Origin of the sequence: Pseudooceanicola marinus, assembly GCF_002786295.1 — a bacterium.
GTDB lineage: Bacteria > Pseudomonadota > Alphaproteobacteria > Rhodobacterales > Rhodobacteraceae > Pseudooceanicola > Pseudooceanicola marinus.
This window is the reverse complement of the sequence record NZ_PGTC01000016.1, coordinates 2,501-60,051: the sequence shown is the minus strand read 5'-3', so window position 1 is coordinate 60,051 and position 57,551 is coordinate 2,501. Positions and strand designations below refer to the sequence as shown.

The window sequence follows — 57,551 nt, the reverse complement described above, 5'->3', positions numbered from 1 at the left end:
GTGCCGATGAAGGAGGTGAACGCGCAGGATTACACGATCACCTTCGACGACGAAGAGGGCCGCGAGTGGACCCTGCCCGTCACGGGCGGCAATGTGAAACTGCAGTGGAAGCCCGATTTCGGCGCCCGCTGGGCCGCGCTTGGCGTCGACTTCGAAATGTACGGCAAGGACCACAGCACCAACACGCCGATCTACGACCGGATCTGCGAGATCCTGGGCGGCAAGAAGCCCGAGCATTTCACCTACGAGCTGTTCCTGGATGACCAGGGTCAGAAGATCTCGAAATCCTCGGGCAACGGGATCTCGATCGACGAATGGCTGACCTATGCCTCGACCGAGAGCCTGTCCTACTTCATGTACCAGAAGCCGAAGACGGCGAAGCGCCTGTATTTCGACGTGATCCCGCGGGCGATGGACGAGTACCACCAGCAGCTGCGCGCCTATCCGGATCAGGATGCCAAGGGCAAGGCGGCGAACCCGGTCTTCCATATCCACAACGGCAATGTGCCCGCCTCGGATCTGGTGGTGCCCTTCTCGATGCTGCTGAACCTGGCCTCCGTGTCTGGGGCAGAGGACAAGGAAACGCTCTGGGGCTTCATCCGCCGCTATGCGCCCGAGGCCTCCCCCGAGGGCAATCCGCAGATGGACCAGGCAGCCGGCTTCGCCGTGGCCTATTACAACGACTTCGTGAAGCCAACGAAGGTCTTCCGACTGCCCACCGAGCAGGAGCGCGAGGCGCTGGAGACCCTGCGCGACGCGCTGCGCACCTATGACGGCGAGATGACCGACGAGGCGCTGCAATCGGTGGTCTATACCGTGGGGCGCGAGCGGTTCGATCCGATGAAGGCCTGGTTCTCCTGCCTCTATGAAGTCCTGCTGGGCGCCAGCCAGGGGCCGCGTTTCGGCGGCTTCATCGCGCTTTACGGCGTGACCGAAACGGCTGACCTGATCGACCGCGCCTTGGCCGGCGACTTCGTCGAGGGCTGAGGCCGGGCCTCACGGGCTAGTAATTTGGAAAGGAGGGCTCCGGCCCTCCTTTTTTCTTGCGCCCCTTTGTCCGGACCGGGCAACGAGCGCCATCCACCCTTCTCTCTGCTCCTAGTATCTCCCATCGCCGGCAGGACGATCCCGGCGCGGCCCTTGCGCCGCGCCGCCCCCTCAAAACCCTCTTCCGGGCGGCGCTTGCGCCCCCCTGCCGCAAGGGGCATGTTGCACCCGAGAACCCGCAGGGAAGGCACAGTCATGAGCAGAAACACGGGATACGAACCGCTGGACGTGCCGAAGCCTTTCGGCCCGGAGATATGGATCGTCGACGGACCACATATCCGCTTCTACGGCCTGCCCTTTTCCACCCGCATGACCCTTGTGCGCCTGCCCTCTGGCGGCCTCTGGGTGCATTCGCCGATCAAGCCGAATGAAAGGCTTCTGGCGCGGGTCGAGGAACTGGGCCCGGTTGCCCACCTGGTTGCGCCCAATGCCATCCACTACGCCTACCTGGGCGAATGGCAGGCCCGTTTCCCCGAGGCCCAGGCCTGGGTCGCGCCAGGCGTCCGGGCCCGCGCCACAGCCCATAAGGTCGAACTGGGCCCGGCGGAAGAGCTGTCTGCCAGCGCCAGCTGGGAGGGCGTGATCGAGAGCTACCTGGTGCGGGGCAGCAAGGTCCTTCAGGAGGCGGTCTTCTTCCATACCCCCTCTCGAACCGTCGTGCTGACCGACTTCATCGAGAACTTCGACCCAAAGCACCTGCCCTGGCTCTTCGGACGGCTTGTGCGCCTTGCGGGCATGACTGTACCCGACGGGCGGATGCCACCTGACATGTACGCCACCTTCGACAAGGCGGAGCTGCGCCGGTCGGTCGAGGCGATCCTGGCCTGGGCGCCGGAGCGTGCGGTGCTGGCCCATGGTGCGCCCTACGAATCCCGGGCCTCGGCGCGGATCCGCCGCGTTTTCCGCAAGCTTCTTGACGCTTCGTAAGCACGACCTATCCTTCTTGTGATCGGACGAGAGGAGGCGGCGCGATGCGGACCCTTGCAGCAATTCTCACGGCACTATCCCTGACGATCACCTTGGCCCTGCCCGCGCAGGCCAGCCAGGATATTCGCGACATCATCGGGGACCAGATGGAAGACCTGCGCAGAGGCGATTTCGCCAGCGCCTTCGATCACGCCTCCCCGGGGATCCGCAATTATTTCGGGTCCGTAGAGAATTTCGAGACCATGCTGCGCGGCGGCTACCCGATGGTGATCGGCCCGCGGGAGTATTTCTTCCTCGCCGACCGTCCCGAAACCGAGCAGCGCCAGGTGCAACCCGTGCAGGTCGAGGACCAGGGCGGCCGCCTTTTCACGCTGGAGTATTTCATGCTGCGCACCGACACCGGTTGGAAGATCGACGCCGTGCGCCTGATGGACGTTGCCAAACCCTCCGTCTGATCCGGCCTGAGCCTCGCGCGCACCGCCGACGCCACGTTTCCGCCTCCCCCGTCCCCTTCTTCTCTCCCCGATCAAGGGCCGAACGGTCCTCTCGGGAGCCGTTAACCAGCCATTGATACCTCTTCCCTCCGACGCCGCGGGCCGCCGCCCGGGCCGCGAGAGGAAAGGGATTGGGCATGAACAAGGCGATCACGGACGGCATCAATTTCATGCCGCCGGCATTCGAGAACGGTCTGGCGCAATGGTCGAAGGGGGATGGCACACCGGGCTCCGACACCTATGTCGGCGACCCCAACGCCGCGATCATCGCCGCCGATCAGGATTTCGCCGGTTGTCTGGAACTGCTGAAGGGATCGTCGACGCAGAAGCTGCGCTACATGGGGGAAACCCCGATCCTGCCGGGCTGCTACCTGCGCATCACGGCGCGGGTGAAGGCCATCAGCGGCAACTTTCCCATCGTGCGCATCGCCGGCTGGGCCGGGGACGTGGGCGACTCCCATGTGACCGGCCTGGTGGAAACCGGCCCCGAGATCGTCCTGTCGAGCTATGGCGAGGTGGTCGAGGTCAGCGCCATCGTCGGCACCGGCGGCCGGGACGGGGTGGACATGCCCTGGGGCACACAGCCGGTCTACGGCCATTTCGGCCTGGACCTGACCGGCGCAAACGGCGGCATCGTGCGGATCGACGACATCCGCATTGAGGATGTGACGGATGTCTTCCTGCGCGACATGCTGGCCTGGGTCGACGTGCGCGATTTCGGCGCCACGGGCGACGGGGTCACCGACGATCTGCCCGCGTTCGAGGCGGCCGACGCGGCCGCCGACGGGCGGCTGGTGAAGGTGCCCGAGGGCAACTATTACCTGTCCGACAGCATGACCTTCGACAATCGCGTGCAGTTCGACGGCCATGTGACGATGCCCGCCAGCGCCATGCTGTCGCTGACGCAGAACTTCCATCTGCCCGCCTATATCGACGCCTTCGGCGACGAGGAGCTGGCCTTCAAGAAGGCCTTCCAGTCGCTCCTGAACAACGCCGACCACGAAAGCCTGGACCTGGGCGGGCGGCGTATCAAGGTGACCGAGCCCATCGACATGCAGGCGGCGGTGGCCAACAAGACCAGCTATGCGCAGCGCCGCCATATTTGCAACGGCCAGTTCGATTGCAATGGCGGCAGCGCCTGGGACACCGACATCACCGCCAGTCAGGGCACCTACGACCCGGCGAAACCGACCGAGCTGTCGGGGGTGACCAACGTGGCCAACATCCGGCCCGGGTCGCTGATCGAGGGCAACGGCGTAGGACGCGAGGTCTATGTGACCTCGGTCGACGTGGCGCAGCAGAAGATCGAGCTGTCGCTGCCCCTCTACGCCGCCGCCGGGACGCAGAACTTCACCTTCAAGCGGTTCAAGTACCTGCTGGATTTCAGCGGCTTCGACTATCTCGACAAGTTCTCCATGTCGGATATCGAGTTCCAGTGTTCCGGCGACTGCAGCGCCATCCTGCTGGCCCAGACCGGGCTGATCTTCCACCTGCGCGACTGTTTCATCACCCGCCCCAAGGATCGCGGCATCACCAGCCATGGCACCGGCTGTCAGGGGATGTTGATCGACCGCTGCCAGTTCATCACCGACGAAAGTGGCACGCTGAGCCAGGACCGGGTGTCGATCGCACTGAACGTCAACGCCAACGATGTGAAGCTGCGCAACAACCGCGTCCAGCAGATGCGCCATTTCGCCATCCTGGCCGGCACCGGCACCATCGTCACCGGCAACCACTTTTTCGGCGGCGACACGGCCAACGCGGGCATCCGGTTACCTGGCATCGTCCTCAGCCGGACCAACGCGCGGGCGACGATCAACGGTAACTATATCGACAACTTCTTCATTGAATGGGGCAACGAGCACGACCAGGCGCCGGAGTTTTCCAGCGAATACAGCTTCTCCGGCCTCAACATCACCTACAACATCTGCCTGTGCAGTTCGGTCGCGCCCTGGTTCAGCTTCATCGTGGTGAAACCCTACGGGCCGGGCCATTACCTGAACGGTATGAACGTCAACGGCAACATCTTCCGCACCATCCAGGGCGCTATCGACCGGGTGGAGCGGGTGGATACCACGCACGCGGATCTCGACTACGGGCGCAACAAGAACGTCACTTTCGAGGGCAATATGTACAACGCCGTCTCCGTCAGTACGGTGAACCCGCTGCCGGTGACCCACACGGAAGCCAGCGCCGCCAGCACCTGGACGGTGGATTGCGCCCCGCAGTTGCCCTTCGGGGGATGGGCGCAGAATGTCGACGCGGTGGTGGCACGGGGCCGCATCACCAACGGATCCGACGCGGCCCATTTCGGGATGCCCTATGTCGAGGTCGAGAAGGGCGCGGACAAGGATCAGGTGACGCTGCACTGGCAGGAGCCAGTCAAAGGCACGGTCAGCCTGCGGGTGCGGATGGACGATCCGGCCTGATCTGCCAGTCAGATCTGAAACGACAGCAGGCCCCGCCATGCGGGGCCTTCTCGTGTCGGACTTCCCTGAGAACCAGACTGCCCTGAAATCAGAGGCCCAGATCAGCCGGGGTCAGGCGGAAGGCCTTGCCGAAACCGCCGTTCAGCAACGCCTCTTCGGGGTAAAACCGCACTAGCAGGAAATCGGCGAATCCGATGTAGAGTTTCGATTTTGGACGTTCGGCCACGTAATGGGCCGAGAGCGCCTCGAAGGCGTCGCTGTCGCGGTCAATGACCTCTGGCCGGCACTGGATCGTCAGGCGCGGATGGGTCAGCGGGTCGCCCTTGCCGCCCGGTTCCCCCACCATCAGCGAGGCGGGGCGCCCGGCCAGAAGCGGCGCGGTATGAGCGGCCAGCTGGCTGACCAGGGTCAGGGGCATGCCCGCCGGGTCGCAGGCCAGGGCGATGCGGGTGACCATCGGCGCGCCCTCGGTCACCGTGGCCAGGGCGGCAAAGAGGGCCTCGTCGATCAGGCCGCGAGCCAGGGCGCGAGCCTCGTCGTCGGTGGGGCGGATCGGATCGGTCTTGGGGGTCTGCTCGGACATGGGCCCGGTCTAGCGCAGCTCAGGCCAGGGCGCCAGACGGGTGCGCATGCCAGGGCTCAGAATTCCCGCCAGACCCCCAGCTTGACCCGATAGGGATCGGTCGAAACCAGCCCCGCCGCGGCCCCCACATCCAGGTAGAGCCCGTCGCGCAGCCGCCAGGCAACCGAGGCCTCGACGCGCGAGAAGAAGGGATCCCCCATCTGCTGCCCCGATTGCACCTGCAGGTAGTATTTGTGCCCACTCCGTGCCGTCATCCCCAAGGTCATGTCGACCTTCCAGTCGACCAGCAGCAGGTCCGGGAATATCTCGGCCACCATGTCGACCGAGGCCCAGCCCTCGGGCTGCGCGAATCCACGCCCGATGGACAGGCCGGGGCGCATCACCTGCTGGCCATCAATCTCGCCATAGCCCAGGTCCATCGACGCCTTCAGCCCCAGAAATTCGGGAAGCGGGACCGGCATCGACAGGGCGATGATGGTCTTCTCAAAGCCCGATATGGCCCCGCCCAGATCGGCGGATAGGGTCAGCCGGTCGGTCAGCCCATATTCATGGTAATAGGAAAAGCTCGGCGTCAGGCTGCCGTCCTCGCTGCCGATGCCGCGCAGGGCGGCGAAGGCGAAATGATTGCCCTTGCCGCGCGGCCAGGCCCCGGCCTCTGCCCCGTGCAGCCCGGCCAGCCAGAGGATCCCTGCGAGGATGAAACGGAGAGTCACCGGCGCCTCCCTGCCCGGGGCGGTCAGCGCGCTGTGCCGCGGCCTCCCCCGGTCCGAAACGGTCCGGGACAGCCTGGGACGGCAAGGTTAATGAATTGATAAGGAAGGAAAGGCGACGCGAAAGGGCGTCGCCTTTCTTACCATTTCGGTAAAGACCGGGACCGCGCCCAGGCGGCACGCTCCACCAGGGCGGGGCACCGCGACCCAGATCAAGCGGCCGCCTCCTGGCGCTCGGGCAGGGTCAGCATCGGGATGCGCACCCCCTGGCCGAAGGCGGTGACCAGAACATCCTCGGGGGCGCCGATGGCCGCCAGCTTGGACCGGATGCGACAGATGTAGACGTCGATGATCTTGGGATCGGGTTCATCCTGCCAGGCGTAAAGCTGCAGCATGATCTGTTCGCGGGTCACCATGCCACCGGCGCGCAGCATCAGCATCTCGATCAGCTCGTACTCCAGCCGGGTCAGGTGCAGGGGCATCTGCCCCCAGTGCACGGCGCGTTCCTCGACGTTCAGCGTCAGCGCCCCGGAGGTCAGCTGCGGCGAGGCGAAGCCACAGGTCCGGCGCACATAGGCGCGCAGGCGGGCCGCGATCTCCACCGGCTTGGCGGGCCATTCGAACAGCTCATCCGCACCCCGGGCCATGAACCGCGTGCGCATCGCGTCTTCCACCCGGCGGCTGACCACCACGATCACCATGCGGGGGTGATCCGCGCGCAGCCTGGCGATCAGATCACCCGCGTTCATGTCGGGCAAATCGGGGTCGATCAGGATGGCGTTCTGTTCCGCGGAGGAGGCGAACTCCAGCAGCTCCGCGCCCGATCCGGCCTCGGTGATGTAGAACCCTTCCTTGCGCAGGGCATGGGCCAGGCCCGCAATATTCCAGGTGGTATCGGCAACCAGAAGGCGCATCCCGTTCTCCTTTTCATCCCTTCGATCAGGATCGACGATGTGAAGAGAGATGGCCGCCGACGGAGGGCATCTGCGGCCCACACCGTCGATCAGGATCTTCATGCACCGGGCCTGCGGCCCATCTGTCGGCAGGGGCGGCGCCCGCTGCCTGCGTCGCCGGGTGGGACGTTGCCCCGCTGTCCGGCAAGAAAAGTCATACCCTGTTTACCGCCCGCTGGTCATCTATACGAAAGGATAAGTCTCAACTTTTCCAGATACTTGGTTAACGTGACAGGGTCAGAGGTTGCGCCCCTGCCCGCCGGCGCCCATCTGGAAGGGAAGCTTGAAACAGGAGGAGATGGCGCATGCGTTGCCCGGTGGATGGAACCGAATTGCTGATGACCGACCGGCAGGGGGTCGAGATCGACTATTGCCCGACCTGCCGGGGCGTCTGGCTGGATCGGGGCGAGCTGGACAAGATCATCGAGCGCAGCGCCGAGGAACTGGCCCCCGCGCCGCAGCCTCAGCCGCAACGCCGCGCCACCCCTGCGCGGGAGTACCGCGAGCCCTACCCGGCCGAGGAACGCGATCGCCGCTATGACCCGCGTGCCGCCCACTACGGCGAGCCGCGCTATGACAAGAAGTACTACAAGAAGAAGAAGCGGAAATCGTTGCTGAGCGAGATCTTCGACTTCGACTGAGGCACCGGCCGGGGCGCCTGGCGCCACGCAGAGACAGCAAAGGCCGGGATGGTGCGAACCAGCCCGGCCTTTCTCTTGCCTGCGTCCCGCTCAGGACGCCCGGCGCATCCGCCTGTCGGTGACCTTGCGGACGATGACGTAGAAGCTGGGCACGACGAAGACGCCCAGGAAGGTGGCCGCAGCCATGCCCCCCAGCACACCCACGCCGATGGCGTTCTGCGCCGCCGCCCCCGCGCCCGAGGCCACCGCCAGCGGCACCACCCCCAGCATGAAGGCAAAGGACGTCATCAGGATCGGGCGCAGGCGCAGCTTGGCGGCCTCCACCGTGGCCTCGATCAGGCTCCGGCCCTGGTCCTCCAGGTCCTTGCCGAACTCGACGATCAGGATGGCGTTCTTCGCCGCAAGCCCGATGGTCGTCAGGATGCCCACCTTGAAGTAGACGTCATTCGACCCGCCCGTGGCCCAGGCCGCCAGCAGCGCGCCCAGCACGCCCACGGGCACCGCCAACATCACCGAAAACGGGATCGACCAGCTTTCGTAAAGCGCGGCCAACGACAGGAAGACCACCAGCACCGACAGGGCGTAGAGGAAGGGCGCCTGGTTGCCCGACTGCTGTTCCTGGAAGCTGAGGCCGGTCCAGGCCACGCCGTAGCCGCCCGGGATCTCCGCCACCATCTCCTCCATCGCGTCCATCGCCGCGCCGGAGCTGACGCCCTCCCCCGGCGCGCCGGAGATCGACATGGCCCGCGTGCCGCCGTAGCGCGCCAGCGAAGGCGAGGCCGCGACCCACTCGGTCTCCATGAAGGCGGAGAAGGGCACCGCCTCTCCGCTGGCATTGACCGCATACCACTTCTCGATGTCCTCGGGCTGCATCCGGTACTGGGCGTCCGCCTGGACGATGACGGGCCGCAGGTTGCCGTTCATGTTGAAGTCGTTGACCGACGAGCCGGAGAAGATCGTCGACAGCATTGCGTTGACCGAGGTGATCGACACGCCCAGGCTTTCGGCCTTCTGCTGGTCGATGTTGATGCGCAGCACCGCCTCGTCATCGTTGCCCTGGATCCGCAGGTTCTGCGCCCGGGCGTCCTCGTTCACCATGTCCTCCAGGGTGGTTGCCGCGGCGCGCAACGCCTCCGTGCCGTTGCCGCCCTGGTCGATCAGGTACATGGAGAAGCCCGAGGTATTGCCCAGCCCCGGGATCGCCGGCGGCTGGATGAAGAAGATCCGCCCGGCGCGGTTTCCGGCAAACCGGGCATTGCCCGCCGCCACCAGTTCGGTGGCGCCGAGGCCCGTTTCCTCCCGCTCGGCGAAATCGCGCAGCTTCACGAAGAGCATGGCGCGGTTCTGCCCCGAGCCGCCAAAGGCGAAGCCCAGCGAGGTGAAGGTCGACTCGACCGTCTCCGACTGCTCGTTCAGCAGCCAGTCCTCGACCTCTTCCACCACGGCGCGGGTCTGCGCGGTGGTCGAGCCCTCGGTCAGGTTCACGATGATCATCATCACGCCCTGGTCCTCCGCCGGCAGGAAGGATCCGGGGATCTTCTGGTACAGCGACCAGGCCGCGCCGAGGATGGCAACCATCGCCACCAGCACCAGCAGCGGCGCCTTCAGCACGCGCGACACGGTGGCGGAATAGCCGCCGACCATGCGGTCGAAGTTGCGGTTGAACCAGCGCGCCACGCCCGGGCCCTCGCCGTGGGATGGCTTCAGCATCGTGGCGCAAAGCGCGGGCGACAGGATCAGCGCCACCAGCGCCGACAGCACCATCGCGGTGATGATGGTGATCGAGAACTGCTGATAGATCACCCCGGTCGAGCCGCCCATGAAGGCCATGGGCAGGAAGACCGCCGACAACACCAGAGCGATGCCGATCAGCGCCCCGGTGATCTGGCCCATGCTTTTCACTGTGGCGTCCAGGGGCGACAGCCCCTCTTCCTCCATCACCCGCTCGACGTTTTCCACCACCACGATGGCGTCATCGACCAGCAGGCCGATGGCCAGCACCATGGCAAACATCGTCAGCGTGTTGATCGTGTATCCGAAGGCCGCCAGCACGATGAAGGTGCCCAGCAGGACCACCGGCACGGCGATGATCGGGATCAGCGTGGCGCGCCATTTCTGCAGGAAGATCAGGATGACGCCCAGCACCAGCAGCACCGCCTCGATCAGCGTGTGATAGACCTTCTCGATCGACTGCTCGACAAAGGGTGAGGTGTCGTAGGCATAGCGGATCTCCACCCCCTCGGGCAGGGCCGTTTCCAGCCGGTCCAGCGTGGCGCGCACCGCCTCGGCGGTGTCGATGGCATTGGCCCCCGTGGCCAGGTTCACCCCGAAGCCCGAGGCGTTGATGCCGTTGAAGATCGAGTTGGAGCCATAGCTTTCCTGCCCGATCTCGACGCGTGCCACGTCGCCGAGGAAGACGGCCGACCCGTCCTCCTCGGTCTTCAGCAGGATCTGCTCGAACTCCTCCACCGTGGTCAGCTGGCTTTGGGCGGTGATCGTCGCGGTGAACTGCTGGCCCTCGGTGGTGGGCAACTCGCCCAGCGAGCCCACGGAAACGGTGGTGTTCTGCGCCTGCACGGCGGAGGTCACATTGGCCGGTGTCAGCTGATACTGGGCCAGCGACAGCGGGTCCAGCCAGATGCGCATGGCATAGCCCGACCCGAAGGCGTTGATGCCCCCCACCCCTTCGGTCCGCTGCACCGGGCCGGTCACCTGGTTGTCCAGGATGTCGCCCAGCTGCACGGTGGAATAGCGCCCGTCGAGCGAGACCAGCGCGCCCACCATCAGGATCGAGGACGAGGATCGCGAGACGCGCACGCCGCTGTCCTGCACCCGGTCGGGCAGTCGGCTTTCGATTTGGCTGACCCGCGATTGCACCTCGTTCTGGGCATCCACCGGCTCGACGCTTTCGTCGAAGGTCAGGGTGACGGAGGACGACCCCTCGCGCGAGGAGGATTCCATGTAGAGCAGACCGTCGAGCGCGGTCATCGCATCCTCGATCACCGTGGTGACGGAGTTTTGCACCGCATCGGCGGTGGCGCCGTTGTAACTGGCTGAGATACGCACGGTGGTCGGCGCGATCTCGGGGTATTGAGAGACGGGAAGACGGGTGAAGGCGAAGGCGCCGGCCAGCATGGTGACGATGGCCAGCACCCAGGCGAAGACGGGGCGGTGAATGAAGAAATTGACCATGGAAGGTTACTCGCCCGCCGCCGCGACGTCCGCGTCCCCGTCGGCCGCCGCCTGGTCCTCGACCAGGCCGGCGGCATTGATGGTGACCGGCACCGTGCTGATCGCGGCCCCGTCGCGCAGGTTCTGCAATCCGTCGACGATCAGCTGGTCCCCCTGCGCCACGCCCTCGGTGACGATCCAGGCGTTCTGCCAGGTGCCCTGCGCGGTCAGGGTGACCCGTCGCGCCGTGTCGCCCTCGGCCACGAAGGCGGTCAGCGACCCGTCCGAGCCGCGCGATGTGGCGCGCTGTGGCACCAGGATGGCCTGGGTTTCCCCAAGGGTGATCGTCACGCGCAGGAACTGACCGGGCAGGATCACCCGTTCGGGGTTGTCGAACTCGATGCGGAAATCGACGGTGCCGGTGGTGGTCGAGACCTCGCTGCGGGGGCTGACCATGCGGCCCTGGCCCTCGTAGGTGTCGCCGGTTTCCAGGACCAGCCCGATGTCCAGGTCATCCGTCCGCGTCAGGGAGCCCTCCTCCAGCCGCTTGCGCACCCGCAGCATCCGGGCAGAGCTTTCCTGCACATCGACGTAGATCGGGTCGATGGTGGTGACCGTGGTCAGCGCCTGGGACTGGTTGGCCGTGACCAGTGCCCCTTCGGACACCTGCGCCAGGTCGACGATGCCGGCAATCGGGCTGCGGATCTCGGTGCGTTCCAGGTTCAGCCGGGCGGATTTCAGACTCGATTCCGCCGCCTTCACCGAGGCCCGGGCCGAGGCCAGTTCCGCCCGCGCCTGATCCAGGTCGGACTGGGTTGATCCCACGCCCTCCAGCCGCTCGTAGCGGTCGACCTGGGCCTGGGCCGCGGTCTCGGTCGCCTGGGCGCTGGCCAGCTGCGCCTCCGCCGCGGCCAGGGCGACGTCATAGGTGTCGGTTTCCAGCCGGAACAGCAGCGCGCCGGCCTCGACCCGGGTGCCGGCACGATAGGGGATCTCCTCCACCAGGCCCTCGACGCGGGGGCGGATCTCGGTCTGGTCATGGGCCACGGCGCGCCCCGGCAGGACCACCTGGTAGGGGGCGGCGCCCATCTCCAGCGCGACCACCCCCACCTCGGTCGGACCGCCGCCGCCGAACTGCGCCCAGGCGGGCACGGCGTGCAGCAGCAGACCAAGAGAGAGGAGCGTGGCCCCCAGGCGCCGGACCGGCCGGACGCCCTGGGGGCAATGGATCGGGGCGGCGGACGTGCCGGAAGCGGGGCGGGGCATGAGGTCTCCGAACTTCGAATTGCGTCCCGGCGGAACCACCGGAGGAGGATACGTGTGACGAGTGTTACGCGGCAGAATGACCTTTCCGTCGCGCCGATGCTGCCCCGCAGACGAAATATTTTCGTGAATAGGCAGGTTTCGCCCGATCACGCCTCAGGCCGCAGGCGCGTGGGCCCATCGTCGGCCCGGCCTCAACGGCAAAGGGGCGCCCCGCAGGACGCCCCCCTTCCTTTCACCGCCGGTCACGCTGCCGCGTGACCCGCACAGGAGATCATTCGCCCGGCACCGGCTCCAGCCCCGGCTCGTCATGGTGATGATGTTCCTTCACCGGACGCATGAAGAGGTTGGCGAAGAAGGCAACCACCAGCAGCGCGGCCATGCAGTACATGGTCGTGTTGTAGAGGCTGGGAGTGGGATCGACGGTGCCCGCCGGTGCGATCTCCATCAGCCGTGCGATGGTCACGGTCTTGGCCGCCACCAGCTGATCCAGCTGCGCCAGAGGCGCGCCGAAGGCCTGGGCGAAGGCATCCGGATCGACCTTGCCCGCCAGCTCCTGGATGGCGCTGGTCACCGACATCTGCCGCAGCGAGGTGATGGCCAGCGGCCCCAGCACACCAGCGGTGGACCAGGCGGTCAGCAGACGGCCGTGGATGCCGCCCACATGCATGGTGCCGAACATATCCGCCAGGTAGGCCGGGATCGTGGCGAACCCGCCGCCGTACATCGAGAAGATGATCATCGTCGCCGCGTAGAAGCCGATCAGGTAGATCAGCGCCGGGTTGGTCGCCACGGCAGAGGCGAAGTAGGGGATCGACAGGTACAGCACCGTGCCCAGCACGAAGAAGCACATATAGGTCGCCTTGCGCCCGATGTAGTCCGAGGTCGAGGCCCAGAAGAACCGGCCCACCATGTTGAAGACCGAGATCATCAGCACGTAGGTCGAGGCGAAGCCGGCGGTCACCACCAGCGGCATCACGGTGCCGAAAATCTCCGACATCATGGTCTTGGCCACGCCGATCACGCCGATCCCGGCGGTCACGTTCAAACACAGCATCAGCCACAGCTGCCAGAACTGCGGCGTCTTCAGCGCCTGGTCGATATGCACGTGGTTCTGGCTGACCATGCCCGAGGCGACGGGTTTCGGGGTAAAGCCCTCGGGTTTCCAGTTGGCCGCCGGCACGCGGTACTGGAAGGCCGCGATCATCATGACGACGAAATAGACCACGCCCAGCGTCAGGAAGGTCTGCGAGGCGCCGGTGTCGCCGGTGCCCACGGCGTAGTAGCCCGCCGCGCCGCCCATCTCGGCCACCTGGGCCGCGTTGGCCAGGACGACTTCGATCTTGCCCGAGGCGGTCTCCGCAAACAGGCGGCCGTTTTCGGTGACCGTCGCGATGGCATCCTGCGCGCCTACGTACTCGGGCAGGGTGGCGAATTTCGCCAGCAGCCAGCCCTTCACCGGGGCCGCGATCATCGCGCCGCCGCCGAAGCCCATGATGGCCATGCCCGTCGCCATGCCGCGCCGGTCCGGGAACCAGCGGATCAGCGTCGACACGGGCGAGACATAGCCCAGGCCGAGGCCACAGCCCCCCAGCACCCCGTAGCCGAGGTAGATCAGCCACAGCTGATGCGAGGCAATGCCGACCGACCCGATCAGGAAGCCGCCGCCCCAGAGGAAGGCCGCCACGACACCGACCATGCGCGGGCCCACGTCTTCCAGCCACTTGCCGGCGAAAGCCGCCGCGAGGCCGAGGAAAACGATGGCGACGGAGAAGATCCAGACGACGGACCCCAGGCTCCAGTCATCCGCCGCCGGGGCCACGACGCCCAGCTGACGGGTCAGCGCCGGGTTGAACACCGACCAGGCATAGACAGATCCGATGCACAGATGGATGGCGATGGAGGCGGGGGGCACCCGCCAGCGGTTATATCCCGGTTCGGCAACGATGTGGTCCTTGTACAGGAACCCCAAGGCGCTGCCCGCGCGCGCGTTGGACATGATTTCTCCTCCCGTTCTTTCGTGTCCGGTCCGGCCCCCAGGGGGCGGGCCTGATGCGTCACGCCCGTGGCCCCCCTCCTCCGGCGGGACAGTCGGCGCGGGCCACCTGAGCGGCGGCCTCGGGATGATTTTGGCGGAAATTCACTTGAACAGTCAAACGGAATAACCAAATAGATCAATGACTTGACTGCATAAAATCGGACACATTGACGCTGGGCGAGCGGGTATCGAAAGCAGAACGGGACATTCTGTCCGATCACGCTCACCACGCCCGCGATGATCGGGACATTCTGTCCCGATCAGGTGCTTTCGGCGCGCGGCAGGAAAATCCGGAAGGCACTGCCCTGCCCCGGGGTCGATCGCGCGGTGATCCGACCACCCGCGCGACTCACCAGGGTCTGGCAGATCGACAGGCCAAGCCCCGTGCCCTCGGCCCTCTTGGTGGTGAAGAACGGATCGAAGATCCGCGTCAGGATCTCCGGAGGGATGCCGGTGCCAGTGTCCTCCACCAGCAGGACGAGGCCCGCCTGCCCCTCCTCCCTGTCCTCTCGCACGGACAGGCGCAGCACACCGCCCTGCGGCATGGCGTGGACGGCATTCAGCACCAGGTTCACCACCACCTGCTGCAGCTCCGTCCGCGCCATCAGAACCCGCGCCTCGGTCACTAGCTCCGTCTCTACCGTCACCCGCGCCGCCTCGCACTGGCGCCGGGTCAGCACCAGGCAATCGCGCACCACCTCCGCCGGGGAAATCACGTTGGCGGCGCCGGAATATTCCTCCGGCCGGGCGAACTGCAGCAGTTTCGAGACGATGGCGCCGATGCGGTAGACCTGATCGTCGATCAGGCGAAACTCGGTCTCCACCCGCGCGGCCTCGTCTTCCAGCAGGGTGCGGGCGACTTCCAGGTTGCCCTGGATGACGGCGATGGGATTGTTGATCTCATGGGCAACGGAGGCGGTGATCTCCCCCACGGCGGCCAGCTTTTCCGACATGATCAGGCGTTCGGTGGTCTTTTCCAGCTCCGCCTTGGCGCGGCGCAGGTCGGCGGTGCGGGCCTCGACCTTCTGCTCCAGGCTCTCACCCCAGTCACGCAGCTGGCGGTCGCGTTCCTGCACCTGGTCCAGCAGATCATCCAGATGGCCCGCCACCTGGGCAATCTCGCCACTGTCGCCCGCCGGACCGTTGCGCGCCGACAGGTCCCCCGCCTCCACCCGGGCAATGGTGCGCGTCATCCGCTCCAGCGGCCGGAAGATGCGCCCGGCCCAGCTGAGGAAGATCGGCACCGACAGCGCGGCGATCAGCAGGAACAGCGCGACGACGGTCAGCGCCGAGGTCAGTTTCGCCTGGCGAAACGGGGTCTCCAGGAAACCCACGTAGAGCATCCCCACCCGCTCGCCGCGGCTGTCGACGATGGGTTCATAGGCCGAAATGTACCAGTCGTTGACGACGAAAGCCCGGTCGAGCCAGGTCTGCCCTTCGGCCAGCACCCGGTCCCGCACCGCTGCCGAAACCCGGGTGCCCAGGGCGCGCACGTTCTCGAACAGCCGCACATTGGTCGAAATGCGCACGTCGTCGAGGAACAGCGTGGCGGTGCCCTGGCTGCCCTCCGGCAGGCTCTGCTCGCGGTAGACCAGCGCGTTGATCGTGTCGATGAATCCGAGGTTGCGGTTCAGCAGCCGCCCACCCACCAGGGCGGCGGCGCGCCCGTCGGGCAGGGCAACCGGGGCGGCGGAATGGATGACCATGCCGCGCGTCTCGACCTCCTGCTGCGTCGGCCGGGCGGCGCGGGTCGGCACCAGTCGGATCGCGGCACGCTCGGCCAGGCCGGGCGCGCGCGCTTCCAGCGCCTCGGCGGTCATGATGTCGACGGCGCTTTGCGCCCGCCCCTGCAGGGCCTGCCGGACCACGGGCCAGTCGCCGTCGGTGTCACCCGTGCTGAGGTAGAGGAAATCCAGATCCTGCGCCGCCCGCGCCTCCGCCAGCAGGGCGGCGCGGGCCTCCGGCGCGTCCAGCACCGCGTCGAAGGCCACGGAGCCCGCCAGCGCCTCCAGCCGCTCGCCGGAGTTTTCCAGCAGGCGCCCCAGGTACTGATCGGCGATGGTCAGGTCACCGTTGACCTTGGTGATCAGGATATCGTCGATCTTGCCCGACCAGCGCAGCATGGTGGAGCCCAGCATCATCGGCAGCAGCACCAGCATGGGCAGCAACGCGATCACCAGCAGGCGCATCCGCACCGAACGGCGGATCCCCACGACCACGGTTCAGAGGCCCCAGGCCGCGCATTTGCGGTCGATGGTCTTGCGCGAGACGCCCAGGCGCCGGGCCGCCTCGGTCCGGTTGCCGCCCACGGCCTCCAGCGCGGTCAGGATCTGTCGCCGCTCCACCTCGTCCAGCGGCGCGATCTCCTCGCCGCGCGCGGGCGCCAGGGTTTCCAGCGGGAAGCGCCCGAAGATCAGCGAGCGTTCGATGAAGTTGCGCAGCTCGCGGATGTTGCCGGGCCAGTCGTGTCGAAGCATGGCGGCACGGGTGGCGCTGTCGATGGTCAGCGGCGCCAGGCGCAGGCGTGCGCCCAGTTCCTCCAGGAACAGCTCCGCCAGCTCGATCACGTCGGTTTCGCGCCGCGACAGGGGCGGCATGCGCAGCTCCAGCACGTTGATTCGGAACAGCAGATCCTCGCGGAAACGTCCCTCGGCCACCTCGCGGGCCAGGTCCTTCGAGGTGGCCAGCACGAACCGCAGGTCCAGTTGCGTGTCGCGTTCCGTGCCCACGGGGCGGATCATCCCGTCCTCCAGCACCCGCAGCAGCGCGGTCTGCGCCGCGGGCCCCAGCCCGGCGACCTCATCCAGGAACACCGTGCCCCCCTGCGCGGAGGCCAGAAGCCCCTCGCGCCCCTCTCCGGCGCCGGGAAAGGCGCCGGGGGCATGGCCGAAGAGTTCCATCTCGATCATCTCGGCCGGAATCGCCCCGCAGGAGATCGGCACGAAGGGCCGGCTGGCGCGGGCGGAGATGTGATGCAGGTGCCGCGCCGCCACCTCCTTGCCGGTGCCCGAGGCGCCGGTGATCAGCACCGGCGTGTCGATATCCTTCAGCCGGTCGAGGGAGGCACGCACCTCCTCCAGCGCGCGGGAGGTGCCAACCAGCTCATGCCGCCGCCGACGCCCCAGGTCGGTGTTCTCCAGCTCGCGGCGCAGCAGGGTGTTTTCCCGCCGCAGGGCCGCCATCTGCATGCAGCGCCGCACGGCATTCAGCAGCTGGTTGGACCGGAAGGGTTTCAGCACGAAATCCGAGGCGCCCGCGCGCATCGCCTCGATCGCCGTTTCCAGATCGGCATAGGCGGTGACCATGATCGTGTCGGTGAACCCGCCGCGTTCGCGCTGTTCGGCCAGCCAGTCGATGCCGGTCTGGCCGGGCATCATGTTGTCGAGAATCATGATGTCGAAATGCCGCTCCGCCAGGCAGGCGCCGGCCTGGGCCGCATCGGCGGCCTCGGCCACCTCCCGGCAATAGGGGGTCAGCACCTTGACCAGGAAATTGCGCATACCCGGTTCGTCGTCGACGACCAGCACCCGCGCGGCGCGCAGATGATCCGTCAGCGTGCCCTCGCCCGCCTCCCGTCGCTCCTCCACGATCTGCATCCCCGGTCTCCTCTCCGTCCGGCAGCATAGGAGAGAGGCCGGGGCGCGATCCAGCCCTTTCCTGCGGGTCAACGCATCAAGGTAAGACTGGGGCGAGTCGCGCTGTTCCGATGACGACGGCAGGGCGCGGGCAACCGCAGGCAGCAGGGGAGATCCCGAATCGCGACAAAAGGCGTGCGGCCCCGCGAGTCAGCGCCCGGCACCACCTTGTTTTCATGTGTATATTCCTGAAAATCCCCTGCGCGACAGCGGTCTGCCCCCACCGTTTTACGTTTTTGTCAAAAATCCTCTCACAGCCCCTTGCACCTCCCCGGCCGAGACGATAGATCGTGCTTCACCGACGGGGCGACGCCCCAACGGAGATTGGCGCGGGGTGGAGCAGCCCGGTAGCTCGTCAGGCTCATAACCTGAAGGTCGTAGGTTCAAATCCTACCCCCGCAACCAATTCTATCGAACAAGCCGCACCTGAGAGGGTAGTGGCTTTTTTGATGTCCGTGACACTGAGTCACTCCAGCAGCTTGCCCTGCACCTCCAGCCAGTGAATACGCTCCTCAGCATCCCAGGTGACAACGACCGTATCGATCAGCATATGCAGCTCATCAGCTGCGGGGCCCGCGACGGCGTCATCTGTGAGCGTCCCGACCAGATCCCCGGTAGAGCGCAGGAAGGTCCTCTGGCAGCGCGATCGGAGCGGGTGCGAGCGCATCTCTTTCCGCCGTCCGCGAAACCAGTTCAAGTCGACCGCATTCAGCCTCTTGATGACCGGGGGCAAAACAGCAGCGTGGGATCATGGTCAGGTCAATGATCGGCGCGACCTGGGCGGCGCCGTCATAGGCCGACGCGGAGCGGTCGGGGGCGATCACCAGATCTGGCTGCAGCACCGACAGGCCTTCGATGTCGGGCGTCAGGCCTCAGGCGAGGTCGCGCTCTGCGATCATGAGCAGGTTCTGCAGAAGGGCCGCGCGGGTCAGGGCGCCGACAGATCCGTGCGGCGGTGTGACCCAGCCCGCGACCCGGGCCACGTCGGCGGCGATGTCGGACACCATGCGACCGTCGGCGCCATAGGTGATGCCCACGCCCACCACGGCCGCGCCGGGGCGGATCATCTGGGCCGTGACCAGGCCCGGCTGGCCAGCCGCGGCAATGACCACGTCAGCGCGGCGGGTCACCTCGGCCAGATCGCGCGAGGCGCTATGCAGCAGCGTGACCTCGGCGTCGATGCCTTTCAGCGACAGCAGCATGGCCAGCGGGCGGCCCACCAGAGGCCCCCGCCCGATCACCGCCACGCGGGCGCCCGAAAGCGGCACTGCGTGGTGGCGCAGCAGTTGCAGGATGGCATGGGGGGTGCAGGGCAGGAGGCCCGTTGTCAGCAGGTCCGGCGCACCGGCCAGTAGCCGCCCGAGGTTTTCCGGGTGCAGCCCGTCGATGTCCTTGGCGGGCGATACCGCCGCCAGCGCCGTGTCGTCGTCCAGCGCGCCGGGCAGCGGCAGCTGCACCATCAGCCCGTGCACCGCCGCCTCCGCGTTCAGCGCCGCCACCTGATCCAGCAGCGCGGGCATGGCGGTGTCGGCGGGCAGGCGGATGTCGCGGGCCTCGATGCCGATCTCGGCGCAATCGGCATGCTTGCGCCCGATGTAGGAGGCGCTGGCGACATTCTCGCCCACCAACACCGTCGCCATGCAGGGCGTGATCCCGTGGCGGCGCAGCTGCGCCGCCCGGGCTGTCATCTGCCTGCGCAGCCCCTCTGCCAGGGCATCGCCGTCGAGCAGGGTGGCGCTGCGCAGGACACTCATCACTCCAGCCCGATCGAGGGGTCGATGAACTGGTTGGTGACGACCATCTCGGGGGTCACATCGGCCTCGGAGCGTTCGTCGAGGCTGGGGGTGACGATCTCCAGCATCTCGGCCACGCGCTCCATGTCGAAGTTGCCGACGGTGTCGTCAGAACCGTTGCCGATGACGCCTTCGGCGACCATGGTTTCCGCGGCGTATTCCATCAGGTCCGGCGCGGTCTTCCACCAGGAGGTCGCCATCTCCGCATCGTTGAAGGCGACGATGGTGGCGTTGGTCTCCGCCGGGTCGGTGGCATAGTCGACGGCGGCCTGCTGCATGATCGGCACAACGCCGGTCAGGCAGGGCGACAGCTCTTCCAGGCGCGATGTCGCGACCGAGACGATGCCGGTGTAGTTGCGATAGCCCAGGTCGTCGATCTTCAGGAAGTCGATGGGTTTTTCCCAGTTCAGACCATTCTCGAACTTGTAGACCTCGGAGGTGACGAAGCCCTGGTTCAGCCACTGGCCGTTGTTGGTGACGAAGTTCTCGCCGTCGCCCTTGTAGCCCTCGACGAAGACCTCCTTGGGCACGCCCGAGTCGACCAGGTACTTGCCGAAGGTCCGGCCCACGGTCGAGACGTAGATCTTGGCGTCGTCGGTGTCGGCCAGCGCCGCCAGATCCTCGATGGAGGAGAAGCCGCCGGGATAGGTGGCCGCGTCCCAGAACAGCACGGTCGGCGCCACGTCGAGGGGCGCGAAGACACCGACGGTCGGGAACCGCTTGGAGAAGATGAAGGAACTGTCGAGCTCCTGGTAGCCCAGGTGCGGCATGACGCCGGCCTTGGAGTTGCCCATGAAGAGCGCGGAATAGGCGGTTTCGCCGTCGCCCAGGCCGATGCCGCCGCCGCCCGACAGGATCTGCAGGTCGATGCCGGTGGAGCCGAGCGGACCCTGGTAGGAGCCCGGCGTCATCTCGCCGCCCTCGCCGATCATCTGCCATATGCCGCCCTGTTCCGCCTGCGGCAGCCAGTCCAGCTGCACGATCAGCGGGTCGGGGCAGACGCCCGACAGATCGGTGGTGTAGTTCGCCGCCGCGAAGTCGCCGGCCATGGCCGCGCCGGAAGCCGAGGCCGCCAGCAGCGCCGCGAGAGAAACGGATTTGACCGTATGTTTCATGTGTCACCCTGTTGGTTGGGGGAGAGGGAAGGACCGCGTTGGGCCGCGGCCCGGTTGCTTTATTGTTGTTTGCCCGAGGCTTCGTGCCAATGGGAGAAGAGCCGGTTACCCAGCCATTTGAAGAAGAGGTAGACGGCGATCGACAGGACCGAGGCCATGATGAGCGCCGCGTACATCTGCTCGTACTTGAAGTCGATTTTTGCATTCATCAGGAGCTGGCCGAGACCGCCCTCGCCCGAGAGGAAGAACAGCTCGGAGGTGATGGCGGCGATGACGGCGAGCGAGCCGGAAATCGAGAAACCGGCGAAAAGCGTGGGGCCCGCGAAGGGCAGGCAGGCCTTGCGCAGGGTGACCCACCAGCTGGCATTCTGCAGCTTGAACAGGTTGAGGATGTTGCGGTCGACCGATTTCAGGCCCAGCAGCAGCGTCGTGGGCACGGCGAAGAAGGTGAACAGCGCCACGATCAGCACCTTGGGCATGAAGCCGAAGCCGAGCGCGGACTGGATCAGCGGCACGATGGCCAGGACCGGCACCGATTGCAGCACCACGAGGTAGGGGAAGATGGCCTTTTCCAGGAAAAGGAAACGGAACATCACGATGCCCATGACACAGCCGAAGGAGATCGAGAGGCCCAGCCCCGTGACGGCAATCGCCATGGTGGTGACGGAGCGGCGCAGCAGCTCCAGCACGAAATCGGGGATGCCGAAGGCCAGCTCCCAGATCCCGGTGCCCGAGGGCATGAGGAACTGCCGGTGCGGCGGCAGGCCCGAGCGCACCCAGGCATAGGCCAGGATCACCAGGATGCCGGCGAGGATCGGCGGCACCAGGTTCGTCACCAGTCGGCGCGTCACGCTGGGCGGCGGCGCGACGGGGGTGGCCTCGTGGCTTTCGATATTGGCCCGGCGATGCTTGCCGGTGTCCGCGGGGATCTGCGTGTCGCTCATGTCGTTCATCCCTCGATGGCCTTGCGCAGGGAGAGGGAGATCTCTCCGCAGAGTTCCGAGAAATCCGCCTGGTAGCGCATCTCGGGCGCACGGGGATAGGCGAAGGGCACCTCGAAGATGTCCTGGATACGGCCCGGGCGGCGCGACATCACCACGACCTTCGAGGACATGTAGACCGCCTCGGGGATCGAGTGGGTGACGAAGATCCCGGTGAAGCCTTCGCGCACGAAGAGGTCGATCACCTCGTCGTTCAGGCGTTCGCGGGTGATCTCGTCCAGCGCGCCGAAGGGTTCGTCGAACATGAAGACGGCCGGGTTCAGCGCCAGCGAACGGGCCAGCGAGACCCGCATCTTCATGCCGCCCGACAGGCGCTGCGGATAGTGGTTCTCGAACCCCGTCAGGCCGACCAGCTCGATCTTCTCGGCGGCGATGCGGCGGCGTTCCTCGGCGGGGAAATCGCGCAGCTCCATCAGCAGCTCGACGTTGTCCTGCACCTTGCGCCAGGGCAGCAGGGTGGCGTCCTGGAAGGTGTAGCCCAGCTGGTCGCGGTCGACCCAGACCTTGCCACCCGTATGGGTGACCAGGCCCGAGGCGACCTTCAGCAGGGTGGACTTGCCGCAGCCCGAGGGGCCGACGATCGAGACGAACTCGCCCGGGGCGATGGCAAGGTTTACGTCACTGAGCCCCTCGGTGCCGTCGGGAAAGGTCATCGAGACATGGTCGAAGACGATGGCGTTGCCCCCGGGAAGGGACGCCCCGTCTGCGGCCGCCTGCCCTTCCGGTGCCGTGGTGGATGTGGAATCTGCGCTCAAGTCTGGCTCCTTGCGGGGGTCTTAGAATTTGCGCATGGCGTCATGCACCTTGCCGATGAAGGCGCTGGTCTGCGCCTGCGTCACGTTGTTCATGTCATAGAGCGCGTGGTACTGCACCTTGACGCGCGGGTTGCAGACCACCCGCAGGAAGCGGGTGGCGTTCTTGCGCGGCGGATCGCCCAGGAACATGGCACGATAGCGCTTGGATCCGTAGGTGGTGACCGTCGCCAGCTTCTTGATGTTGCCCAGGCCCGGGCCCAGCTGGCCATCGGTCAGCTTGAAAGACACATCGGGCAGGAAGACCCGGTCGAAGTAGCCCTTCAGGATCGCCGGCCAGCCGAAGTTCCACACCGGGTGGCACAGCACCAGCCCGTCGCAGGACATCAGTCGGTCGACGTAATCCGCCACCTTGCGGCGGTTGATGGTGATGTCGTGATAGTCCTCCCGGTCCTCGCGCGACAGGACCGGGTCGAAGTTGTCGGCATAGAGGTCGAGGTCATCCACCTCATGCCCGGCCTCGGTCAGCCCCTGCACCACGGTCTGATGCAGGGTCGAGGCCAGCGAGGTCTCCTGGGGGTGGGCGTAGATCACGTGCACTTTCATGATGCGGCGTCTTTCGTGTCTCTTTCATCCGGGCGGGGCGTCGCGCCGCGGGTGGCGCGCCCCGGAGCTAGTGGTTGAACAGGAAGGCGCGCCCCGGCTCCGGCACCCAGTCCGGATCGGTCCAGGCAATCATCTTGCCCGGGTTGAGCAGCCCCTTCGGGTCGGTCTGGCGCTTGAACTCAAGCTGGGCGGGATCGGTCTTCTTCATGCCGCCCTCTTCGAGGGTGACACGATGCGGGTTGAAGACGGTGATCCCGTAGTCGGCTTCCAGCAGCGCGATCACCTCTTCGATGCGCGCGTCGCTGGAATAGCGCAGCAGCGGCAGGGTGACGGCGGCCACCTTGCCGGAGAACTGCGTGAATTCGTGGTGCAGCACGATCTCGTCGCCGAAATCGGTCTTCAGGCGCTCCATCACGCCGTAGATGTCATCCTGCGGCAGCATCATCTGCAGGTAGGTGATCGACGGGTCCACCTTGCGGGCGCGCAGGGTGGTGTGGTTCCAGGCGTATTCATAGAGCGAGACCAGGCGACGCTCGCCCAGGTCCCGGTCCGAGCGGAAGCGCATCGTTGTCTCCGGATCGGCGGCGACCAGAGCCTCCAGCGCCTCCAGGCTGTCGCGGGTGACGATGACCGCGACGGCCGCCTCGCCCTTCACCGTGAACTCGGTGTAGCGGTTGAAAAAGCGCTCGGGGATCTCCGGCTCGAAGGTGGAGACCATGCGTTTCACGATGCCCTCGGCCCTGCCGATGGCGAAGCTGAGGCGCGTGGCGGCGGCGAAATCGCGGGTGCCGATCAGCGCCTCGACCCAATCCTCAGCCGGGTCCACGGGCACCTCGACCTCGGTGATGACGCCATTGACGCCATAGGCATGCGCCGCCTTGAAGATGTCCTCGCCGGTCAACTCGACGATGCGCGGCTCGGCCTCCATGGTGACCAGGCGCAGGCGCAGGATGTTGCCCGGCGTACGCAGCCCGCCCCAGCGGATCGCACCGATGCCCGACGAGCCGCCGGCGATGAAGCCCGCGATGGTGGCGGTGGCGGTGGTGGAGGGGAACAGCCGCAGCTCCAGCCCCTTGTCCCGCGCGGCGGCCTCCATCGTCTTCATGATGGCGCCGGGCTGGGCGACCAGGCGGCCCGGTTCCAGCGTCAGGATCTCGGTCATGTGGCGCATGTGCAGCAGGACCCCGCCGGCCAGTGGCATGGCCTGGCCGTAATTGCCGGTGCCGGCGCCGCGCACGGTGACGGGCACGTCGTGGGCGTGGCAGAGGCGCAGGATCTCGATCACCTCGGCCTCGCTGCGGGGCGCGATGACCAGGTCGGCGCAGACATCCTTCAGCATGTCCTTCAGAATCGGGCTGTACCAGTAGAAGTCGCGGCTTTTCTGCTGCACCGAGCGGGGGTTCTCGTCGATGTCGAAATCGGCCAGGGCATCGCGAAGGGCAGAGAGGTTGGCGGCAAGCTCGGGGGTGTCGGTGGTCATCATGCAGTTTCCCATTGGGGTTCGGTGCGGCTTGCGCCGGCGGCCAGCGGCGCACCGTCGTGCAGCACGAGGCGCGGCAATGCCGTACCGCTGAGGAGATCGGCCCAGTCGCGGGCGTCGAACAGCACCGCCTCGGCCGGGCCACCGGCCACCAGGCGCCCGGTGTCGGGCAGGCCCATGGCGCGGGCGGGCGTCGCGGTGACGGCGGCCAGCCAGTGGGCCGGCTCCGCCTCCAGCTGCCCCATGAATATCCCCAGGCGCAGCGCCTCGATCATGTCGTAGGCGCCAAAGGGGTAGAAGGCATCGCGCACGTTGTCGGAGGCGAAGGCGACCGGCACGCCGGCGGCGGCCAGTTCCTGCACCGGCGCCAGGCCGCGCAGCAGGCCGGTGCGGCCCGGGGCGCGATCCTGAAGGAAACCGTTGGTGGCGGGCAGCGAGACCACCTCGATCCCGGCCTCGGCTACCCTGGCGATCACCGCATCGCGCCGCGCCTGCGGCATCTGGGCCAGGGCGCAGCAATGGCCGGCCACCATCCGCCCCGAGAAGCCGCGCCGGATCGCCGTTTCGGCCAGCAGCTCCAGCCCCCTCGCCTCCGGGTCCAGGGTCTCGTCGACGTGCAGGTCGAGGTCCAACCCGTGATCCGTCGCCAGGCCGAACAGCCGGTCGATCAGCGCCGGCGTGGCGTCTGCCTCGACGAAGGCGCCCAGGGTGGCGCCCATCTCGGCCAGGGCCGCACAGCGAGCGGCGAAATCGGGTTCCTCCACCCGGAACAGCGCCGTCAGCGCGACGGCCTGCAGGTGCAGGCGATGCCGCCAGCGCCCCGCGACCTCGGCGTAGGCCTGCCAGGAGGGGGTGTCGGCGGGGGCGCCGCGGGTGTCCAGATGGGTGCGCAGGGCGCGGGTGCCCTGGGCCTCTGCGGTGGCCAATGACCGCTCCATCCGGGCGATGTCATCGTCGAGCGTACGCCCCTCCTGCCCCGCGGCCCAAAGCGCCACGGCGGAGCTCAGCCCATCGGAGGAAAAGCCGGTGCGGCTCACCGTATAGGCCTTGTCGATATGGGTGTGCATGTCGACGAAACGCGGCAACAGCAGGCGCCCGTCCAGATCGACCACCGTCAGGGCCGGGGCCCGATCGGCCTGGGGATCCGGGCAATGGAAGCGCCCGTCGCGCACCAGGATATCGGCGCGGGCCAGACCCTGTGTCGCGGCGGAAACCTCCAGCCCCCGGCACAGGCCGACCGGCACCAGGGCGTTGCGCATCAGGTAGGCGCCACGGGTGGGAATCGCGGGCAGGCTCATGCGGCGGGCCCCGCGGATCCGGCGGGGATCACCGGATCGGGCAAGGGATGTGCCGCGACCTCGTCGAGAAGTTTTGCATAGCGCGTGGCGGCATGGTCGATCAGCGCCCGGCCCGCTTCCGGCGTGGCGGCGGCGGCATTGCCGGCCACCCCGGACGGATGCAGGTCCTGCGACACCCAGCCCATGCCGACCGGGCCCAACGTGCGCAACACCTCGTTCTCTTCCGCCACCCGGGCGGAGGCGGGCACGAAGTTATCGGCCTTCGACATATCCACCAGATCCGGCGCCAGGTGCAGCATAGCCGCCGTTTCGACAAAGCCGCCGTGGATGCCCTGCACGGCCTCCTGCGGCGTGACGAGGCCCTGCGGATAGCCCATCGTGACCCAGCCGGCGGTGACGCAGATCATGCCTTCCTCGATCCGCAACCGCCGCGCCACGATCTGCAGCACCGGCACGTTGCCGCCATGGGCGTTGAGCAGCACCAGCCGCTTCACCCCGGCGCGCGCGACGGAACGACCGATCTCCACCAGCGTCGCCATCAGGGTTTCGGCGGAGAGGGTCAGCGTGCCCGGATAGGACAGATGTTCGTCCGACTTGGCATAGGTGATCGTGGGCAGCAGGTAGACATCCGCGGTCTCGACGCGAGGCCCGGCGGCGCGGGCCACCCCCTCGCCCAGCACGCTGTCGGTCGACAGCGGCAGGTGCGGCCCGTGCTGTTCCGACGCCCCCACCGGCAGCAACGCCACCGCGCGGGCGGTGTCGATCCCGGCGAAATCCGTGGTCTTGAGAGAGGTCCAGTCGGTGAAGGGCATGGGCAGCGCTGTCTTTTCTGTCGTCCGGCCTGAATTGTTCGTTATTCGAGCATTTGATCGGAATACGTTACGGCATACCCTCAGTGGGTCAAGGCGCAAAATATCAGCACCTGGGCGCGCGCGCCTTGGCCTGCGTCGCGCTATACGCCTATAAACAAGGCCTTCCACGGTAAAATCGGCGCCTCAATTGATGTGTATGACAGTTGCCTTTGCCCTGAACCAGCACTTGCACACGCCCTGTTTTTGGGCGCCGCCGGGAAGTTCGCTCTATTATCGAACAGGAAAAACCGCTATCGCGGACGGTGGCGCCCTGCCGCCCCTCTCGGACGCAAGGGCCGCATACGGCCCGATCCGACCACGCCTGCCCTGCGAAGGACCCCGATGCTGAACGAAAACGACAAGGAAATCTCCCTGACCTTCGCCAAGGGGCTGAACGTGCTGCTGGCCTTCGACGCGCGGGATCGCTCGATCACCATCTCGGAGATCGCGGAGAAGGTCGGGCTGAACCGCGCGGTCACCCGGCGGCTGGTGCGCACGCTGGAACAGCTGGGCTACCTGACCAGCGACCGCGGCCGGTACGAGGTGACGCCCCATGTCCTGCGCCTCAGCCAGGGGTTCATCGAGGGGCGCGGCATCGCCCAGATCATCCAGCCGATCCTGCGCCTGGCGGCGGAGGAGATCGGCCAGTCGGTCAGCTTCGCCATGCTGGACGACACCGATGCGGTCTACGTGGCCCATACCTTCCTGCCGTCGCAGTTCACCCTGAACCGCGTGGCGATCGGGACGCGGGTACCGCTGGCGCCCACGGCCGCCGGGCGGGCGATCCTGGCCTTCCTCGACGAGGCACGGCGCGACGAGATCCTGGACGGCATGGATTTCGCCGCCTTCACCGACCGCACCCAGACCGACCGCGCCCGCTTCCTCGACGCCCTGCACGAGGTGCGCGCCCAGGGTTTTGCCCAGACCGACAGCGAATATGTGGCGGACGTGGGCTCGCTGGCCGTGCCGGTCTTCGATCCCGGCCTGAATTCGGTGATCGGCGCCGTGTCGATCATCTTCGAACAGGGCCAGCTGGATGCGCAGCAGCGCGCCGACAGCATCACGCGGCTGAAAAGCTGCGCCGCCCATGTCAGCTCGACCTTCTGAGGTGGGCGGGATGCGGATCTTCAACGGCACGGCGCTGGCGGCAAGGCTGAACGCGGAGACGCAGGCCCGGGTGGCGGAGCTGGGCCGGGCGCCGCGCTGCCGGGTGCTGCTGGACGGCAGCAACGCGGGCATGGCGGCCTATGGCGCACGCCTGGCCGACAGCGCGGTCGCGGCGGGGATCGACCTAGAGACGGAGAGCTATCCGCAGGCCGCCGAAGTATTGCCCCGGCTGGCCACCCTCGCCGCGGATGCCACCCTGGACGCCGTGGCGACCCTCTATCCCCTGCCCGCCGGCGTGGATCCGCTGCAGGCGGCCCTCACCCTGGGGGCTGCCAAGGACATCGACGGGCTGCACCCGGAAAACGCCGGCCTTCTGGCCCTTGGCGCCCCGGCCCGGGCACCGGCCACCGCGCGGGCTTGCCGTCTGATCGCCGAAGACATCGCCGGGCCACTGACCGGCCGGGAGGTCGTCCTGGTGGGCGCCTCGCGTATCGTCGGCCGGCCCCTGGCACAGCTTCTGCTGGACGCGGGCGCCACGGTGACCCTGACCCACGCGGACACCCGCGATCTGGCAGCCCACACCCGGGGCGCGGAGATCGTCATCACCGCCGCCGGGCGCGCCGGGCTGATCGGGCCGGATCACCTGGCCGATGGGACGGTGGTGCTGGACGTGTCGATCAATCGCGGCGCCCACGGGGTGATCGGCGATGTGGACCTGGCCGCGCTGGCGGATCGCGATGTGACGGTCACACATGTGCCCGATGGGGTGGGCCCGGTCACCACCGGCTGCCTTCTGGCCAATATCGCGGCGACTGCCTGCGAAGCTGGCAGCTAGGTCGGCGCGCAGGGGCCTGCGCCGCGAAATCCCCTCTTCCCCGTTGCGCGGGCGGGAAAGCTGCCCTCCGATAGTCGTATTACGAACCGTCGCTCGATAATCGACGGAAGTGAAAACAGAGAGGAAAGACCATGACCAAGCTGACGTCCCTCGCGACCGGCGCCGCCCTTGCCGCCTTCACCACCTTCGCCGCCTTCGCCGCCCTGCCCGCCCTGGCCGAGGTCACCGAGGTGCGCCCCGGCGTGACCTATGCCGGCACCCTGTCCGAAGACCCCGATCGCGCCGAGATGGAGGGGCTGATCCTCGACCTTGCCTCCTCCTGGGCGGCCTGCAACGCCGAGCTGATGGAAGCCACGGTGACCGAGGACGTGGCCTTCTCCTACCCCACGACCTCCTACACCGGGCGCGACACGATGCTGGAAGACCTGGCGGCCTTCTGCGACATGGCCAAGGACACCAGCATCTACCTGCCCGCCGATGCCTTCTTCGTCGACACCGAAACCGGCCGCATCGCCGCCGAGCTGCAGTTCCGCACCTTCCAGCGCGGCTCGCGCCAGGTGGTGAACGACGTCTGGGTGGCCCATGTGGCGGATGGCAAGATCAGCGTCATCAAGGAATACCTGGATGGCCGGGTGAAGGACCTGCAGGCCCTGGGCGTGCTTCAACTGGCCGAAAGCCCCGAGGTGCTGACCCCCTGGCCCGCTCGCACCGAGGAATGGGAAAGCTGTTTCCCCATCGTGAAGGCCGCGCCGATCAACACCTGCCCGGCCGAGTGAGCAGAGCGACATGAAACGGCAACGGCCGTGCCCCCCGGGGCGCGGCCGTTTGCACGTGGGCTCAGCCCCGGCGCAGGGCGAGGGCCTCGACCTCCACCAGGAACTCCGGCCGGGTGAAGCCCGAGACGATCATCAGGGTGGAGGCGGGTTTGACGGCCAGGCCGGCGCAGACCTCGTCGCGCACGGCCATGTAGGGCTTCATGTCCTCGCGTCTGGTCACGAAGGCCGAGAAACGCAGCACGTCGGAGGCGTCCAGCCCATCCTCGGCCAGGATCGCCAGAACCGCGTCGAAACACATCCGGGACTGCTCGGTGATGTCCTCGGGGATCGCGCCGTCAGCGCCAAGAGCCAGCTGGCCGGAGGTCACCAGCACCGGACCCGCGGCGATACCGTGGGAATAGTTGCCGAAGGGGGCGGAAATGCTGTCGGGGGAGAGGGGTTTCATGGCGGCTCCGGGCTGCTCTGCTCTGGGATGCGACAGGGCTAGCACGCGTGGCGACAGGCCGGAAGGGCGCGAAGAAGCACCTGCACAAGGCCATGGGCGCGGCGGAACAGTCGATGGAATCGGCAGAGTGAGCCCCCCGGGCGGCGCCCGTGGACCCGGCCGCGCGAAAGCCCTAGGGTGCAGGCAACCACCGCCACCGCCCAAGGAGTCCTTGCGTGAAACTCGATCAGAGGGACATCGCCATTCTGCGCGTCTTGGCGCGCGAGGGGCGGATCTCCAAATCCGACCTGGCGCAGCGGGTGAACCTGTCCCCCACCCCCACCTGGGAACGGCTGCGGCGGCTGGAAGAGGCGGGCGTCATTCGCGGCTACCATGCCGACATCGACATGAAGATGCTGGTGCCCGGGGTCGAGGTCTTCGTCACCGTCGAGCTGGAACGCCACAAGGCCGCCGATTTCGCCGCTTTTGAGAAGCTGGCCGAGGGGCGCGAGGAAATCGCCGCCTGCTGGGCCCTTGGCGGCGGCTTCGATTACCTGATGCTGGTGGCGGTAAGGGACATCGACGCCTACCAGCGGTTCATGGACGGGCTGCTGGAGGCAGGCATCGGCCTGGCGCGCTACTATACCTACGTGGTGACCAAGCAGGTGAAAAGCCACGTCGCGCGCCTGCCCGATCCCGACCCGGCCTAGAGGAAACCTCTGGCGCAGCGCGCGCAAAGGGAGAGTTCGTCTCCGCCGGCGCAGGCGTTCAGAGAGTTCCTCTGGCGCGAAGGGCGTAGCCTGATGGGGACAGACATCCCCGGAGGTTCCCATGCCCGACACCCGCCACGCCCCCTATTTCGCCCCGCTGCAATCGCGCCTGGCCGACCCGCGGCTGATGCGCGGTTTTTCCTACATCGATGGGCGCTGGCTGTCCGGGGACCGCGGCGCCAGCTTCGCGGTCAGCGATCCGGCCACCGGCGCCCGTCTGGGCGAAGTGGCCGCCCTCTCGGCTGCCGAAAGCGCCGCAGCGGTGGATGCCGCCGACCGCGCCTTCCCCGCCTGGGCCGCCCTGTTGCCGCAGGAACGCGCCACGATCCTGCGCCGCTGGTACGACCTGATCACCGAGAACGCCGAGGACCTGGCCCTGATCATGGTCATGGAACAGGGCAAACCCCTGTCCGAGGCGCGCGGCGAGATCCGCTATGGGGCCGGTTTCGTCGAATACTACGCCGAGGCCGCCCGCCGCCCCGACGTGGAAGGCGTCACGCCGCATCTGCCGGGCACCGAGATGAAGGTCACTCGCGAACCGCTGGGCGTCGCCGCCCTTATCACGCCGTGGAACTTCCCCTCCGCCATGCTGACCCGCAAGGCCGCCGCTGCCCTGGCCGCCGGCTGCACCGTTGTCGCGCACCCCAGCCACGAAACCCCCTACTCCGCCCTGGCCCTGGCCGAGCTGGCGGAACGCGCGGGCCTGCCCGCCGGGGTCTTCAACGTCGTCACCGGCCAGCCCGAAGAGGTGACCGAGCCCTGGCTGGAGGACGCCCGCGTGCGCGCCATCTCCTTCACCGGCTCGACCCGGGTGGGCAAGCTCCTTTACCGCCGCTCTGCCGACACGGTGAAACGTCTGGTGATGGAACTGGGCGGCCATGCGCCCGCGCTGGTCTTTGCCGACACCGATCTTGACCAGGTGATCCCGAAAATGGTGGACGCGAAATTCGCCACCTCCGGGCAGGACTGCCTGGCCGCCAACCGCATCTACGTGGAACGTCCGATCTACGACGCCTTCTGCGCCCGATTCGCCGAAGCCACCGCGCGGCTGACCACCGGCCCCGGCCACGAGGACCCGGACATCGGCCCGCTGATCAACGAAGGCGCCGTGGCCAAGCAGGAAGAACAGGTGGCCGACGCCCTGGCGCGCGGCGCCCGCCTGCTGACCGGCGGCGCGCGCGATCCGCAGGGGCCGCTGTTCTACCAACCCACGGTGCTGGTCGACGTGCCCGAGGGCGCACAGATCCTGAGCGAGGAAACCTTCGGCCCCGTCGCCGCCATCCTGCCCTTCGATACCGAGGTCGAGGCGCTGGCGCGCGCCAATGACAGCGACTACGGGCTGGTGGCCTACCTGCACACCCGCGATCCGGGGCGCATTTCCCGCCTGACGCGCGGCCTTCAGGCCGGGATGGTGGCCGTGAACCGCACCTCGATTACCGGCGCGCCGATCCCCTTCGGCGGGGTGAAGCAATCGGGGCTGGGCCGCGAAGGCTCCCGCCACGGGATGGAGGCCTTTACCGAGCTGAAATACGTCTGCGCCGACACGCTGGAGGGCTGATCGCCACCGCGAGAGACCAAAAACGCCCCGGCGCGCAGGCACCGGGGCGTTTTGCTGTGGCGGGGATGGTGCTTACAGGTCGAAGGCCACCAGCACCTCTTCGATGGCGCGATCCGTTTCCGGGTCGGGCAGCAGCGCGGGCTGACGCGAGGCGCCGACCGATGGATCGCGCAGGTACAGCGCGCGCTTCACCAGCGCGGGCGGATAGCCCAGCTTGTACAGCGCCACGCGGAAATCGCCGAAGGTCTTCTGCGCCTCGGCCGCGCCCGCCTCGTCGCCCGCGTTGACGCAGGAGACGATCCGCGCCAGCACCTCGGGCATGACGTTCCCGAGGCCGGAAATGCAGCCCTTCGCGCCGTTGGTCAGCGCCCAGTGCACCAGGTGGTCGGGGCCGGAATAGACGTCGAACCCGGGCACGGCGCGGCCCACGGCCAGATAGGCCTCCAGCGTGTCCTGAGCCCCGCCGGAATCCTTGATACCCGCGATATTGCCATGGGCGGCAAGGGTTCGCGCCGTGGCGGGCTCGATATGGTTCTGGGTGCGCGCCGGGATGTCATAGAGGTAGACGGGCGTTTGCACCGCATCTGCGACGGTGGTGAAGTGCCGGATCAGCCCGTCCTGGGTGCAGGCGATGAAGAAGGGCGTGATGACGGCGATGCCGTCGACGCCGATCCGGTCGAATTCCTTCGCCAGAAGGATGGTCTCATAGGTGGCGGGCATGCCAGCGTTGACGATGACCTTTGCTTTGCCGCCGACCTCATCCACCACCTCACCGCACAGGCGCACCTTTTCGTCGAAGGTCAGGGCGGAGAAATCACCGTTGGTGCCCGCGCACATGATGTTGTTGCCGGCGGCCACCTGGCGCCGCACCTGGGCGCGAGTGGCGCCATAGTTGATCGTCTCGTCGTCATGGAAACAGGTGACGAGCGCGACGAAGGCTTCCTTGTCACTCATGCGGCGGCCTCCTTTTTCGCAGCGGCCATGCGGGCGGCATAGTCCAGCGCACAGAGCATGTTGGCATGGTTCGCGCGGCCGGTGCCGGCGATGTCGAAGGCCGTGCCATGGTCGACCGAGCAACGGTCGATGGGCAGGCCGAGAGAGACGTTCACGGCGGTGTCGAAGGCCACCAGCTTGATCGGGATATGGCCCTGGTCGTGGTACTGGGCGATCACCAGGTCGAAGGCACCCTGGTAGGCACGGTGATAGACGGTATCGGCGGAAATCGGGCCCTGCACGTCGATGCCTTCGGCCTGGGCCGCGGCGACGGCGGGGGCGACCTGATCGTCATCCTCGGTGCCGAAAAGACCGTTTTCGCCGCAATGGGGATTGATGCCCGCCACGGCGATGCGCGGCGCGGGATTGCCCATGCGGATCAGGTGCCTATGCCCGGTACGGATGGTCTCCAGCACCCGCGCGGTGGTGGCGCGGGTGATCGCATCGCGCAGCGCCACATGGGTCGAGACATGCACGACGCTCAGGCGCTCCGACGACAGCAGCATCCAGGACGAGGCCGAGCCGGTCAGATGCGCCAGCATCCCCGTGTGCCCGTCGTAATGGTGCCCGGCGGCATTCAGCGCCTCCTTGTTGATCGGTGCGGTGACGATACAGGCCGCCTCGCCGCCCAGAGCGCGCTGCACGGCCCGTTCGATATAGCGGAAGGAGGCCTCGCCGCAGGCAGGCGACAGCACGCCGAATTCCCCCGGCAGCCCTTCCACGGGAACATGATCCACGCGAATGCCGTCTCCGGAGGCATCGGGCGCCAGGATCGGCAGGTCGATACCCAGCACCTTCGCCGCCCGCTCCATCGTGTCTCGGTCGCCGATGACATGGGTTTCGGCGCGCAGGGCGGCATCCCGATCAGCCAGCGCCCGCAGGGTGACCTCTGCGCCGACGCCCGAGGGGTCCCCCATGGTGATCACGATCTTTTCGCTCATCCTACTCCTCCGTCGGCAGCGATCTCGGCTCTCTTTAACCTATGGGTAAATAGGTATCAATGATTACCGCCTTCAGCCGCAATTTTTCAGGCAAACCATTATGAAAATGATGGAAATGAGAGGGCCAGATTGATTATATCAGTTTACAACATGCGGGAGGGTGGCCTGATGCGCGCCAAGGTACTGATCATCGCGGACGACCTGACAGGGGCGCTTGATTCCGCTGTCGGCTTTGCCGCGCCCGGACGTCGGGTCATGGTCGCCCGCAGCCCCGAGGACGTGGCGGAGACCTGGGCGACCCGGCCCGACGTGCTGGCCGTCAATACCTCCAGCCGGGAGATCAGCGCCAAGGCCGCCGCCGCGCGCGTGACCCACGCTCTGGAGGCACTCTCGCCCGACGACTTCGACGTGGTGATGAAGAAGGTGGACAGCCGACTGAAGGGCAACCCGGCCGCCGAAACCGCCGCGCTGGCCCGCTGGGCCGGGCGCGCCCGGCAGGTCGCCTGCCCCGCCATTCCGGAGATGGACCGCCGCGTCGAAGGCGGCGCATTGGTCGGCGCCGGCGTGGCGGATCCGATTCCCGTCGCCAGCCGCTTCGACGATCCGGTCGAAGTGCCCGAGATCGGCAGCGATGCCGAGCTGGACAGGCTCATCACGGACGCCCCGGACAGCCCCCTCTGGATCGGGGCGCGCGGGCTGTCCTTTGCCCTGGCGCGGCAGCTGGGCGTGACGGCGCCGCCCGACACAGGGCTGGCCGCGCCGGTGATGATCGCAAACGGGTCCCGCGACCCGGTGACCCTGACGCAGATCGCTGCCCTGCCTGAGAACCTGACCCGCATTGAGGCCCCCGATGGCACAACCTCCGACGCCGTACCAACACCCGGCCAACCGCTGGCCCTGACGATCACCGACGGCGGCGGCGCCCTGCCCGGGGCCGAGGCCGCCCGCCGCTTTGCCGAGACAATCGCACGCACGGCCCGGGCCGCGCGACCCGCCGCCCTGGTGATCTGCGGCGGCGAAAGCGCGCAGGCAGCACTGGACCGGCTGTCGGTAACCAGTTTACAAATCATCGCCGAGCTGCGGCCCGGCCTGCCCCTGTGCCGCATCGACACCGCGTGGGGGCCGGTGGATATCGTCACGAAATCAGGCGGCTTCGGCGCGCCGGGCCTTCTGGCCGAGATCGTGACCACCGCCGGAACGCGCTGACAGGCAGGAAGGAACAGGACGATGGACCAGCACAACAATTCCCCGCAGGATGGCGGCCCGGCCCGCGGCGGGCGCACCTCCCTGTCGGAGAAAGTCTACACCTCGCTGAAACAGCGGATCTCGCGCGGGGACTACGGCGCCAACGAAAAGCTGCCGGCGGAAAAGGACCTGTCGGTGCAATACGGCGTGTCGCGCCCGGTTCTGCGCGCGGCCCTGGAACAGCTGCGCGGCGAGGGGCTGATCGTGTCGCGCCAGGGGGCCGGCAACTTCGTCCGGGTGAAACGCGAGGCCGCCCTTGGCTACACGCCCGTGGAAACCATCGCCGACATCCAGCGCTGCTACGAGTTCCGCCTGACGGTGGAAGTCGACGCCGCGGGCCTAGCCGCGCAGCGTCGCAACCAGGCCGTGCTGGACGAGATGCTGGAGGCGCTGGATCTGCTGTCGGACGCCACGGGATCGCGCCTGCACCGCGAAGACGCGGATTTCGCCTTTCACCTGGCGATCGCCCGCGCCACCAACAACCAGTATTACGCCGAAACCCTGAAGGCCCTGCGCGACCACATCTACGTCGGCATGAAGATGCACGGCGATGCCCTGATGTCCGACGGGGCGGCGGCGCTGGAACACGTGCTGGGCGAACACCGCGCGATCTTCGAGGCGATCCGCGACGGCGAGGCGGAGACCGCCCGCGCCGTCATGCGCGCCCATGTCACCCATTCGCGCGAACGGCTGTTCGGCGGCGGGATGCTCGACCTCTCCATGTGACGACCTGAACGCAAATGCGGCGCCCCTTTCGGGACGCCGCCTGCCGCGACGCGCGCTCCGTCACCCTGTCAGAAAGCGTCGCGGTAGATCCCGTGAACGTCCGCCACGCTCATGTCGCGGGGGTTGTTGTCCATCAGGCGGCGGATGGCATGGGCCTCTTCCGCGAAAAGCCCCAGGTCGCCTTCGGCCGCGCCATGCTGCGACAGGCGCATCTCGATGCCCAGATCACGGCAGAAACCGACGGCGGCCTCCTTCAGCGTCTCAACCGATCCGGCCTGACCCAGACCGAGAGCCCTGGCCACCTCCTGCGTCTTCTCGGGCGCCACCGGCTGGTTGAAGGCCAGCACATGCGGGAAGATGATCGCGTTGGCCAACCCGTGCGGCAGCGACAGCCGGGTGCCCAGCGGGTAGGACAGCGCATGTCCGGCGGCAGTATTCACCGGGCCGAGGCAGATACCACCGTAGTAGGAAGCCAGCATCATCCCCGCCCGCGCCTCGCTGTCGCGACCATCCTCGACCGCGCGCTTCAGGTACTTGCCCACCAGGTTGATCCCCATGCGCGCGTAGCCGTCGATCAGGTCGTGGGACTTGATGTTGGTGAAGGCCTCCACGCAATGCGCCATGGCGTCGACGCCAGTGGCGGCAGTGACCGCAGGCGGCACGGAATAGGTCAGTTCGGGGTCCAGCACCGCGAGGTCGGCGATCATGTGCGGGCTTTCCACGGCCAGCTTCGACTTGGTCTCGGGATCCGTCACCAGCGCACGGATGCCCGCCTCGGACCCGGTGCCGGCGGTGGTGGCCACCTGGATCAGCGGCACGCGACGGCCCGCCACCTTGTTCGGCCCCACCACGTCGCGCAGGGTCTGGTCGCCATCCCACAGCACTGCGACCAGCTTCGCGATGTCGAGGACAGACCCGCCGCCCAGCCCCACCATAAGGTCGGGGCCGAAGGCGCGGGCGCGCTCCAGCACCGCCTCGAGGGCGGGCAGATCAGGCTCGGGCGGTACGTCGTCGATGACCAGCACCTCACCCGACAGGCCCAGCCGGTCGACATATTGCGCGGTCGGGCCGCTGGCGATGACCAGCGGGCGGACGGCCCGGACGGCCTCGCCCACCTTGGCCGCAGCCCCCACGCCGATTTCAAGCCGGCGGGGCTGATGAATGGTGATCAGGCGATCCATGGAAGACATGGCTCACTCCTTTCCGGCAAGCTGTTGGACAAGATCGGCAACCGTTTCGGGCGCCAGGCGCACGTGCCGGATCGCCCGGCGATAAAGGGTATAGGCGATGTCGAGCCCGCCATCGGCGCGGGGCAGGATCACCGGGTAGGACAGCTCCTTGTTCTTTCCGTCCAGGGAGTTGTTGCTGAGGCAGGTGCCCTCGCTGTCCTCCACGACATAGCGAACCGGGAAGGTCCGCCCGCCGTCAGCGGACAGGCACAGGGCCAGCGGCGCGCGCTCGACGCCCCAGATCGGCTCACAGCCCTCGACCGCCTCGGGGCGATCATCCTGCTCCTCCAGCTCATCATATAGGGAGGCGCGGCGTGCGCCGGACTGCGCGGCGGAGGTCGGGTTGCAGACCATGGCCAGGACACCATCCGGCAAGGCCGCCACGCCGATGGAACTGTTATTGTTGGGCACGTCTGTCGGCGCCGGCGCGGACCAGCTGCGCCCGCCGTCATGGCTTTCGGAGCGGTGCACGAAATCGGACTGGCGACGACGGTAGAAGGCCGCCATTTCGTCCCCGCCGAGGGAGACGGGCGTCATGTGCACGGCACCGGGCGAGTCGGGCACCTCCTCAACCTGCCAAGTCTGGCCGCCCTCCCGGCTGATGCCGATGGCAGCGGTATCGAAGGCCCCGGTCCAGCGGATGCCCGGGCGCGGGTTGCAGCGGAAGAGCGGCAGCACCCAGGCGCCATCGTCGCGCACAAAGGGGCGCGCGCGGATGAAGGTCCCGGGCGGCAGACCGGTATCGCGCGCCGCGCCGGATGCCAGCCGATCGCCCTCGCGCCGCAGCGGGCGCAGGTAGACCCGCGATTCATCCTGATTGCCCGCCGGCTGCGCCGTGTTGAACAGCCAAAGGCCCCCGTCGGGCGCGGCGAAGATCACCGGGTTCTGCTCCGACCTGTCCGGATCCTCGGTCAGCCGTGCAGCGGGCCCCCAGCGGTCCGCCCCCTCCTCCAGCAGGCAGGCATAGGCGGAAATGTCGGACTTGCCTTCCAGCGTGCCGCCGAACCAGGCGCAGGCCAGGGATCCGTCGGGCAGTCGGGCCAGGAAGGCCGCGTGATTCTGCACTGTCTCGGCGGGCAGGATAGCCCATTGCCCATCGGGCCGCGCGCCCAGCGCGCCGTCCATCCTGCTGGCGATCTCCTCCGGCGTCATGCCAGACCTCCTCCCTCAATTCGTCAGGTGACAAGTGAGCAGATCGGCACACAAGTTGTCAAGTTGTGAAATGATTTTGACAACAACGGGCCCAAACACCGGTAACAAGGCAACGAATTAAACTCATATAAATAGTAGCTTATAGTGATTTTGGAGCCTGACACGCATTGAGGTTTGACAAGGCTTTCCAACTTTACCAATATCCAGAGTCGCAGAGGCCGCGGGAGGCGGTCTTGCCGCGGTTCGCCCGACGGCACGCATCAAGGGGCCGGGACGCGCCCCGCAGGAGAGGCCACCGGCCTCAGGGAGGAAGAAATGAAGAGAACCATTTTCATGGCAGGGGCCATGCTGGCGACCACCGCGCTCAGCCCTGCCTTTGCACAGGACGCGGGCGTGACCATCGTTCTGGGCGAGGAACCGGACCTGGTCGAACCCTGCATGGCGACCCGCTCCAACATCGGGCGCATCGTGCTGGGCAACATCAGCGAAACCCTGACCGAGCTGGACGTGCGCGGTGACGAGGGCCTGAAACCCCGCCTGGCCGAAAGCTGGGAGATGGTGGGTGACGACACCTGGCGCTTCCACCTGCGCGAGGGCGTGACCTTCTCCGACGGCAGCGCCTTCGACGCCGAGGACGTGAAGCATTCCTTCGAACGCGCCCAGAGCGACCAGATCACCTGCGAGATCTCGCGCTACTACGAAGGCATCGAGATCACGCCGGAGGTGGTCGACGAGCACACCATCGACTTCACCACCGATCCCGCGCAGCCGATCCTGCCGCTGCTGATGACGCTGCTGACCATCGTGCCGTCCGAGACCCCGATCGAGTTCACCCGCGAACCCGTGGGCACCGGCCCCTATGTCCTGTCCGACTGGGCGCCGGGGCAGAGCATCACCCTGGAACGCCGCGACGACTACTGGGGCGAGGCCCCCGAGGTGGCATCCGCCAACTACGTCTTCCGCGCCGATCCGTCTGTGCGCGCGGCGATGATCGCCACGGGCGAGGCCGACATTGCGCCCTCGATCTCGGCCATCGACGCTACCACCGAGATGGACATGTCCTACCCCAACTCGGAAACCACCTACCTGCGGATCGACCAATCCATGGCGCCGCTGGATGATGTCCGGGTGCGCGAGGCGCTGAACATCGCCATCGACCGCGAGGCCTTCGTCGGCACCATCCTGGCCGAGGGCACCGAACTGGCCACGGCGCTGAACGTGCCGACCACCCTGGGCTGGAACCCCGACACCAAGGCCCGCCCCTACGACCCCGAGCGCGCCGCCGCGCTGCTGGAGGAAGCCAAGGCCGACGGCGTGCCGGTCGACACGGAAATCCTCCTGGTGGGCCGCACCGGCAACTTCCCCGGCGCCACCGAGACCTTCGAGGCGATCCAGTCCATGCTGTCGGACGTCGGGTTCAACATCCGCCTGCAGATGGTCGAAGTGGCCGAGCACGAACAGTACTACTCGAAACCCTACGTCGACACCCAGCCGGTCCTGGTGGGCGCACAGCACGACAACTCGCGCGGTGACCCGGTCTTCTCCATGTACTTCAAGTACCACTCCGACGGTCGCCAGTCGGGCATCTCCGACGCCCATGCAGACGAGCTGATCGAGAAGGCCACCGCCGCCACCGGCGAAGAGCGCGAGGCGCTGTGGTCCGAGCTCTTCGGCTACCTGCACGACGAGGTGATCGCGGATGTGCTGCTGTTCCACATGGTCGGCCATGCCCGCGTCGGTGACAGCGTGGACTTCACGCCCACCATCGCCACCAATAGCCAGCTGCAGCTGGCGGAAATCGGCCTGAACTGAGCCGGACAGGACAAGCGGCGCGCGGGTCCTCGTGACCCGCGCGTCCGCAGCTAACCTGACGACCCAAGACCCTGAAATCAAAGACCCCTGAGACGGAGAAGCCCATGAACGGGATGCTGGGAAAACGGGCCATTTCGAGCCTTGTCTCGCTGCTGGCACTGATCGTGCTGGTGTTCTTCCTCTCCCGCCTGACCGGCGACCCGGCGGCGCTATACCTGCCGGTCGACGCCTCTGAGGCGATGCGCGAGAACTTCCGCGAGATCCACGGGCTGAACGATCCCGTCATCGTGCAATTCGGTCGCTACCTGGGGGACCTGGTACAGCTCGACTTTGGCGAGAGCCTGCGCAAGGCGCGCCCCGCCATCGACGTGGTGCTGGAGGCCTTCGTCTGGACCCTGTGGCTGGCGCTGATCACCATGACCCTGGTGACGGTGGCCGCGATCATCGTCGGCTCCGTCGCGGCCTTCCACGTCGGTCGCCCCTTCGACCGTTTCGCCTCCGTCCTGTCGCTCATCGGCGCCTCGGCCCCGGATTTCTGGATCGCGATCATCGGCATCGTGGTCTTCTCGGTCAGCTTCGGCTGGTTGCCGACCTCGGGCACCGGCACGATCTGGCACTGGATCCTGCCGATCTCTGTCCTCTTCGTGCGCCCCTTCGGCCTGATCCTGCAGGTGGTGCGCGGCTCGATGATTACCGCGCTCGGCTCTCCCTACGTGAAAACCGCCCGCGCCAAGGGGGTGAAGAACCGCCCCGTGATCTTCGTCCACACCCTGCGCAACGCCATGCTGCCCGTCATCACCGTGATCGGCGACCAGGCGGCGGCGCTGCTGAACGGCGCCGTGGTGGTGGAGACGATCTTCGGCTTTCCGGGCGTCGGCAAGCTGATGATCGATTCGATCCTGCAGCGCGATTTCAACGTCATTCTGGCGGCCATCATGGTCACCGCCGTGGCCATCTTCATCATGAACATCCTGATCGACATCGCCTATGCGCTGCTCGATCCGCGGATCCGGACCTGAGGCGCGGACATGAGCAATTCCACGACCCATTCCACCGGCCCCACCGACCAGCAGGCCGTGACGCCCGAGGCCGCCGTGGCCGCCCCCGTTACCGGCGGTCCCTCCGGCCTGCGCCGCATCCTGCGGATGCTGGTGGCTGACAAGCTGGCGCTTCTGTCCGCCCTCTTCCTGGTGATCGTCATCCTCTGCGCGATTCTGGGGCCGTTGTTCCTGGCCGAGATGGCCTCGGACACCAACCTGCGCGCCCGCAACGCCCCCCCGTTCGAGCTGGAGCGCGGCTTTGCCTACATCCTTGGCGGCGACGCCCTGGGCCGGCCGCTGCTGGCGCGGATCGTGATGGCGGCGCGCAACACCATGCTGATCGCGGCCGGCGCCGTGGCCGGGTCCATGCTGATCGGCTCCACCCTGGGGCTGATCGCGGGCTATGCCGGGCGCTGGACCGGCGAGGTGATCATGCGTCTGGCCGATGTCATCATGTCCTTCCCCTCGCTGCTGCTGGCGGTCATCGTGCTCTACATGCTGGCACCCTCCATCGGGAACCTGGTGCTGGTGCTGGCGATCACCCGTATCCCGATCTACCTGCGCACCACCCGCGCCGAGGTGCTGGAGGTGCGCAAGCGGATGTTCGTGCAGGCCGCCACCGTCATGGGCGCCTCGCGCCGGCGGATCATCTTCCGCCACATCCTGCCGGTGATCCTGCCCACGTTGCTGACCATCGCCACGCTGGATTTCGCCTTCGTCATGCTGGCCGAAAGCGCGCTGTCCTTCCTCGGCATCGGCATCCAGGCGCCCGAGATCACCTGGGGCCTGATGGTCAGCCAGGGCCGCGCCTACCTGACCAACGCCTGGTGGCTGGCCTTCTGGCCCGGCCTGGCGATCATCCTGACCACCATGTCGCTGAACCTGCTGTCCAGCTGGATGCGCGTCGCCCTGAACCCCACGCAGCGCTGGCGACTGGAGATCGGAGGGAAGAAGAATGACTGATCACCTTCTGGAGGTCCGCGACCTTTCGGTCCAGTTCCACACGGCACAGGGCATCGTGCGCGCGGTCAACGGCATTTCCTGGCACCTCGACCGGGGCGAGACCCTGGCGATCCTGGGCGAAAGCGGCAGCGGCAAGTCCGTCTCGGCCTCCGCCATCATGAACCTGATCGACATGCCCCCCGGTGAGATTACCAGCGGCGAGATCCTGTTCGAGGGGCGCGACCTGCTGAAGGCCAGCGATGAGGAGCGGCGGCGGCTGAACGGCAAGCGGATCTCGATGATCTTTCAGGATCCTCTGGGCCACCTGAACCCGGTCTATCCGGTGGGCTGGCAGATCGCTGAAACCGCCATGGCCCATGGGCGCGGCAAGGCCGAGGCCTATGACCGCGCGCTGGCGCTGATGGAACGGGTGGGCATCCCCGACGCGCGCGCCTCGATGGGCAAGTACCCGCACCAGTTCTCCGGCGGGCAACGCCAGCGCCTGATGATCGCCATGGCCCTGGCCCTGAAACCCGACATCCTGATCGCGGATGAACCGACCACCGCGCTGGACGTCACCGTTCAGGCCGAGGTGCTGTCGCTGCTGGAGGAGCTGCAGGAAGAGACCGGCATGGGCCTTCTGCTGATCACCCACGACCTGGGCGTCGTGGCCGAGGCCGCCGACCGCGCCGTGGTGATGGAAGGCGGTCTGGTGGTGGAAACCGGCACCCCACGCGAGCTTTATCACAACGCCACCCATCCCTATACGCGCAAGCTCTTGGCCGCCGCGCCGGGCAAGGGCGCCATGCGCGAACCGGAGGACGGCCCGGAGGCGATCCTGGAGGTCCGGGACCTGAAGAAAGACTACGGCGGCTTCGAGGCCCTGAAGGGCGTCAGCTTCGACATGCACGCGGGCGAGACCCTTGCGGTGGTGGGCGAAAGCGGCTCGGGCAAGTCGACGATCGCGCGGCTCGTGCTGCGGCTGGAGGAGGCTAGCAGCGGCACGGCCCGCTGGAAGGGCGAGGACCTGCTGACCAAGTCGCCCCGCCAGATGGGCAAGCTGCGCCGGCAGTTGCAGATGGTCTTCCAGGATCCGACGCAATCGCTGAACCCGCATATGTCGGTCTTCCAGATCATTTCCGAGGCCTGGGTGATCCATCCCGACATCCTGCCCAAGGCGCGCTGGCCCGAACGGGTGGCGGAGTTGCTGGACCAGGTGGGCCTGAGCCCGGAGCACGCGAAACGCTATCCACACCAGTTCTCGGGCGGGCAGCGTCAACGGATCGCCATCGCCCGCGCCCTGGCGCTGGAGCCTGATCTGATCATCTGCGACGAGGCTGTTTCGGCGCTGGACGTGTCGATCCAGGCGCAGGTGATCGACCTGCTGGGCAAGCTGCGGGACGAGTTGGGCATCGCGTTTCTGTTCATCGCCCATGACCTGCCAGTGGTGCGCGACTTCGCGGACCGGGTGCTGGTCATGCAGCGCGGCGAAATCGTCGAACAGGGCTCCGTGCGGCAGATCTTCGAGCAGCCCTGCGCCCCCTACACGCAACGCCTGCTGGCCGCCGGCCTGGACAGTGACCCGGACGTGCAGGCCGACCGCCGCGCCGCCCGCCTGGCCCTGGCCGGCAACTGACCGCTCCACGGTCGCGCCACTGGTCGCGCCGCGTGACACCCGACGAGAGGATCTCCCATGGCAACCGCATTCCACTATTTCAAATGGGCCTTCCTGGTCACCATCCTCGGCCTGGCCGGCAGTTTCTGGCTGGGCTGGCGCTATGACGGCACCCTGGGCGCGGCGCTGTCCTTCCTGCTGATCGGGTCCGTTCTGGCGGTGCTGGAAATCTCGCTGTCCTTCGACAATGCCATCGTCAACGCCAACAAGCTGAAGACGATGACCCCGGTCTGGCGGCAACGCTTCCTGACCTGGGGGATCCTGATCGCGGTCTTCGGGATGCGTATCGTCTTTCCCCTGGCCATCGTCGCTATCGCGGCCAAGGTCGGCCCCATCGAGGCGCTGCGCCTGGCCGCCAGCGAGCCGAAGGAATACGCCCGCATCATGGAGGACAGCCACCTGTCCATCGCGGCCTTCGGCGGCGCCTTCCTGGCCATGGTCGCCCTGTCCTTCTTCATGGACGAGGCGAAGGAGGTCGACTGGATCCACCGGATCGAGAAACGCCTGCGGTCCATGGGCACGATCAAGGGGGTGACCTACGGCATCGTCCTGGTCGTCGTGCTGGGCTTTGCCATGCAGCTTGGCACCGCCGAACAGGCCACCTTCCTGAAATCCGCCGTGCTGGGGCTGGTGGTCTTCATGTGCGTGGAAACCCTGGCCCATGTGCTGGACGCCGAGGACGAGATCCAGAGCGCCGCGCGCGCCGGGGGCCTGGGGGCCTTCCTCTACCTCGAGGTTCTGGATGCGTCCTTCAGCTTCGACGGGGTGATCGGGGCCTTCGCCCTGACCAACAACCTGTTCCTGATCGCCATCGGGCTGGGCATCGGCGCCATGTACGTGCGGTCGATGACCATCATGCTGGTGGAAAAACAGACCCTGAACCAGTTCCGCTTCCTCGAACACGGGGCCTTCTATTCGATCCTGGCGCTGGCGGTCATCATGTTCGCGCAAAGCATCGTGCATATCCCCGAGGTGCTGACGGGCCTGCTGGGTGCGGCGATCATCGCACTGTCCTTCATCTCCTCCCTGCGGTTCAACCGGCATCAGCACGGCTGAGGCGAGGCCCTTGGCGTCAGTCGGGGTTGAGATCCGGCAGGAGCCGGCCATGCGCCTTTTGCACCGCGATCAGCTCTCCCAGCGTGGTCTGGCCGCGCGCGGCAAACAGGCGGCACATCTTCAGGAAGACCTGCGCGGTCGCCTGGGCATCGCCCAGGGCGCTGTGACGCAGGGTCTCGGGGAAGGGCACGTCGAGCCGCTCGGCCAGGGCCTCCAGCGTCAGGGGCTTGTCGCTGCCCAGAAGTTCCGCGCCCAGCAGGACGGTATCCAGCACCGGATGATCCAGGCGGGCGCCGGTGGCACGGGCATGCTGGCCGAGGAACGCCATGTCGAAGGGCGCGTTATGCGCGACCAGCACGGCGCCCTCGGCAAAATCCAGGAACCGCCGCCCAGCCTCGGCCATGGGCGGCGCGCCGGCCACCATGGCATCGGTGATCCCGTGGATCCGGGTCGAGGCTTCGGGGATCGGGCAGCCCGGGTCGACAAAGCTGTCGAAGGTTTCCGCCGGGATCAACCGTGATCCGATGGCACGCACCGCGCCGATCTGCACCACCGCATCGCGGGCGGGCAGCAGGCCTGTTGTCTCGGTGTCAAAGATCACGAATGTCAGGTCGGCCAGGTCGGCATCGCGCATGGGCCCGGCCACGCGGGCGGGCAGAGAGAAATCATAGGCCAGAGGGCGTTCCGCCACATGGGCGCTGCCCGCATCCAGCGTCAGCAGGCAGCCCGCGCCGGGGGCCATGCGGCGGATCTCACCTTCCTGCACCGCGTGGCCGTCGGCGCTGGCCAGCCGGATCGGCGCGCTCTGGCCCGGCTCCAGGCCCGCCAGCACCCGCTCCACCTCCGCCATGTCGAACCAGTGCGACAGGGGCTGGCCAAGGCCGGGCGGGCGCCGCGCCTCCAGCAGTCGGGCGGCCTGCCCGTCGTAGAGCAGCAGGCGACCGGCATCATCCAGCAGGATCACCGCCAGCGGGATCTCCGACAGCAGCGCCGTCAGCCGCTCGCGCTCGCCGCGCAGGTGCTGGGCCTCGCCGGCCAGGTCCTCCACCGCCGATATTGCCCCCTCGCCCAACTGCCGGCTGAGCGCACTGGCCGCCGGGCCCAGGTCGCCCAGGTAGCGGGCCTGCGCCGTGTCGATGCCCCCGGTGCCCGCATGCGCCCGCAGGCGCATGTCCGTGGCCAGTCCCTGGATCGGGCGGGCCAGGTTTTCATCGAAGAGATACCAGACCCCGGCGACCAGCCCGGCGATGGAAAACCCCGCCGCCAGCCCGGCGGTGACATAGCCCTGCGGCCCGCCGTCGCCGTGGCGGTAGCCCGCCCAGAGGCCGAGAGCGAGCAGCGCCAGCGCCCCCAGCCCGAGACCGAGGAAGAACAGCGCGATGCGCAGGCGCAGGCCGAGCCGATCCATCCCCTGCCCCTATATCGCGCAGGTGGCGGCGACGACCGGGTCCGCCGCCCCCACCTCGCGAAAGGTGGCGCCGGCCAGCGCCTCATCGGCAAGCCGCATCTCGCTTCCCAGGTCGGCCCGGCGGCCGCCGGCGCAATCCACCGCCACGCGCTGCGCGCGCGTCGGCTGCCACCGGGCGAAGGCGTAGATGTCGATCACCCGCAGCGGCGCCTCGCCCTCGACCTCCCGCAGGGAGCCCGTGTCGACGGCGATGAAGCGTGAGGTGAAGGGCGCCACCAGCGTCCAGGGTCGCCAGAGCGCGCTTTCCTCGGCGGTTACTGCCACCTCCACCCCGTCAGGCAGGCCATTGGCGGTACGCGGATACCAGTCGTATTCGTTGAAGATCGCCATGGCGATCATCGCCGCCCCCGCGACCACTGGCATCAGCCAGCGCGGCAAGCGCCCGCCGGTCACCTTGTTCAGGATCAGCGCGATCCCGGCCCCGGCAAAGCCCGCCACGATCACGGCGATCATCTCGAAAAACATCTTTAGTCCCCCTCGGCCCTAGCTGACCGTAGCACGGCCCTGGCCGATGGCCGATTGCATTGTGCGCACCACCACGAAGGCGTCGCGCAGGTGCGCGCGTTCGAAATCCGACAGCTCGGACGGCACCAGGTAGTTGTCGGGCGCCTGGCCGTCGCGGATCTGCCGCGCCTGGTGGCGCAGCCGGGTCTCGGCGATCAGGTCGTAGGCGTCCAGCAGATCCCGCGCGCCGGAGGCAGAGACCGGCCCGCCCGCCGCGCTTTCGATCCGGGCCCGGGTGTTCACCGGCTCCAGCCGCCCCATCAACGCGTAGAGCCGGGCCAGGTCCACCACCGGCACCACGCCCGACATTTTCAGGTCGACGCTGTCCTTGTGATCGCCCGACCGGATCCGCGCGATGGAGCGGAAGAGGCCCAGAGGCGGCTGGTGCTTCAGCGAGTTGGCGATCATGTGCGCCACGAAGATCGAGTTCTTCGATGCCGCCTCCAGCGTGTCGCGGTGCAACGCCTCGTAGAGGGCCGTCTCCCCCCGGATCGGGCGCAGGTCGAACATGACCGAGGCCAGCATCTGCGCCTCGGGCACGGGTCGGTCGATCCAGCACTGGAAATAGCTGCGCCAGACCGACAGCGGCTGCCGCCAGCGCGGGTTGGAGGCCATCATCTCGCCGGGGCAGAAGACATAGCCGGCGGCGTTCAGCCCCTCGGTGACCTGCGCGGCCAGGGCATCGAAATAGGGCAGGTCAGCCTCGCGCGCGGCGTCATCGAGGATCAGGCAATTGTCCTGGTCCGAGACGCCCGCCTGCTCCATCCGCCCCTGGCTGCCGCAGGCCAGCCAGAGGTAGGGCACGGGCGGCGGGCCGAGGGCCTCTTCGGCCAGCACCAGCAGGCGGCGGGTGGCGGCGTCGGCCACATCGGTGATCAACCGGGTGATCACGTCGTGGCGGTTCCCGGCGCCGGTCAGTTGCAGCAGCATCGCGGGGATGCGGGCGGTGGCGGCGGCGATCTGCTCGACCCCCTCGGCCTCGGCGATGGACGAAATCAGCCAGCCCGAGGTCACCGCCTGTTGCCGCATCAGGTCGGTGCGGGTGACGATGCCCAGAAGGCGCCCCGCTTCGACCACCGGCACATGGCCGATGCGGCGTTCCATGATCAGGTGCAGAACATCCGTTCCCAGGGCCGAGGGCGGCAGGGTCAGAGGATCGGGCGTCATCACCTGCGCCACGGGGGTGGTTGGGGGCAGGCCCCGGCCCAGCACCCGGCCCGACAGGTCGCGGATGGTGACGATGCCTGTCAGCCGATCGCCTTTGGTGACCAGCAGGCAGGAAATGCCCGCCTCCTGCATCATCCGGGCGGCTTCGGTCGCGGGGGTGTCGGGGGCGCAGGTCAGCGGCCCGCGCGTCATCAGGTCCGCGAGGCGGGCGGCGGCCAGCGCCGCAGGGCGTTCCGGCGCGCGTCGCGCCTCGCCCCGTTCGAAGAAGCGGGCGACGGCGGGTTCGGCCTGGCGCAGAGCGTGGAAGTCGTCGGCGGGCAGCAGCAGCAGCTTGCAGCCGGTGCGCGCCACGGCGGTCGTGGCCGCGATCCCGTCGCGCATCAGCCCGCGTTCACCGAAGGAGTTGCCGGTCTTCAGCCGCGACAGCTCGGCGCCTGCCGCGTCGCGGATCGCCACCTCGCCGCCGCGGATGATGAAGAGGCCAGGGGCGGGGATGCCACGGGTATAGATCACCTCGCCGGGCGCCAGGTCGCGCGCCTCAAAGCGGGCAGCGACATCCGACAGGGCGGCGGGGGTCAGCGTGGAATAGGGATGCAGGCCGGAGAGGAAACTGGCGATGCTGTCCATCTGGCGTCTCTCGATCTGGCCTTGGGTCTGAAGGGCAGAGGGCCGCGCGTGGCGGCCCCCTGCGGGAGGTAGAGTATCAGTGATCGGCGGCTGCCGCACCTGCGCCGCGCGGGATGCGGACGCTTTCCACCAGATCCTCGATCCGCGCGGGGATCGGCGTGGTGGTTTTCGACACCGCGAAGGCCACCGCGAAGTTCACCAGTGCGCCGACTGCCCCGAAGGAGGTCGACTTGATCCCGAACAGCAGCGGTTCGGCATCGGTGAAGCTGTTGGTGCCCGGGATGAAGAACCAGCCCTTGTGCAGGAAGATGTAGAGCAGGGTCAGAAGCAGACCTGCCAGCATCCCGGCCACGGCGCCCTTGTTGTTCACCTTGGTGAAGATGCCCATCATCAGCACCGGGAAGATCGAGCTGGCCGCCAGGCCGAAGGCCAGCGCCACGGTCTGCGCCGCGAAACCGGGCGGGTTCAGACCCAGCCAGGTCGCCACCGCGATGGCCACGGCCATGGCGATCCGGGCCGACAGCAGTTCACCCTTCTCAGAGATGTTGGGGGTCAACTGCCCCTTCATCAGGTCGTGGGACACCGCCGAGGAGATGGCCAGCAGAAGACCTGCCGCCGTTGACAGCGCCGCCGCAAGGCCACCCGCCGCGATCAGGCCGATCACCCAGCTGGGCAGGTTGGCGATCTCGGGGTTGGCGAGCACCAGGATGTCGCGGTTGAAGTTGTTCAGTTCGTTGCCTTCCCAGCCTTCGGCCGCCGCGCGCTCCTGCATGTCAGGGCTTGCGTCGTTGTAGTACTGGATCAGCCCGTCACCGTTCAGGTCCTCCCAGCCCAGCATGCCGGTCTGTTGCCAGGTGGCCATCCAGTCGTAGGCCGGGTCGGTTTCGATCTGTTCCAGCGACACGGCCTGGGCGTCGGTGCCATTGGGCCAGAACTGCTGCGTGATGTTCAGCCGCGCCATGGCGCCCACGGCCGGGGCCGTCAGGTACAGCAGCGCGATGAAGACCAGCGCCCAGCCGGCGGACCAGCGGGCATCGGCCACGCGGGGCACGGTGAAGAAGCGCATGATCACATGCGGCAGACCGGCGGTGCCGATCATCAGCGACAGGGTGAACAGCACCAGGTTCAGCGTATCGCCGTCATGAGCGGTGTACTGGTTGAAGCCCAGCTCGGTCACGATCTGATCGAGCTTCTGCAGCAGCGGCTCACCGGAGGCCAGGTCAGTGCCGAAGAGGCCCAGGCCCGGGATCGGGTTGCCGGTCAGTTGCAGCGAGATGAAGATCGCCGGGATCGTATAGGCCAGGATCAGCACGATGTACTGGGCCACCTGGGTATAGGTCACCCCCTTCATGCCGCCGAAGACCGCATAGGCGAAGACGATCACGGCCCCGATCAGCAGGCCGGTGGTGTTGTCCACCTCCAGGAAGCGGCCGAAGGCCACGCCGACGCCGGTCATCTGGCCGATCACGTAGGTGACGGAACAGATGATGAGGCAAATCACCGCCACCAGGCGCGCGGTCGGGCTGTAGAAGCGATCGCCGATGAACTCGGACACTGTGAACTTGCCGAACTTGCGCAGGTAGGGCGCCAGCAGCAGCGCCAGCAGCACGTAGCCGCCGGTCCAGCCCATCAGATAGGCCGAGTTGTCATAGCCCACGAAGGCGATGAGGCCCGCCATGGACAGGAAAGAGGCCGCCGACATCCAGTCGGCCGCGGTGGCCATGCCGTTGGTGACAGGGTGCACCCCGCGCCCGGCGGCATAGAATTCCGACGTGGACCCGGCACGGGCCCAGATCGCGATGCCGATGTAGATGGCGAAGGACGCCCCCACGAACAGCAGGTTGATGGTAAACTGGTCCATGGCCTCTTACTCCTCCTCGACGCCGAATTCCCGGTCCAGCTTGTTCATCTTCCACGCGTAGAAGAAGATGATCGCCAGGAAGACCAGGATGGAGCCCTGCTGGGCGAACCAGAAGCCGAGGTCGGAGCCCCCGACCTGTATGCCCGAGATCAGCGGCCGCAGCAGGATGCCGAAGCCGAAGGACACGAGGGCCCAGATGATCAGGCTGATCTTGATGATGCGCACGTTTGCGGCCCAGTAGGCCTTGCCGTCCGACGCGCTGTCGCGTCCGGTTTCGGGTGACATTTCCCACCTCCTCCATTGGGTTAGTCGTTCTGAAATGACCCCGGCCCGCGCAAGCGCGGAACGGGGCCAGAAATAGCTCAGGCCGTCACGCGTTCCGCGATCCGGGCCATCTGGCGCGACACTTCGGCGATGTCCTGCATGGCATCGACCCGATCCAGCGCGCCGCGCGCCTCGTAATAGGCGACCAGGGGCGCGGTCTGGGCGTGGTAGGCCTCTAGCCGGGCGGCGACGGTCTCGGGGCGGTCATCGGCCCGGCGCACCATCTCGGTGCCGCCGCAGGCGTCGCAGACGCCCTCGGCCTTGGTCGGCTTGAACCGGTCGTGATAGCCCTCGCCGCAGTCTTTGCAGGTGAAACGGCCCGAGATCCGGTCGACCATGGCCGCGTCATCGACCTCCAGCGAGATGGCGGTATCAACCCGGGCGGCGCGCGCCGTCAGCAGGTCATCCAGCGCCCGGGCCTGACCGGTGGTGCGCGGGAAGCCATCCAGGATGACCCCCCGCGTCACGTCCGGCTGGCCCAGCCGGTCGGTCAGGATCGCCAGCACGATCTCGTCCGAGACGAGGCCGCCCGCATCCATCACCGCCTTGGCCGCCTGGCCGGCCTCGGTGCCGCGGGCCACCGCGTCGCGCAGCAGGTCGCCGGTCGACAGCTGCACCAGGCCGAAGCGTTTCTCCAGCAGCCGCGCCTGGGTGCCCTTGCCAGCCCCCGGAGGCCCCAGCAGGATCACCACGGCGGGGGCGTCGGGGGCGGGATGTGTCTGTCCGTCCATCATCTGTCCTGCCTCCGCCGCTCAGTCGCGGTTCTTGCGGTTTTCGATCAGGTCATCGACCACCGACGGATCGGCGAGGGTCGAGGTGTCGCCCAGAGCGCCGTAGTCGTTCTCGGCGATCTTGCGCAGGATGCGGCGCATGATCTTGCCGGACCGAGTCTTGGGCAGGCCCGGCGCCCATTGCACCAGGTCGGGACTGGCGATCGGGCCGATCTCGTTGCGGACCCAGGCTCGCAGCTCCTTCACCAGCTCGTCCGAGGGTTCCACGTCGTTCATCAGGGTCACGTAGCAGTAGATGCCTTGGCCCTTCACCGCGTGGGGGTAGCCCACCACGGCAGCCTCGGCGACCTTGTGGTGCGCGACCAGGGCCGACTCGACTTCCGCCGTGCCCATGCGGTGGCCGGAGACGTTGATCACGTCATCCACGCGGCCGGTGATCCACAGATCGCCATCCGCATCCGCGCGGCAGCCGTCGCCGGAGAAGTAGTGCCCCTTGTACTGCTGGAAGTAGGTCGCCTCGAACCGTTCGTGATCGCCCCAGACGGTGCGCATCTGGCCGGGCCAGCTGTCCTTCAGGGCCAGCACACCCTCGGCGGGGCGCTCGGTGATCTCCTCGCCCGTCGTGGCGTCCAGCACCACGGTCTGCACCCCGAAGAAGGGCTTCATGGCAGAGCCGGGCTTCGTCGCATGCGCGCCGGGGATCGGGGTCAGCAGGTGGCCGCCGGTCTCGGTCTGCCACCAGGTGTCGACGATGGGGCAACGGCCCTGGCCGACCTTCTCGTTGTACCAGTTCCAGGCCTCGGGGTTGATCGGCTCGCCCACGGTGCCCAGCAGGCGCAGGGAGGACAGGTCGCATTTCTCGACGAATTCATCCCCCTGCCCCATCAGGGCGCGCAGGGCGGTCGGGGCGGTGTAGAACTGGTTCACCTTGTGCTTTTCCACCACCTGCCAGAAGCGGCTGGCGTCGGGGTAGGTAGGCACGCCCTCGAACATCACCGTGGTCGCGCCGTTCGCCAGCGGCCCATAGACGATGTAGGTGTGTCCGGTGACCCAGCCCACATCAGCGGTGCACCAGTAGACGTCGCCCTCATGGTAGTCGAAGACCACCTCATGGGTGAGCGCCGCATAGGTCAGGTAGCCGCCGGAGGTGTGCACAACGCCCTTGGGTTTGCCGGTCGAGCCGGAGGTGTAGAGGATGAACAGCGGATCCTCGGCGTTCATCGGGCGCGGCGGGCAGTCGGGCGCCGCGTGCGACATGAGATAGTTCAGGTCCACGTCCCGCCCGTCGACCCAGCTGGTCTGGTCGCCGGTATGTTTCACCACGAGGCAGCGCACCTTGTCCGAGCAGTGCAGCAGCGCCGCATCGGTGTTGGATTTCAGCGCGGTGCGGCGACCGCCGCGGGGCGCGGTGTCGGCGGTGATGACGATCTTGGCGCCGCAGTCGTTGATGCGGTTGGCCAGAGCGTCGGGGCTGAAGCCCGCGAAGACGACCGAATGGATGGCGCCGATCCGGGCGCAGGCCAGCATGGCATAGGCGGCCTCGGGGATCATCGGCAGGTAGATCACCACCCGGTCGCCGCGCATGACGCCCTGGCTCAGCAGGACGTTGGCCATGCGGTTCACCTTGTCCGACAGCTCATTGTAGGTGATGTGCCGCGCCGGCGCCTCGGGGTCGTCGGGTTCGAACAGGATGGCGGTCTGGTCGCCACGGGTGGCCAGGTGCCGGTCGACGCAGTTCACGGCGACGTTCAGGAAGCCGTCCTCGAACCACTTGATGCTGACGCGGCCGAAATCGAAGCAGGTGTTCTTGATGGTCGTCGGGCGGGTGATCCAGTCCAAACGCTCGGCCTGTTCAGCCCAGAAGCCCTCGGGATCGGTGACGGAACGCTCGTACATCGCGTTGTAGGTGGCCAGATCGACATTGGCCTGGGCCACGAACTCTTCGGACGGCGGGACAACCCCGCTTGCGGGCATTGCGACGTTCATCGGGTCTCCTCCCTCTGCGTGTGGTCCGTATGCGGCGGCCTCCTCTTGGCGCAGACATACAGACGTCAACAAAGGGATAACGAACGGGAAAAGTTCTTTCTAGTGTTTTGTAAATGAAGGTTTTATCTGTAAATTTCTTTCCCGTATAGCCGGTTAACTTGTGAATCTATTGACAGACTCAACCGAAGTGCAGGCAGGTCAGGCGCTTAGCCTTCCGCAAGGACAGGAAAGCGCCCGTCTCTGCGCCCTCTCGCAGGCCGCGAGGCCGACAGATTGCCGCAAATCGGGCACCGAAAAATCGTGCACCGACGTATACCAACGGGAAAAGCCCAAAGCATTCAGGGCGCTAACATGCCGAAACACGCCTGAACCTAGGCTTGAAGTGATTCGCGCCAGACGGGAATTGTCGTCCCCCGCGCCTGGCCCAGAACGGCGGCACGGCGTTTGCCCACTTGTGGGATCCGATGCAACCGCGTGCTCTCTGCCAGCTGGGCCAGGAAAGTTCGGAGATGGATCGCAATATGGCCGTCCGGCGGCCTGGTCCTTTCCGGGTCGCTTGCGAGCGGCCTTTGCTGGGTTTTGGGGTCGGGTCGTGGGGAGGGGCCCGAACGACAAAACCCGCCGCCCTTTTTTGGGTCGGCGGGTTTTTGTTCATCGTGTTTGGATTTTTACTAGGTCTGGCGGCGACTTACTCTCCCACGACTTAAGCCGCAGTACCATCAGCGCGACGGCACTTAACTTCCGGGTTCGGAATGGGACCGGGTGTTTTGCTCGTGCTATGACCACCAGACCGAGGAAAAATCCAACTTGAGAGATATCAATCAGTCCGCGTCAGTGACTTCTGATCGTTCCTGATTTCTACTGGAACGGATCAAGCCTATCGGGCCATTAGTACCGGTCAACTGAACACATTGCTGTGCTTACATCTCCGGCCTATCGACGTGGTGGTCTACCACGGCCCTCAGGGATACCTTGTTTTGAGGGGGGCTTCCCGCTTAGATGCCTTCAGCGGTTATCCTTTCCGATCATAGCTACCCAGCACTGCTATTGGCATAACAACTGGTCCACCAGTGGATCGTTCACCCCGGTCCTCTCGTACTAGGGGCAACTCCTCTCAAGTATCCTACACCCACGGCAGATAGGGACCGAACTGTCTCACGACGTTCTAAACCCAGCTCACGTACCTCTTTAAACGGCGAACAGCCGTACCCTTGGGACCTGCTCCAGCCCCAGGATGAGATGAGCCGACATCGAGGTGCCAAACACTGCCGTCGATATGGACTCTTGGGCAGTATCAGCCTGTTATCCCCGGCGTACCTTTTATCCGTTGAGCGATGGCCCTTCCACTCGGGACCACCGGATCACTATGGCCGTCTTTCGACTCTGCTCGACTTGTCAGTCTCGCAGTCAGGCTGGCTTCTGCCATTGCACTCAACGAGCGATTTCCGACCGCTCTGAGCCAACCTTCGCGCGCCTCCGTTACGCTTTAGGAGGCGACCGCCCCAGTCAAACTACCCGCCACACAGGGTCCCGGAACCCGATAAGGGATCGCGGTTAGACATCAAGCAGAACAAGGGTGGTATCTCAAGGATGACTCCACAGGAACTGGCGTCCCTGCTTCGAAGTCTACCACCTATCCTGCACATGTTGTGCCTGATGCCAGTGTGAAGCTGTAGTAAAGGTGCACGGGGTCTTTCCGTCTAACCGCGGGAAGCCTGCATCTTGACAGGCAATTCAATTTCGCTGAGTCGATGTTGGAGACAGCGGGGAAGTCGTTACGCCATTCGTGCAGGTCGGAACTTACCCGACAAGGAATTTCGCTACCTTAGGACCGTTATAGTTACGGCCGCCGTTTACCTGGGCTTCAATTCGGAGCTTGCACCCCTCCTTTTAACCTTCAGGCACCGGGCAGGCGTCAGACCCTATACGTCGTCTTGCGACTTCGCAGAGCCCTGTGTTTTTAGTAAACAGTCGCCACCCCCTGGTTTGTGCCCCCGGATCCAAGTTGCCTTGAACCCGGGCCTCCTTCTCGCGAACTTACGGAGGTATTTTGCCGAGTTCCTTCAACATCGTTCTCTCAAGCGCCTTGGTATTCTCTACCAGTCCACCTGTGTCGGTTTAGGGTACGGTCTCATGTGGGGCTATTTCCTGGGACTGATTAGCGGCCCACCCAATCCGATAAGGGTGAACAACCTTCACAATCCGTCACATCCCACTGGCCCAGGAATATTAACCTGGTTCCCATCGCCTACGCCTTTCGGCCTCGGCTTAGGGGCCGGCTTACCCTGCTCAGATTAGCTTTAAGCAGGAACCCTTGGACTTTCGGCGAGAGTGTCTCTCACACTCTTTGTCGCTACTCATGTCATCATTCTCGCTAGTGATCTCTCCACCGGATCCCTCACAGGCCGGCTTCACAGAAAGCTTCGAGCCTTCAATACCTTCCGGAGAAGGTGAAGAAGGCATGAAGCTATGTCACACTACGCTCCGCTACCACTGCATACGCAGTCCTCAGCTTCGGCTCATGGCTTGAGCCCCGTTACATCTTCGCCGCAGGACAACTTGATTAGACCAGTGAGCTGTTACGCTATCTTTAAAGGATGGCTGCTTCTAAGCCAACCTCCTGGTTGTTTTGGTCGTCCCACCTGCTTTCCCACTTAGCCATGAATTGGGGGCCTTAGCTGGAGGTCAGGGTTGTTTCCCTCTCCACTACGGGCGTTAGCACCCGCAGTGTGTCTGCCATCTAGTACTCCCGGGTATTCGGAGTTTGGTTAGGATCAGTAAGCCTGTGGGGCCCCATTACCCATCCAGTGCTCTACCCCCCGGGGTATTCGGATGACGCTCTACCTAAATAGATTTCGCGGAGAACCAGCTATCTCCGAGTTTGATTGGCCTTTCACCCCTAGGCACAACTCATCCCGACCTTTTTCAACAGGTGTGGGTTCGGACCTCCAGTACGTGTTACCGTACCTTCATCCTGGTCATGCCTAGATCACTCGGTTTCGGGTCTGATCCCACGAACTCGACGCCCTATTAAGACTCGCTTTCGCTGCGCCTACACCTATCGGCTTAAGCTTGCTCGTGAGACCAAGTCGATGACCCATTATACAAAAGGTACGCCGTCAGCTCTCGAGGAGCCTCCGACTGATTGTAGGCGTTCGGTTTCAGGTACTGTTTCACTCCCCTCGTCGGGGTGCTTTTCACCTTTCCCTCACGGTACTGGTTCGCTATCGGTCAGCAAGGAGTACTTAGCCTTCGAAGGTGGTCCTCCGATCTTCAGACAGGATTTCACGTGTCCCGCCCTACTTAATACGTCCGATCATGCTTCCCATACGGGACTGTCACCCACTATGGTCTGTCTTTCCAAACAGTTCTGGTCACATTCACGGCTCGGCTGGTCCCCGTTCGCTCGCCGCTACTAGGGGAGTATCAATTGATGTCCTTTCCTCCGGGTACTTAGATGTTTCAGTTCCCCGGGTTTGCTCTTCAAACCCTATGTGTTCAGGTAAGAAGTACCTGGTTCAACAGGTTATAAATCACCGCTTGCGCGGCTATTATAACTTGCTGTCAGGTGGGTTGCCCCATTCGGAGATCCAGGGATCAAAGCCTATTCTCGGCTCCCCCTAGCTTATCGCAGAGTATCACGTCCTTCATCGCCTCTTGCTGCCAAGGCATCCACCAAACGCCCTTCTCGCGCTTGATCCGATCCAGAAGAAGACAGGAAACTGTCGCGACGCATTGTATCGTGCGGGCTGGTTCGTCCGCTGCGTCTCTGTTCTGGATCAGAAGTCATACATTTTCCCGCCTGGACCTACGTC

At 66.5% G+C, this 57,551-nt stretch carries 46 protein-coding genes, 1 tRNA gene and 2 rRNA genes (1 of these 49 cut by a window edge); 18 read left to right on the top strand and 31 right to left on the bottom strand.

All coding sequences use genetic code 11. The annotated features are described in order from the left end of the window. The 4 genes from CVM50_RS11160 to CVM50_RS11145 all read left to right on the top strand — a co-directional run. On the top strand, positions 1–987 hold the 3' portion of the coding sequence (locus tag CVM50_RS11160; protein WP_085889340.1) for a lysine--tRNA ligase. Its footprint begins 594 nt before the window's first position; the window shows 987 of its 1,581 coding nt (coding positions 595–1,581); the start codon falls outside the window, past its left edge; the stop codon is at positions 985–987. Positions 988–1,242: 255 nt separating this feature from the next. Beyond that, positions 1,243–1,974, top strand: a complete 732-nt coding sequence (locus tag CVM50_RS11155; protein WP_085889339.1) for a DUF4336 domain-containing protein — start codon at positions 1,243–1,245, stop codon at positions 1,972–1,974. Positions 1,975–2,018: 44 nt separating this feature from the next. Next, positions 2,019–2,429: a DUF4864 domain-containing protein gene (locus tag CVM50_RS11150; RefSeq protein WP_085889338.1), complete on the top strand. Its 411-nt coding sequence runs from the start codon at positions 2,019–2,021 to the stop codon at positions 2,427–2,429. Between the two features lie 176 nt (positions 2,430–2,605). Then, a complete protein-coding gene (locus tag CVM50_RS11145; RefSeq protein WP_085889337.1) occupies positions 2,606–4,897 on the top strand; it encodes a glycosyl hydrolase family 28-related protein in 2,292 nt (763 codons plus the stop codon). 88 nt (positions 4,898–4,985) lie between these two features. Here CVM50_RS11145 and CVM50_RS11140 read toward each other — a convergent pair whose 3' ends face one another. The 3 genes from CVM50_RS11140 to CVM50_RS11130 all read right to left on the bottom strand — a co-directional run bounded on the left by CVM50_RS11140 (position 4,986) and on the right by CVM50_RS11130 (position 7,104). Further along, positions 4,986–5,480, bottom strand: a complete 495-nt coding sequence (locus CVM50_RS11140; protein ID WP_085889336.1) for a HugZ family pyridoxamine 5'-phosphate oxidase — start codon at positions 5,478–5,480, stop codon at positions 4,986–4,988. A 56-nt stretch (positions 5,481–5,536) separates the two neighbouring features. Beyond that, complete coding sequence (locus CVM50_RS11135; protein ID WP_085889335.1) at positions 5,537–6,193, bottom strand: hypothetical protein; 657 nt, start codon at positions 6,191–6,193, stop codon at positions 5,537–5,539. A 209-nt stretch (positions 6,194–6,402) separates the two neighbouring features. Further along, entirely contained in the window at positions 6,403–7,104 is a 702-nt protein-coding gene (locus tag CVM50_RS11130) for a response regulator transcription factor (RefSeq protein ID WP_159457066.1), read from the bottom strand. 344 nt (positions 7,105–7,448) lie between these two features. On the opposite strand from CVM50_RS11130, the gene CVM50_RS11125 reads away from it, so the two are divergent. Further along, positions 7,449–7,784 (top strand): TFIIB-type zinc ribbon-containing protein, encoded by a 336-nt coding sequence (locus CVM50_RS11125; protein ID WP_085889333.1) that lies wholly within the window; start codon positions 7,449–7,451, stop codon positions 7,782–7,784. Between the two features lie 90 nt (positions 7,785–7,874). Here the strand turns inward: CVM50_RS11125 and CVM50_RS11120 are convergent, their stop codons facing one another. The 5 genes from CVM50_RS11120 to CVM50_RS11100 all read right to left on the bottom strand — a co-directional run bounded on the left by CVM50_RS11120 (position 7,875) and on the right by CVM50_RS11100 (position 17,852). Then, positions 7,875–10,976, bottom strand: a complete 3,102-nt coding sequence (locus tag CVM50_RS11120) for an efflux RND transporter permease subunit (RefSeq protein ID WP_085889332.1) — start codon at positions 10,974–10,976, stop codon at positions 7,875–7,877. Positions 10,977–10,982: 6 nt separating this feature from the next. Further along, positions 10,983–12,221 carry an efflux RND transporter periplasmic adaptor subunit gene (locus tag CVM50_RS11115; protein WP_085889331.1) on the bottom strand — a complete coding sequence of 413 codons (1,239 nt, stop codon included), beginning with the start codon at positions 12,219–12,221 and terminating at the stop codon, positions 10,983–10,985. 271 nt (positions 12,222–12,492) lie between these two features. Continuing rightward, complete coding sequence (locus tag CVM50_RS11110) at positions 12,493–14,217, bottom strand: OFA family MFS transporter (protein WP_085889330.1); 1,725 nt, start codon at positions 14,215–14,217, stop codon at positions 12,493–12,495. 299 nt (positions 14,218–14,516) lie between these two features. Beyond that, positions 14,517–16,445, bottom strand: coding sequence for a sensor histidine kinase (locus CVM50_RS11105; protein WP_085889329.1), 1,929 nt, complete (start codon positions 16,443–16,445; stop codon positions 14,517–14,519). Between the two features lie 33 nt (positions 16,446–16,478). Then, positions 16,479–17,852 carry a sigma-54-dependent transcriptional regulator gene (locus tag CVM50_RS11100; RefSeq protein WP_085889328.1) on the bottom strand — a complete coding sequence of 458 codons (1,374 nt, stop codon included), beginning with the start codon at positions 17,850–17,852 and terminating at the stop codon, positions 16,479–16,481. Positions 17,853–18,219: 367 nt separating this feature from the next. Here CVM50_RS11100 and CVM50_RS11095 point away from each other — a divergent pair. Continuing rightward, a tRNA-Met gene (locus CVM50_RS11095) sits at positions 18,220–18,296 on the top strand. Between the two features lie 61 nt (positions 18,297–18,357). Here the strand turns inward: CVM50_RS11095 and CVM50_RS11090 are convergent. From CVM50_RS11090 to CVM50_RS11050, 9 genes are all read right to left on the bottom strand, one after another. Next, on the bottom strand, positions 18,358–18,558 hold the full coding sequence (locus tag CVM50_RS11090; RefSeq protein ID WP_085889327.1) for a hypothetical protein: 201 nt from the start codon (positions 18,556–18,558) through the stop codon (positions 18,358–18,360). 205 nt (positions 18,559–18,763) lie between these two features. Next, complete coding sequence (locus CVM50_RS11085) at positions 18,764–19,645, bottom strand: bifunctional 5,10-methylenetetrahydrofolate dehydrogenase/5,10-methenyltetrahydrofolate cyclohydrolase (protein ID WP_085889326.1); 882 nt, start codon at positions 19,643–19,645, stop codon at positions 18,764–18,766. After that, positions 19,645–20,799, bottom strand: coding sequence for a hypothetical protein (locus CVM50_RS11080; protein ID WP_085889325.1), 1,155 nt, complete (start codon positions 20,797–20,799; stop codon positions 19,645–19,647). Before CVM50_RS11080 ends, CVM50_RS11085 begins: the two co-directional genes overlap by 1 nt. A gap of 59 nt (positions 20,800–20,858) precedes the next feature. Then, positions 20,859–21,743 (bottom strand): ABC transporter permease, encoded by an 885-nt coding sequence (locus CVM50_RS11075; RefSeq protein WP_085889499.1) that lies wholly within the window; start codon positions 21,741–21,743, stop codon positions 20,859–20,861. A 5-nt stretch (positions 21,744–21,748) separates the two neighbouring features. Then, positions 21,749–22,555, bottom strand: coding sequence for an ABC transporter ATP-binding protein (locus CVM50_RS11070; protein WP_232618224.1), 807 nt, complete (start codon positions 22,553–22,555; stop codon positions 21,749–21,751). A gap of 21 nt (positions 22,556–22,576) precedes the next feature. Beyond that, positions 22,577–23,158 carry an NAD(P)H-dependent oxidoreductase gene (locus tag CVM50_RS11065; protein WP_085889324.1) on the bottom strand — a complete coding sequence of 194 codons (582 nt, stop codon included), beginning with the start codon at positions 23,156–23,158 and terminating at the stop codon, positions 22,577–22,579. 67 nt (positions 23,159–23,225) lie between these two features. Beyond that, positions 23,226–24,638 (bottom strand): FAD-binding oxidoreductase, encoded by a 1,413-nt coding sequence (locus tag CVM50_RS11060; RefSeq protein WP_100148491.1) that lies wholly within the window; start codon positions 24,636–24,638, stop codon positions 23,226–23,228. Then, positions 24,638–25,936: an amidohydrolase family protein gene (locus CVM50_RS11055; protein ID WP_085889322.1), complete on the bottom strand. Its 1,299-nt coding sequence runs from the start codon at positions 25,934–25,936 to the stop codon at positions 24,638–24,640. Before CVM50_RS11055 ends, CVM50_RS11060 begins: the two co-directional genes overlap by 1 nt. Further along, the gene (locus tag CVM50_RS11050; RefSeq protein WP_085889321.1) at positions 25,933–26,748 is read right to left on the bottom strand and encodes a creatininase family protein; all 816 of its coding nucleotides are present in this window, start codon (positions 26,746–26,748) and stop codon (positions 25,933–25,935) included. The genes CVM50_RS11055 and CVM50_RS11050 overlap by 4 nt, the downstream gene beginning before the upstream one ends. A 381-nt stretch (positions 26,749–27,129) precedes the next feature. On the opposite strand from CVM50_RS11050, the gene CVM50_RS11045 reads away from it, so the two are divergent. From CVM50_RS11045 to CVM50_RS11035, 3 genes are all read left to right on the top strand, one after another. Beyond that, positions 27,130–27,894 (top strand): IclR family transcriptional regulator, encoded by a 765-nt coding sequence (locus CVM50_RS11045; RefSeq protein WP_085889320.1) that lies wholly within the window; start codon positions 27,130–27,132, stop codon positions 27,892–27,894. A gap of 10 nt (positions 27,895–27,904) precedes the next feature. Further along, entirely contained in the window at positions 27,905–28,729 is an 825-nt protein-coding gene (locus tag CVM50_RS11040; RefSeq protein WP_159457065.1) for a bifunctional 5,10-methylenetetrahydrofolate dehydrogenase/5,10-methenyltetrahydrofolate cyclohydrolase, read from the top strand. A 131-nt stretch (positions 28,730–28,860) separates the two neighbouring features. Further along, entirely contained in the window at positions 28,861–29,505 is a 645-nt protein-coding gene (locus CVM50_RS11035) for a nuclear transport factor 2 family protein (protein WP_085889318.1), read from the top strand. A gap of 61 nt (positions 29,506–29,566) precedes the next feature. Here CVM50_RS11035 and CVM50_RS11030 read toward each other — a convergent pair whose 3' ends face one another. Continuing rightward, positions 29,567–29,950 carry a RidA family protein gene (locus CVM50_RS11030; protein WP_085889317.1) on the bottom strand — a complete coding sequence of 128 codons (384 nt, stop codon included), beginning with the start codon at positions 29,948–29,950 and terminating at the stop codon, positions 29,567–29,569. Between the two features lie 215 nt (positions 29,951–30,165). On the opposite strand from CVM50_RS11030, the gene CVM50_RS11025 reads away from it, so the two are divergent. Then, a complete protein-coding gene (locus CVM50_RS11025; protein WP_085889316.1) occupies positions 30,166–30,639 on the top strand; it encodes an Lrp/AsnC family transcriptional regulator in 474 nt (157 codons plus the stop codon). A 121-nt stretch (positions 30,640–30,760) separates the two neighbouring features. Beyond that, positions 30,761–32,257, top strand: a complete 1,497-nt coding sequence (locus CVM50_RS11020) for an NAD-dependent succinate-semialdehyde dehydrogenase (protein WP_085889315.1) — start codon at positions 30,761–30,763, stop codon at positions 32,255–32,257. 72 nt (positions 32,258–32,329) lie between these two features. Here the strand turns inward: CVM50_RS11020 and CVM50_RS11015 are convergent, their stop codons facing one another. Continuing rightward, positions 32,330–33,211 (bottom strand): dihydrodipicolinate synthase family protein, encoded by an 882-nt coding sequence (locus CVM50_RS11015; RefSeq protein WP_085889314.1) that lies wholly within the window; start codon positions 33,209–33,211, stop codon positions 32,330–32,332. Next, the gene (pdxA, locus tag CVM50_RS11010) at positions 33,208–34,191 is read right to left on the bottom strand and encodes a 4-hydroxythreonine-4-phosphate dehydrogenase PdxA (RefSeq protein ID WP_085889313.1); all 984 of its coding nucleotides are present in this window, start codon (positions 34,189–34,191) and stop codon (positions 33,208–33,210) included. Before pdxA ends, CVM50_RS11015 begins: the two co-directional genes overlap by 4 nt. Positions 34,192–34,320: 129 nt before the next feature. On the opposite strand from pdxA, the gene CVM50_RS11005 reads away from it, so the two are divergent. Together CVM50_RS11005 and CVM50_RS11000 are read left to right on the top strand one after the other, a co-directional pair. After that, positions 34,321–35,397, top strand: a complete 1,077-nt coding sequence (locus CVM50_RS11005; RefSeq protein ID WP_157792172.1) for a four-carbon acid sugar kinase family protein — start codon at positions 34,321–34,323, stop codon at positions 35,395–35,397. Between the two features lie 21 nt (positions 35,398–35,418). Continuing rightward, positions 35,419–36,162 carry a FadR/GntR family transcriptional regulator gene (locus tag CVM50_RS11000; RefSeq protein ID WP_085889311.1) on the top strand — a complete coding sequence of 248 codons (744 nt, stop codon included), beginning with the start codon at positions 35,419–35,421 and terminating at the stop codon, positions 36,160–36,162. A gap of 68 nt (positions 36,163–36,230) precedes the next feature. Here CVM50_RS11000 and CVM50_RS10995 read toward each other — a convergent pair whose 3' ends face one another. Both CVM50_RS10995 and CVM50_RS10990 read right to left on the bottom strand, forming a co-directional pair. Next, positions 36,231–37,352: an iron-containing alcohol dehydrogenase gene (locus CVM50_RS10995; RefSeq protein ID WP_085889310.1), complete on the bottom strand. Its 1,122-nt coding sequence runs from the start codon at positions 37,350–37,352 to the stop codon at positions 36,231–36,233. 3 nt (positions 37,353–37,355) lie between these two features. Continuing rightward, on the bottom strand, positions 37,356–38,543 hold the full coding sequence (locus tag CVM50_RS10990; RefSeq protein ID WP_085889309.1) for a sialidase family protein: 1,188 nt from the start codon (positions 38,541–38,543) through the stop codon (positions 37,356–37,358). A gap of 315 nt (positions 38,544–38,858) precedes the next feature. On the opposite strand from CVM50_RS10990, the gene CVM50_RS10985 reads away from it, so the two are divergent. The 5 genes from CVM50_RS10985 (at position 38,859) to CVM50_RS10965 (ending at position 45,068) form a co-directional block, all read left to right on the top strand. After that, positions 38,859–40,355, top strand: a complete 1,497-nt coding sequence (locus tag CVM50_RS10985; protein ID WP_085889308.1) for an ABC transporter substrate-binding protein — start codon at positions 38,859–38,861, stop codon at positions 40,353–40,355. Between the two features lie 104 nt (positions 40,356–40,459). Further along, entirely contained in the window at positions 40,460–41,374 is a 915-nt protein-coding gene (locus tag CVM50_RS10980) for an ABC transporter permease (protein WP_085889307.1), read from the top strand. A 9-nt stretch (positions 41,375–41,383) separates the two neighbouring features. Beyond that, positions 41,384–42,358 (top strand): ABC transporter permease, encoded by a 975-nt coding sequence (locus CVM50_RS10975; protein WP_085889306.1) that lies wholly within the window; start codon positions 41,384–41,386, stop codon positions 42,356–42,358. After that, entirely contained in the window at positions 42,351–43,973 is a 1,623-nt protein-coding gene (locus CVM50_RS10970; protein ID WP_085889305.1) for an ABC transporter ATP-binding protein, read from the top strand. The genes CVM50_RS10975 and CVM50_RS10970 overlap by 8 nt, the downstream gene beginning before the upstream one ends. A gap of 57 nt (positions 43,974–44,030) precedes the next feature. Next, entirely contained in the window at positions 44,031–45,068 is a 1,038-nt protein-coding gene (locus tag CVM50_RS10965; RefSeq protein ID WP_085889304.1) for a DUF475 domain-containing protein, read from the top strand. A gap of 16 nt (positions 45,069–45,084) precedes the next feature. On the opposite strand, the gene CVM50_RS10960 is transcribed toward CVM50_RS10965, so the two are convergent. The 9 genes from CVM50_RS10960 to CVM50_RS10920 all read right to left on the bottom strand — a co-directional run bounded on the left by CVM50_RS10960 (position 45,085) and on the right by CVM50_RS10920 (position 57,436). Next, positions 45,085–46,476, bottom strand: a complete 1,392-nt coding sequence (locus tag CVM50_RS10960; protein ID WP_085889303.1) for a 3'-5' exonuclease — start codon at positions 46,474–46,476, stop codon at positions 45,085–45,087. 9 nt (positions 46,477–46,485) lie between these two features. Further along, entirely contained in the window at positions 46,486–47,001 is a 516-nt protein-coding gene (locus tag CVM50_RS10955) for a hypothetical protein (protein ID WP_085889302.1), read from the bottom strand. A gap of 18 nt (positions 47,002–47,019) precedes the next feature. Next, positions 47,020–48,834, bottom strand: coding sequence for a DUF294 nucleotidyltransferase-like domain-containing protein (locus tag CVM50_RS10950; RefSeq protein WP_085889301.1), 1,815 nt, complete (start codon positions 48,832–48,834; stop codon positions 47,020–47,022). A 76-nt stretch (positions 48,835–48,910) separates the two neighbouring features. Next, on the bottom strand, positions 48,911–50,695 hold the full coding sequence (locus CVM50_RS10945; protein WP_085889300.1) for a sodium:solute symporter family protein: 1,785 nt from the start codon (positions 50,693–50,695) through the stop codon (positions 48,911–48,913). Between the two features lie 6 nt (positions 50,696–50,701). Further along, positions 50,702–50,980: a DUF4212 domain-containing protein gene (locus tag CVM50_RS10940; protein WP_085889299.1), complete on the bottom strand. Its 279-nt coding sequence runs from the start codon at positions 50,978–50,980 to the stop codon at positions 50,702–50,704. 77 nt (positions 50,981–51,057) lie between these two features. Further along, a complete protein-coding gene (locus CVM50_RS10935) occupies positions 51,058–51,750 on the bottom strand; it encodes an adenylate kinase (protein WP_085889497.1) in 693 nt (230 codons plus the stop codon). A 21-nt stretch (positions 51,751–51,771) separates the two neighbouring features. Then, the gene (acs, locus tag CVM50_RS10930; RefSeq protein WP_085889298.1) at positions 51,772–53,736 is read right to left on the bottom strand and encodes an acetate--CoA ligase; all 1,965 of its coding nucleotides are present in this window, start codon (positions 53,734–53,736) and stop codon (positions 51,772–51,774) included. Between the two features lie 675 nt (positions 53,737–54,411). After that, a 5S ribosomal RNA gene (rrf, locus tag CVM50_RS10925) occupies positions 54,412–54,526 on the bottom strand. A gap of 77 nt (positions 54,527–54,603) precedes the next feature. Then, positions 54,604–57,436: ribosomal RNA gene (locus CVM50_RS10920) — 23S ribosomal RNA — on the bottom strand. Between the last annotated feature and the right edge of the window lie 115 nt (positions 57,437–57,551).

Bases quoted from the DNA above. Each gene is read 5' to 3' on its own strand.
- CVM50_RS11155 (WP_085889339.1), top strand. From the start codon at position 1,243: ATGAGCAGAAACACGGGATACGAACCGCTGGACGTGCCGAAGCCTTTC.
- CVM50_RS11150 (WP_085889338.1), top strand. From the start codon at position 2,019: ATGCGGACCCTTGCAGCAATTCTCACGGCACTATCCCTGACGATCACC.
- CVM50_RS11145 (WP_085889337.1), top strand. From the start codon at position 2,606: ATGAACAAGGCGATCACGGACGGCATCAATTTCATGCCGCCGGCATTC.
- CVM50_RS11140 (WP_085889336.1), bottom strand. From the start codon at position 5,480: ATGTCCGAGCAGACCCCCAAGACCGATCCGATCCGCCCCACCGACGAC.
- CVM50_RS11130 (WP_159457066.1), bottom strand. From the start codon at position 7,104: ATGCGCCTTCTGGTTGCCGATACCACCTGGAATATTGCGGGCCTGGCC.
- CVM50_RS11125 (WP_085889333.1), top strand. From the start codon at position 7,449: ATGCGTTGCCCGGTGGATGGAACCGAATTGCTGATGACCGACCGGCAG.
- CVM50_RS11120 (WP_085889332.1), bottom strand. From the start codon at position 10,976: ATGGTCAATTTCTTCATTCACCGCCCCGTCTTCGCCTGGGTGCTGGCC.
- CVM50_RS11115 (WP_085889331.1), bottom strand. From the start codon at position 12,221: ATGCCCCGCCCCGCTTCCGGCACGTCCGCCGCCCCGATCCATTGCCCC.
- CVM50_RS11110 (WP_085889330.1), bottom strand. From the start codon at position 14,217: ATGTCCAACGCGCGCGCGGGCAGCGCCTTGGGGTTCCTGTACAAGGAC.
- CVM50_RS11105 (WP_085889329.1), bottom strand. From the start codon at position 16,445: ATGCGCCTGCTGGTGATCGCGTTGCTGCCCATGCTGGTGCTGCTGCCG.
- CVM50_RS11100 (WP_085889328.1), bottom strand. From the start codon at position 17,852: ATGCAGATCGTGGAGGAGCGACGGGAGGCGGGCGAGGGCACGCTGACG.
- CVM50_RS11090 (WP_085889327.1), bottom strand. From the start codon at position 18,558: ATGCGCTCGCACCCGCTCCGATCGCGCTGCCAGAGGACCTTCCTGCGC.
- CVM50_RS11085 (WP_085889326.1), bottom strand. From the start codon at position 19,645: ATGAGTGTCCTGCGCAGCGCCACCCTGCTCGACGGCGATGCCCTGGCA.
- CVM50_RS11080 (WP_085889325.1), bottom strand. From the start codon at position 20,799: ATGAAACATACGGTCAAATCCGTTTCTCTCGCGGCGCTGCTGGCGGCC.
- CVM50_RS11075 (WP_085889499.1), bottom strand. From the start codon at position 21,743: ATGAGCGACACGCAGATCCCCGCGGACACCGGCAAGCATCGCCGGGCC.
- CVM50_RS11065 (WP_085889324.1), bottom strand. From the start codon at position 23,158: ATGAAAGTGCACGTGATCTACGCCCACCCCCAGGAGACCTCGCTGGCC.
- CVM50_RS11060 (WP_100148491.1), bottom strand. From the start codon at position 24,638: ATGACCACCGACACCCCCGAGCTTGCCGCCAACCTCTCTGCCCTTCGC.
- CVM50_RS11055 (WP_085889322.1), bottom strand. From the start codon at position 25,936: ATGAGCCTGCCCGCGATTCCCACCCGTGGCGCCTACCTGATGCGCAAC.
- CVM50_RS11050 (WP_085889321.1), bottom strand. From the start codon at position 26,748: ATGCCCTTCACCGACTGGACCTCTCTCAAGACCACGGATTTCGCCGGG.
- CVM50_RS11045 (WP_085889320.1), top strand. From the start codon at position 27,130: ATGCTGAACGAAAACGACAAGGAAATCTCCCTGACCTTCGCCAAGGGG.
- CVM50_RS11040 (WP_159457065.1), top strand. From the start codon at position 27,905: ATGCGGATCTTCAACGGCACGGCGCTGGCGGCAAGGCTGAACGCGGAG.
- CVM50_RS11035 (WP_085889318.1), top strand. From the start codon at position 28,861: ATGACCAAGCTGACGTCCCTCGCGACCGGCGCCGCCCTTGCCGCCTTC.
- CVM50_RS11030 (WP_085889317.1), bottom strand. From the start codon at position 29,950: ATGAAACCCCTCTCCCCCGACAGCATTTCCGCCCCCTTCGGCAACTAT.
- CVM50_RS11020 (WP_085889315.1), top strand. From the start codon at position 30,761: ATGCCCGACACCCGCCACGCCCCCTATTTCGCCCCGCTGCAATCGCGC.
- CVM50_RS11015 (WP_085889314.1), bottom strand. From the start codon at position 33,211: ATGAGTGACAAGGAAGCCTTCGTCGCGCTCGTCACCTGTTTCCATGAC.
- pdxA (WP_085889313.1), bottom strand. From the start codon at position 34,191: ATGAGCGAAAAGATCGTGATCACCATGGGGGACCCCTCGGGCGTCGGC.
- CVM50_RS11000 (WP_085889311.1), top strand. From the start codon at position 35,419: ATGGACCAGCACAACAATTCCCCGCAGGATGGCGGCCCGGCCCGCGGC.
- CVM50_RS10995 (WP_085889310.1), bottom strand. From the start codon at position 37,352: ATGTCTTCCATGGATCGCCTGATCACCATTCATCAGCCCCGCCGGCTT.
- CVM50_RS10990 (WP_085889309.1), bottom strand. From the start codon at position 38,543: ATGACGCCGGAGGAGATCGCCAGCAGGATGGACGGCGCGCTGGGCGCG.
- CVM50_RS10985 (WP_085889308.1), top strand. From the start codon at position 38,859: ATGAAGAGAACCATTTTCATGGCAGGGGCCATGCTGGCGACCACCGCG.
- CVM50_RS10980 (WP_085889307.1), top strand. From the start codon at position 40,460: ATGAACGGGATGCTGGGAAAACGGGCCATTTCGAGCCTTGTCTCGCTG.
- CVM50_RS10975 (WP_085889306.1), top strand. From the start codon at position 41,384: ATGAGCAATTCCACGACCCATTCCACCGGCCCCACCGACCAGCAGGCC.
- CVM50_RS10970 (WP_085889305.1), top strand. From the start codon at position 42,351: ATGACTGATCACCTTCTGGAGGTCCGCGACCTTTCGGTCCAGTTCCAC.
- CVM50_RS10965 (WP_085889304.1), top strand. From the start codon at position 44,031: ATGGCAACCGCATTCCACTATTTCAAATGGGCCTTCCTGGTCACCATC.
- CVM50_RS10960 (WP_085889303.1), bottom strand. From the start codon at position 46,476: ATGGATCGGCTCGGCCTGCGCCTGCGCATCGCGCTGTTCTTCCTCGGT.
- CVM50_RS10955 (WP_085889302.1), bottom strand. From the start codon at position 47,001: ATGTTTTTCGAGATGATCGCCGTGATCGTGGCGGGCTTTGCCGGGGCC.
- CVM50_RS10950 (WP_085889301.1), bottom strand. From the start codon at position 48,834: ATGGACAGCATCGCCAGTTTCCTCTCCGGCCTGCATCCCTATTCCACG.
- CVM50_RS10945 (WP_085889300.1), bottom strand. From the start codon at position 50,695: ATGGACCAGTTTACCATCAACCTGCTGTTCGTGGGGGCGTCCTTCGCC.
- CVM50_RS10940 (WP_085889299.1), bottom strand. From the start codon at position 50,980: ATGTCACCCGAAACCGGACGCGACAGCGCGTCGGACGGCAAGGCCTAC.
- CVM50_RS10935 (WP_085889497.1), bottom strand. From the start codon at position 51,750: ATGGACGGACAGACACATCCCGCCCCCGACGCCCCCGCCGTGGTGATC.
- acs (WP_085889298.1), bottom strand. From the start codon at position 53,736: ATGAACGTCGCAATGCCCGCAAGCGGGGTTGTCCCGCCGTCCGAAGAG.